Here is a 54,747-nt window from a genome sequence, read left to right as displayed (position 1 = left end):
GTGCTGGGGCTGGGGCTGGGCTTCGGGTTCGTCTTCCTGGGCAAGTGGGTGCTGCTGTTCCCCATGAGCGTGCCGGCGTGGGCCGTGGCGCTGTCGCTGGGGATGAGCTGCGGCGTGGGGCTTCTCTTCGGCATCTACCCGGCGTCGCGCGCGGCGCGGCTGGATCCGGTGGAGGCGATGCGCGCGGAGTAGGGAGCCGGAATGGGTGACGCACTGGCGGAGGCTCGGCGGCGGGCCTCCGGAGACGACCTCGCTTCGCTGCGCAGGCTGGACGCGCTGATGGTGCGCTCGGGCTTCCGGCACGCGGACCGCACGCCCCGGGAGTGGGTGGCGGAGCTGGTGTCGCACGGGAGATTGCGCCGGGGAGACACGTACGACGCGCACGAAGCGCTGCGGGTCATCGGCCTGGGGGCGGTGCCCGCGCTGCTGGAGGTGCTGGCGACGCCCCAACTGGCGGAGAAGGAGTCCGCGGACGCGAACATCCGCTTGAACGTGCTCGAGGCGTTGATGGCGCCGAGCCCACCGCCCCGGTGCGCGGTGCCCGCCGTGATGGGGCTCTTGTCCCGGCCGAGCGCTCGGGTCCAGCGCCAGGCGATGCGGGCCCTGGTGTACCTGCGTCCCCGGCCCACCCGGCTCGCGGTGACGCTGTTGTTGGAGGCCTGCCAGGACAAGACGCAGTGGCAGGCGCGAGCGACGGCGCTGGACGCGCTGGCGACGCTGGACGGTCCCGTCCCGGACGACGTGCTGCACGAAGCCCTGAAGAGGCTGTCGGACGAGAGTCCCTACGTCCGCCGCTCCGCGCTGCGCCTGCTGGGCCGGTGCACCCCGCCTTCCGAGGCGGTTCTTCACGCGCTGGAGGAGCAGGTGGTGCTGGACGACGAGAGCCGCGTCGTCGCCCTCCAGGTGTTGTCCTGGCTGTCGCCTTCGCGTGCGCTGCCCCTGCTGGACAAGACGGCGCGGGGACTGGTGGGCCTGCTTCCGAATGACCGGGACGGGGCGCGGCAGGGGCTCTTCGCACTCCATCTGCTCGCGGGGATGGGGGCGCAGGCCCGGCCGGCGGTGGGCCTGCTGCGGCGCGTGGTGACGCATGCCGTGAAGCGGGGACATGGGGATCCCTTCACCTGGCGCATGCGCGTGCACGCCGAGTCGGTGGCGGACGCCATCGTCCGGAGTGTCCCGTTGCCGGTGGAGGCGCGGACTGTGGGGCCGGGCTCGCCGCGACTGGCCCTGGCGCTCACGGGGCCGGGGCCGCTGCCGGTGGACGCGGAGCATCCGGACTCCGCACGACTGCAGGCCTGGGTGGATTCGCTGGGGCCGCTGAGCCAGGAAGAGGAGGTCCGGCTGTGCGTGGCGGTGGCGCGCGTCGCGGCGCGTGTCTGGGACAGGCACGGGCCGGAGAACGATGGCGCCCAGTCGGCCCTCCTCGCGCTGGAGGAGTGGGTCCTCGCGCCGGATGAGGCGCATCAGCGCCAAGCGATGGAGATCGGCTTGTTCGTCCCCAGCCAGCTCCTGGCGTCGGAGTTGTTCAACGCGGCGTGGTGCCTCCACTACGCGACGCTGATGGTGGCGGACGCCGAAAAGCGGCACGTGGGCTTTACCGGCCTCACGCCCCGGGCCCCCGAGCACCTGTTGGCGACGTGCGCCTTCGCCGCGTGCCGGGCGCTGAGGAGCGGCGCCTGCATGACCGTGGACGAGGGGTGGAGGGACTCCACCCTCACCAGGATGCGCACGTCCGACGAGGCGCTGGCCTTCCTCCACCGAGCGATGGTGGAAGAGGTGCTGCCCTGGGCGCGGGGTGAGTGGGATCCGCTCCGCGACGTCTTGCGCGAGCGGCGCCGGCTGCTGACGGAAGAGTGAACACGCCATCGTCATGGCGGTGATGGCGCTCACCCGGTAGGGTTCGCCCGTCCCTACCGCAGGGGGCCTGCACCGCATGTCCATGTCCTACGCCACGCTGCCGCTGCCCGTCGTTCCCTCGCCGTTCCGGATGCGCGTCTTCACACCCGAGGACATGGACGGCGTCATCGCGCTGTACTCGCATCCGGAGGTGGCACGGAGCCTCAACTTCACGGTGCCCGTGCCGCGCGAGACGCTGCACCAGAAGCTGACCGGCGACCTGGAGGCGATGCGCCAGGGCAAGGGCATCCGGTGGGTGTTGTCGAAGGAAGACGACCCGACGCCCCTGGGCTACATGACGCTCTTCAACTGGAGCCAGAAGGATCGCCGCGCGGAGGTGGGCTACATGGTGGGGCGCTCACTGTGGGGGCAGGGCGTGATGTCGAGCATCCTGCCCGCGCTGATCCGCTTTGGCTTCGAGCACCTGAACCTGCACCGCATCGAGGGTATGGTGAACACCCGCAACAGCGCGTCGAGCAAGGCGCTGACGCGCGTGGGCTTCCAGCAGGAAGGCGTGATGCGCGGCTACCAGGTCGATGGGAACGGGGGCGGGTTCAACGACATCATCCTGCTCGCGCTGCTCGAGGACGCCTGGCGCGCGTCCGTCGCGACGTAGGCTTCACGGCAGGTCGCGCGCGAACTGTTCGCGGTAGCGGGCCTGGAGCGTCTTCAACTGGCGGGTACCCCGGTATTCGCGCGCGAGCAGGTGCCAGGCCTCCGTGCGTGAAGGCTCCAGGGCGATGACCCGCTCCAGGTGTTTGCGTGCACGCGCATGCGCACGGGTGTTCGTCGCCAGCACGCCGAGCAGCAGGTGCGCCTGCACCGCATCCTCCCGGAACGCGAGCACCCGCTCACAGGCGGTGCGCGCAGGGCCCAGGCGCCCCTGGAGCAGGTGCAGTTCGCATTGCAGGAGCGTGACGGAGGGACTCGCCGGATACGCTTGCGCCAGCGCGGCGATGCGCTCACGCGCGGACTTCGAGGAGCCGGCACGCAGCAGCGCCTCCACGTCGGACACCGCGCGCACCAGGGCTCCCTCTCGCGCGGGATCGACGACAGCGGTGCTCGCATCCGACCGGGCCGGCAGCGCCACCTGTCTTCGGAGGCGGGCCGCCTGTTCCAGCACGGCCGCGGAAGCCGCCAGTCCTTGAGCCCGGGCCGCGGTCTCCTCCGCCCACGTCACGCAGTGGGCGCGCAGGAAGAGGCCCGCCAGGTCCGCCCACTGCTCGGGCTCCACGTCCGCACGGGCCTCCAGGTTCGTCCTCGCAACCACCAGACTGTCGCGGGCCTCGTCGAAGCGGCCCGCGTGCAGGTGGAGCAGCGCGACGTTCATGCGCAGGGAGGGCTCGCGGTGAAACCTCGCGATGGCCCGCTCACAGCGCTCACGCGTGGCGTCCAGCCCCGGCGTGAGGTGCACGGCGAGGTAGCACGCCAGCAACTGCACGCGTTCATTCTGGGGATGCCGCACGGCCAGCGGCTCCAGGGCCTCCGCGGCCACCTCCGGCCGGCCCGCCTTCTCCAGGGCGATGACCTCCGCCAGCCGCTGCCGCTCCAGCGGTGTCAGCGAACGGGGCGTGCCCTCCGGTCCCAGCACGACGCTGGAGGCGCGCACGCGCTCCGTCCATTCAAGAAGGAAGTCCCGCTCCGGTCCTTCCCACGCCAGGCCCGTCATCGCCTCCACCGCCACGCGCAGCTCACGGGCCCAGGCCTTCTGCGCCTCCAGTTCCACGCGCGCACCGGGCAGGTGCCGGAGCCCCGCGCCCAGCAGCGCGAGCGTCCGCGCATCGAATGCCGTCTGGCCCGCGTCGTACTTCGGCGACATCCATCCCCGTCCGTCGCGCACGTGCTGCGCGCCCAGGGTATGCGCCCACTCGTGCAGCAGGACCGCTACCTCCAGCCGCTGCCGCGCCTCCACTGGCAGCTCTCCGCCCAGGCCGCGCAACACGCAGTGCCGCCCCAGCACGCGCGCGAAGCCCAGCTCGTGCTGCGCGCCGTTGAACGTCACGGGCGCCGCCACCAGACCCACGACGAGGTCCACGTCCTCGCCCGCGTCCACTTCCTCCAGTGCGTCCAGCACCGGCTCCAGCGGACCGTCCGATCCGCGCCGATCCCACGCACGCGCGGACTCCAACTCGAACGTGATGCCCAGGGGGCCGCGCACCGACTCGCTCGCGCGCTGGAGCCATCCGGCGACGCCTCGCTCCCAATGGAGGCCTCGCGCACGGTGGTCCACGTCCGCGTACACGCGGACCCGCAACACCTTCGCCGTAGGGGCAGGGGAGGAAACCGCTGACAGGGATGTCCTCGCTCGCGCGGTGTCACGCGACTGTGACGGAGCGGCGCAGCGCAGCCCCAGGAATCCGGCGAGGAGGAACAGGACCGCCCTGAACCAGCCTGGCGTCCGCGGGGACCCGGGAATCACGAACAGGACCTGGCAGGTAGAGGGGGAACAGTGCCCGCGAACGGGCGGGGGAGGCGGTGGGCCTCTACCGGAAGGAGGCTTCCACCGCCGTCACCCGGGGAACGACGTCAGGCCGCCGCGTCCTCTTCCTTCGAGGGCTCCGTGGCGTTCGTGATCCAGTCGATCGCCTTGTGCTCCCAATCGGAGTCCTTCGACGCGTCGATGTAGCGCTCCCACTCGTACACGCCGCTCTGCTTGGCCATGCGCACCATCATCAGCCGGGCCACGGTGCTGTCGAGCACCACCGCCGAGCGCACCATGCCGTTCTGCCGGAGCCAGCCCATCGCCTGCTTGATGATCTCCTGGGTCTCCGGCGGGTTCGCCTTCTGGCCGCGGATGTCCACCATCAGTCCGAAGGGCCGCCCACGCTTGATCGCCACCTTGGCGCGAAGGTCCTCGAACCAGACCTTGGCCTCGGCGGGGGTGATGTAGCCCGGCGCATTGAGCCGGAAGCCGTACTCAGTCCTCAGATTCTCAGCCATGAAACCCCCACGTTGTTTTTGTGGTGCACGCGCCATTCCCGTGCGACTCCGGCTGGATGGCAGCGCACCCACGAGCCTACTCCAGTCGGCACGTGTGTGGATCCACTCCTGCCGCGCCTGCGTACGCGCGCGAGCCACGTCCTCCCCGTGAAGATGGAGACGTCCCCGGGTAAACGTGGTACTCGTCACGAAGTTTGAGAATCCAGCGTCAGGCGAACTTTCCGCTAATTTTACTTCACACTCGCTCGCTTCTCGGCTATTAAGGGGATGCAGTTTTTCAGCATCCCCGCAACACTGTCACACGCATCGAGGTCCCCCCGGACTCGGTGGCAGCGAATCGACGCAGCATCCGCGTCGAACCTCACGGGTTCCGGGGCCTTGGAGACGTCCTTCAATGTCCAACTCCTCGCTCGCTGAGCTCCAGGCCGTTACGTCGAACACCCTGCGGAACGAGGTGCCCGTCGAGGCACTCCGGCACGAGACGCCGACCCAGGGGAAGACGAACGTGCTGGAGGCTCGTCACGGCGATCCGATCCCGATGTACGGGGACGTGAATGCGCGGGGCTTCAAGACGGTGGAGGACCTCTCGGTCGCCGACTGCGTGATCGCGCACCTGGAGGCGGAGGAAGTGGACGCGGTGTTCGGCGTCCCGGGCGGCAACATCGCCCCGTTCCAGCAGGCGCTGCGCAAGCACAAGTCCATGCGCTTCATCATCGCGTCCCACGAGGGTGGCGCGGCGTTCATGGCGGACGGTTACGCGCGCGCCACCGGCAAGCTGGGCGTGTGCATGGTGACGGCGGGCCCGGGTGCCACCAACGCGCTGACGGGCGTGGCCTCCGCGCACCTGGACGGCGTGCCCATGCTGGCCATCAGCGGCAACATCGCCACGGATCGCGTGGGCCTGATGGCCATCCAGGAGAGCAGCAGCACCCACGGCGTGAACACGGTGGAGATGTTCCGCCAGGCGTGCGCCAGCTCCTCCATCGTTCCGGACGCGCAGAGCTTCCAGCGGCTGCTGGCGCGTTCGCTGCGCACCGCGCAGGGCCTGCCCGGCGGCGCCGCGCACCTGAGCGTGCCCGCCAACATCGCGCGTCAGCCCATCCACCGCGCCTCCGTTCCCACCACGCGCGGCGCCTTCCGCGCGCGTCCGGCGACCGCCCCCTTCGAGGACCTGCGCGCCGCCTTCACGCTGCTGCGCACCGCGCGCCGCCCGCTCATCTTCCTGGGCGCGGGCGCTCGCGAGGCGATGGCGGAGCACGCCGACACGTTCACCGCGTTCGTCACCCAGCACGGCATCCCGGTGGCCACCAGCATGCGCGGCAAGGGGCTGTTCTCCGAGCGCGAGGCGCTGTCCCTGGGCGTGCTGGGTCTGGCCGGCAGCAAGCGCGCCGAGGCGTACCTGCGCGACGGCGTGGACGTGATGCTCGTCCTGGGCAGCCGCCTGGGTGAGTGGGCCTCCCGCAGCTTCCACCGCTACTTCCAGGCCATCCACCACGTCATCCAGGTGGACGTGAACGCCTCCAACATCGGCCAGTTCCTGCCGGTGCGGCTGCCCATCGTGGCGGACGTGGGCTCGGTGATGACGGGTCTGGCGGAGCTGGGGCAGATGATTGGCCCGTCCAGCGGCGCGCGCGTGCAGGAGCGCTGGGCGCAGGTGATGGCGCTGACGGAGCCCGCGCCCGTCATCCGCACCCCGCAGGACCGGGACTCGGTGAAGCCGCAGGACCTGATGGCGGAGCTCGACAAGCACCTGAGCCCGGACATGGACCTGTACATCGACATGGGCAACTGCACGGGTTGGACGTCGCACCTGCTGCACATCACGCCCCCCGCGCGCATCTTCTACCCGTGCGGCCTGTCGTCCATGGGCTGGTCCTGCGGCGCCGTCATCGGCGGCAAGGTGGGCCGGCCGGACCGCGCGGCGGTGGCCATCGTCGGCGACGGCGCGTTCCTGATGAACGGCACGGAGATGATCACCGCGTCGCGCTACCGCGTGGGGACGGTGACCATCGTCCTCAACGACAACTTCCTGGGCATGGTGAACCACGGCGAGCACGTGCAGGACCGCACGCAGCCGCTGGAGGATGACTTCTACGGCCTGGGCAACCCGGACCTGAAGGCCTTCTCCGAGTCGCTGGGCGCGCGCGCCTACACGGTGAACGGCCCCGGCCAACTGGACACGCTGCTGCCGGAAGTGCTGCGCCGCGCGGATGAGACGGGCCAGCCGCAGGTCATCGTCGCGCACATCGACTACCGCGAGGTCCCGCCGTACGGCGACCGCTTCGCCGCGGTGGCGTCGGACGCGAAGTAGCCTCCATGACGGCCGCGACCTTCGCGCTCCTGGGAGTCGGCGCCGCTGTCCCCGAGCACGTTCGCGGCAATGACGACCCGCTGTTCGAGTCCCTGCGCCTCGCCGCCGGAAGCGGTGGGGAGCACGCGCTCTTCTACGGCAACCGTGAGCGCAGGGTGCTGGGTCAGGGCGAGTCCCTGGCCGCGCTCACCGCGAAGGCGGGCGCCGCCGCGCTGCAGGACGCGGGGCTGACGCCTGCGGACGTGGAGCGCCTGTACGGCTACGTGTCGGTGTCGGAGTTCGTCGCGCCGAACGAGCTGTACGCGGTGCACCGCGAGCTGGGCCTTTCCCAGGGCACGCTGGTGGTGCCGGTGAACGCGGACTTCGCCAACTTCCTGATGGGCATCGTGCTGGCCTGGGAGGCCCTGCGCGCGGGCACCCTCCGGCACGCGCTGGTGGCGGTGGGCTCCGCGTGGACCCGCAACGTGGACTACACGCAGGGCCACGCCATTGGCATTGGCGACGGGGCGGGCGCGGTGGTGGTGGGCGCGGGTGAAGGGCTCACGCTGGTGGACTGGGGCGCGGACACCTTCAGCGACGAATACGGCGCGATGATGATGGGCCCGCGGCCGGAGTCCGGCCTGGCGTACCCTACCTACGGCATCGCCCCCGCGGCGGGCGTGAAGGCGTTCCTGCAGTCGGGGATGAACGGGCCGCCCCGGTTGGTGGAGCGGCTGCTCGCGAAGCACGGCGTGGCGCGCGAGGACGTGACGCTCATCTCCCACCAGGCCACGCGCAAGCTGATGGACCACTGGGCGCAGGAGATCCGCCCGCGCGAGTACCTGGACACCTTCGAGGAGTACGGGAACATGGTGCACGCGTCCATGCCGGTGACGCTGGCCAGGTTCCGCCGCGAGCTGCGCACGAAGTACCTGGTGATGGTCGGCCTGGGCATTGGCGCGCACCAGATGGCGTTGCTGGTGCGCGTCTAGCGGGACTGCTCGCTACTGGTCGTCGCAGGGCGTGCCCAGCCGGATGCCCGTGTAGACACCCAGCTCGTTGTAGATGAGGGGCAGGTTCTGCTCCACGGGGACGTTGCGCAGCTCCACTTCCTTGCGCGCCTTCTCGATCCAGATGGGCTTCTGCGCGCGGTCGATGACGAGCCGCAGCTGGCCCTTCTTGGTGGTGAAGATTTCCCCCTCGGAGTCCGCGACCACGTTGGTCATCTTCTGCGGCTTCAGGTCCCCACGGGGGCCAATGAACACGCGGAAGTTGCGGGACTCCGCGGCCGAGGAGCCCTTGTCCACGTAGTAGTACGTGCCCTCCGAGTCACGCAGCAGCGCGTGAGGGACGAACTTCTGCGGGTTGGGCACGTAGGTGGCCTTGCGCAGGAGCTCCCGCGCCTGAGCGCCGGGGACCATCTCCAGCGCCACCTTGCGCTCGCCGCAGCGCAGGGCGCAGGTGCGCTCCTTCGTGTCCACGTTCAGCTGCGAATGCACCCGCAGGTCCACGCCGTCGTAGTCGGGGGTGCCGCCGGGGTTGAAGAAGCGCGGATCCAGGAAGGTGGTGGCGGACAGGTTCCGGCTGCGGGGGCGCGGCACCACGACCAGGGACTTGCCGTCGCCGTAGTAGAGCTGGTCCTCCAGGTCGTCGGTGTCCTCGCGGGGTACGGAGACGACGTAGTGGCCGCGGCCGTCGGTGCAGACGGCGGTGGCCTCCAGATGCATGCGCTGGCCCAGGTTCTCCGCCTTGCCCCACGGCGGTTCGACGGCGGCGGCGGGAGTGGCGGAAAGGAGCACGGCCACGGGAAGGATGCGTTGGAAGAGCATGGTGCGCGGGCCTAGAGGTTCTTCTTGAAGTAGCGGGTGGCGGCCTTCTCCTGGCTGGAGGCCTCCGGGGTGGTGGTCCACACGAAGCGGTCGCCCTGCAGGGCGGGCTCCAGCGCGGCGCCGAAGCGGCAGTCCATCTGCTTCAGGCGGGCCTTCACGGTGGTGCGGGCCTCCTCGGAGACTTCGCACAGGGCCTTCAGCGCGGTGAGGGGGAACACGCAGTAGCGGGAAATCTTCTGGGCCTTGAGGAAGGGCTCGGTGACGGTGGTCCAGTCGATGGCGCCCGCCACGGAGGTGCCGCAGGTGGTGTTCAGCTCCTGGAGCGCTTCGGTGTAGGCGGTGTCGTGGACGGCTTCCTCCGCCTTGCGGTCGAAGGCCATCAGCTTCGCGAGCTGACCGCTCTGGGTCTGCTGCTGGTGCTGGGCGTAGACCTCCTCCGGCTTGAGCTTCTGCGAGCGCGCCTCGTCGAACTGGACCGTGATGCCGTTGCCGGGGCCGCCGGGGACGTACAGCTCCGTGCGCGTGCCCACGACGACGAGCGGCGAGTAGTCCTTGCCGTGCCACTGGGTGGTGTAGTTCTGGCGCCGCGTGCTGGGGCTGCTCCAGTCGTTCAGGGTGTAGGGGAGGACCAGGTTGTCCAGCACGGAGCCCGTGCCCTGGATGCGCAGGAGGAACTTCTTCTGCTCACGGGGCGCGAGGGGAACGACGGCGACCAGTTCTCCCTGCGGGCCGACGAACACCTTGCCGGCTTCCACGGGAGCGGGCGGCGCGGCCCGGGCGGGCAGGGTGCCCAGAAGGGTGGCCAGCACGGCCACGGCGACGATGCATTTCATGTTGGTGTATCCCCCTCACCCGTCCGTGGTTTCGCGGACGGGCGGTGTTCGCTCAACGCTTCAATTCGATATCACGGCGCTGACATTCGGCGATGAGCGTCGGCGTCAGATCCGAGGCGCTGATCTTTCTCGCCTCCGCGGGGGCGTTGACCTGGTCGCCGGTCTGGCACCGGAGCTTGATGGCCAGGTAGTGCGCGGCCAGGTTGTTCTGGGCCGCGTAGCTCTTCTGGGCCATCCGGACCGCGGTCTCGAAGTCCTTCTGCTTCGCGGCGGCCTGGGCTTCCTCCAGCTTGGCGACCGCGACGGCATCCGTAGGGTTCAGCAGGGTGCGCGAAGCCGGTGCCTTGTTGCCAGGCCGGGTGTTCGGCTTGCCTGTCGTCTTGGTCTGCTGCACCTGGGGGTCGACGATCGCTGGCGGATCGTTCTGCGCCATGACAGGCGGTGGAGGCTGGGGCGGCGGACCCTCGGGGGGCGGACCCACAGGCGGCGGGGGCGCGTGATTCGGGTCCGCGTGCATGACCGGCGGCGGGCCTTCGGGGGGCGGACCCGCGCGTGGCGGGGGAACGTGATCCTGGCCCGCGTGCATGACGGGCGGCGGGCCCATGGGCGCTCCGGGCCGCAGCCACCACCCGAGTCCCACGGCGCCGAGGATCAGCGCTGCGGCGCCCGCGATGGGAAGCACGCGCGACTTGGGCGGGACCGCGGCGGGCATCGTCATGGGCCCCGGCAATTCCGGCTGGCCCGACATGCTCACCGGGGCGAGCGGCTGCCCCTGGGGGCCGACAGCACCCGCGAGACTGCCCGGCACCGCCTGCTGGCCACCGTAGCTTCCCTGCACGGCCTGCTGTCCGCCCATGCTGCCCGGAGCGACGTGCTGACCCGTGCCATGGCCCTGGGCGACCTGCTGCCCGCTGTAGCTGGTCGGTGACCGCGCGGGGACACCGGGCACCGGCAGGGCCACGCCCGAGCTCCCCATGCCGCTCCCAGGCATCTGCGTGGCGCCGAAGCCCATCGTGCCGCCCGCCACCTGCGGCTGCTGTCCAAATGGGACCGTGCCGCCGGATCGCGGCGCCATCGTCGCGTCGAAGCCGATGTCATCCGATGTCGCCAACGCATCCGCGCCAAAGCGGCCCGTCCCAGGCCCCTTGTTCGACGGCGCCATCGTGGCGCCCGTCCCGTCGTCGTCGCTCGGCGCCACGGAGGGGAGGGCGACACCGGAGGGACGCTTCGCGCGCCCGAAGGTGCGGGCCTCGATTTGCTCCGCGGTCTCTGGCAGCGACTGGAGCTGCGTGCCCGTGAGCTCCGCGATGAACGACGCGACGTCCTGATGGCGGTGATCCGGGTTCTTCTCCAGCGCCCGCGCCACCGCCCGCGCGACGTTCGGCGGCAGGTCCGGCATCAGATTGGCCAGCGACACCGGCGGCTCGTGCACCACGCGGTAGATGATCTGCACGAGCGACCCGCCACCGAAGGGCGTCATCCCGGAGATCATCTCGAACACGATGCCGCCCAGCGCGAACAGGTCCGTCCGCGCGTCGATGCGGCTGTTCTGCCCCTGCGCCTGCTCCGGCGACATGTACTGCGGCGTGCCGATGAGCACCGCCTCCTGCGTCTGCAGCGTCTCCGACGACATGACCTTGGAGATGCCGAAGTCGAGCAGCTTCACCCGCTCGCCCACCACGCCGCCGGAGTCCGTGGGCACCAGGAAGATGTTCGCGGGCTTCAGGTCGCGGTGCACGACGCCCGCGCGGTGCGCCGTCTGCAACGCGGACCCCATCTGCCGCGTGAAGGAGAACACCTCCTCCAACGTCAGCCGCCCGCGCCGCAGCCGATCCGCGAGGCTCTCGCCGCGCAGGTACTCCAACACCAGGAACGGACTGCCGTCCTCCAGCGTGTCGAAGTCCAGCACCTCCACGATGTTCGGGTGTCCCAGCCGCGAGGCGATCTCCGCCTCGCGCCGGAAGCGCACGTGGAGGTCCGGCCCCACGTGATCACCTACCCGCAATACCTTCACCGCGACCTGCTTGCCCGGAAGCCGCAGGTGCTGGGCCAGGAATACCGAACCCATGCCGCCCCGCCCCAACACGGAGACGACTTTGTAGGTATTCCGGAGGACCGAATCGATGTGCAGCTCACCGTCAGCCGAGCGCGTCATGAAGAGGGCGTGTCCTGATGACAAAAGGGGTGCGATGCACCGCCGTGAAACACGGCGCCACGCTACCACGCCCCATCCGCCAGGGAACGAGCCCAACCCTCCGCCGCCATACCCCGGACAGTCGAACGCCCGGACCCTCGTGAGAGGAGCCGGGCGTCATGAACTCAAGTCCAACCCCCACACCCGGAAAAGGCGCGCCCCTCAAAGGCCGCGCCCTATCTGGGTCGGGGACTCAGCCCCACTTGGACATCGTGCGCCGGGACGGAGGCGAGCTCGGCCCCGCCGCGGGTGAGGCCACCGCGGGCCGGGCCTGCTGCGAACGGCCCTGGCCACCACCGCGCGGCGCCTGGGCATTCCCACCACCGCTGGCCTGCCGCGACTGGCCACCGTTCGGACGTCCCTGACCGCCGCCGGCACCACCGCGGCGCTGCTGCCCGCCACTCCGACGCTGACCACCGCCGCCGCCACCACCACCGCCACCGCCGCGCGACTGGCCCCGGCCACCCCGGTTCATCGGAGGACGGCTCTCCTCCACGTCACCGGGCAGGGGAGGGGGCAGGTGCGAGCGGAACGCGGCGTCCGCCACCACCGGCACGCTGCGGCGGATGGTGCGCTCGATGTCGCGCAGGTACGCGCGCTCCTCGGAGTCGCAGAAGGACACGGCCTGGCCGCTGGCGCCCGCGCGGCCCGTGCGGCCGATGCGGTGCACGTACTGCTCCGGCACGTTGGGCAGGTCGTAGTTGAACACGTGCGACAGCCCGTCGATGTCGATGCCGCGCGCCGCGATGTCCGTGGCCACCAGCACCCGCAGGGTGCCGGCGCGGAACTCGTCCAGCGCGCGCTCGCGGGCGTTCTGGCTCTTGTTGCCGTGGATGGCGTCCGCGCGCACGCCCGCCGCCGTCAGCTGCTTGGCCACGCGGTTGGCGCCGTGCTTCGTGCGGGTGAACACCAGCGCGCGCGGAATCGCCTTCGCGTCCTGGAGCAGGTGCGTGAGCAGCGCGCGCTTCTCCTCGCGCTCCACGAAGTACACCTGCTGGCTCACGGTGTCCGCGGTGCTGGACGCGGGCGACACCTCCACGCGCACCGGATCCTTCAGGATGTTGCGCGCCAGGTCCATGATGTCCGGCGGCAGCGTCGCGCTGAAGAACAGCGTCTGGCGCACCTGCGGCAGCACCTTGATGACCCGCCGCACGTCGTGGATGAACCCCATGTCCAGCATGCGGTCCGCTTCATCCAGCACGAACACTTCCAGCGCGCGCAGGGTCACGAACCCCTGGTCGATGAGATCCAACAGTCGTCCCGGCGTCGCCACCAGGATGTCCACGCCCTGGCGCAGCGCCTGGACCTGCGGATTCTGGCCCACGCCGCCAAACACCACCGCGTGGCGCAGGGGCAGGTTCTTGCCGTAGGTGACGAAGCTGTCGCTCACCTGGCTGGCCAGCTCGCGCGTGGGCGTCAGCACCAGGCAGCGCACCGGACGCGCACCGCCCGCGGGCGCCTTCGCCGACAGGCGCTGGAGGATGGGCAGCGCGAACGCCGCCGTCTTGCCCGTGCCCGTCTGGGCCACGCCGAGCACGTCCTTGCCCGCGAGGGCATGGGGAATCGCCTTCGCCTGGATGGGCGTCGGCGTGGTGTAGCCCTCCGCCTTGACGGCCTTGAGGAGCGAATCAGTCAACTGCAGTTCATCGAAAGTCATGAAATCCCGCATGTGAAGGGTCGGCGCACTCCCCCTCAGGCGGGGGACCGACCGCGCAGCGCACCCTCTCGCGGTATTGCGGGGGCGCCTGGCGGTACGCGGTCAGGCCAATCAACGGCCCGAGGCACCTGCGAACGACTTGGAACCCCTGGGCCTCCGGAACGATTCCCGGTGCCGCCCAGGGCCAAGCCACACTGCCTGCAACGGGAGGCAATGTCCCGGGAAATCCTCCCCGCCCGCCTGCCCCCGACCGCTGTGGAGATTTCGGACAGGGCTGTTGGCCGCCTGTCCCCATCGTCCACAACCTTCCATTCCAGGCGCCGCCAGCTCCCTCTCTCAGCGCCCTCTCAAGCCGCCGAAATCATTGGTGTTGCAAGGAAGTGACAGGAGCCCATTTTGGGCAGGTCCTTGGAATGATTGGGAAATTCCCCAGCCCCTGCCGACTGGCATGACCGTTGCTAGCCTTTGCCGCGTCGCGCCGTACTGGCGCGGGCGGTGGACCCTGGTGAGGAGCGGGATTTGAAGCGGTGGCAGCGACAGACGGTGGGGATGGCCTGGGGGATGGGGCTGTGCGTGGCGGCGCTGGCGTGCGCCCAGCAGCCGAAGGCGGGGACGGCGAAGGCCTCCGGCTTCTCCGCCCAGACGGTGGAGGAGAAGGCCCGTGCGCTGGCCGCGAAGCCGTACCAGGAGCCGCCCATCGGCGTGCCGCCGTCCTTCGAGAAGCTCACCTACGATCAGTACCGGGACATCCGCTTCCGCGACTCCGCGTCGTTGTGGCGTGAAGAGGGGCTGCCCTTCCGGGCGCAGTTCTTCCACCCTGGTTTTTATTACACCCGTCCGGTGGGCGTGAACGTGGTGGAGGGCGGCAAGGCGCGCCCGGTCCCGTTCTCCACGGAGCAGTTCACCTACGGCCCCCTGGTGGGCACGCCGCCCAAGGGCAAGGTGAACGGCTTCGCGGGCTTCCGCCTCAACGCGCCGCTCAACACGAAGGACTACTACGACGAGCTGGTGGTCTTCCTGGGCGCCAGCTACTTCCGCGCGCTGGGCAAGGGCAACCTGTACGGCCTGTCCGCGCGCGGGCTCGCCATCGACACGGCGCAGCCGGGGGGCGAGGAGTTCCCCACGTTCCGCGAGTTCTGGCTGGAGACGCCGGCGAAGGGCTCGGACACGGTGGTGGTGCACGCGCTGATGGACAGCCCCAGCGTCACGGGCGCGTATCGCTTCGCCATCCGCCCGGGTGAGCGGACCGTGATGGACGTGGACTCCACGGTGTTCGCGCGCAAGGCGGTGCGCCAGCTGGGCGTGGCGCCGCTCACCAGCATGTTCCTCTTTGGAGAGAACGACCGGGGCGACTTCGACGACTTCCGCCCGGAGGTGCACGACTCCGACGGCATCTCCGTGTGGACGAAGAACGGCGAGAAGCTGTGGCGCCCCCTGAAGAACCCGAAGCAGATCCAGACGAGCAGCTTCCACACGGACGGGCTGTCGGGCTTCGGCCTGTTGCAGCGCGACCAGGCGTTCACCAGCTATGAGGACCTGGAGGCGCACTCCGAGCGTCGTCCTGGCGCCTGGGTGGAGCCGGTGGGTGACTGGGGCGCGGGCTCCGTGCGGCTCGTGGAGCTGCCCACCCGCGAGGAGATCCACGACAACATCGTGGCCTTCTGGGTGCCGGATGCACCGGTGCAGGCGGGTGCACACCTTCGCTTCTCCTACCGGCTGTCCTGGGGCTTTTCCCCCGAGGGCTCGAAGGCCGGAGGTTCCACCGTCGCGGCGACGCGTGTCGCGGCGGGCAGCAAGCCGGGGGCGCGTCGCTTCGTCCTCGATTTCACGAAGGCCAGCGTGGAGGGCACGGGTCCCGTGGAGGCGGTCGTCACCGCTTCCCGCGGCCAGGTGCTGCACCCGCGCGCGGAGGTCCACGCCGTCACGGGTGGCTTCCGCGCGGCCTTCGAGCTCATGCCCGACGGAGAAGGCCCCGTCGAGCTGCGCTGCTTCCTGAAACGCGGTTCCGAGACCCTCACCGAGACCTGGAGCTACCTGTGGATTCCGTGACCACGCACCCGTTCATCTCCTTCGCGCCGGCGATGCCCCAGGAGGCCCGCGCGGACACCCACGCGGCGCTGGTGAGCTTCTTCCAGGACTTTGGCTTCACCGGCCGCAACGACCTGGAGAAGCTGGCGGGCTGGGTCCTGGGCACGCGTGAGCTGTCCCTGTCGCCGGAGGCCGCGTTGGCGCTCGCGCGGTGGCGGGTGGAGGGCTGGTTGGCGGAGGTGCTGGGGCCGTCGCACGTGGGGCCGTCGCTGATGGTGCGGGGCCGGGCCGCGTTCGTGCTGGTGGGCGGCGCGCGTTGGGGCGCGGACGTGCTGATGCGCGCTCCGTCCTCGCTGCCGGAGGCCTGGCGCCGCGCGGTGTGTGAAGCAGTGCCCATGTCCGCCCCGGCGGAGGTGCCCTGCCAGATGCGCGAGCAGGTGCTCGTGCTCAATCCCTTCATGGACATGCTGCGCCGGTGGCTGCGTCCCGCCGCCGGCCAGGCGGGCGTGTCGCCGTCGCGCTAGGCGCGCACCTCACCCACAGCGAAGCCGCACGGGAGCCCGGAGTCCGCATGAACGCCCAACCCTACACTCCGGCCCTGGCGCGCCCGCGCCGCGTGATGGTGCTGGGACTCGCGGCCCTGTCCACAGGGTTCGCCTCCGTGGAGATGCACCGGCTGCTCGCGGCCCACGGCACCACGGTGCCAGAGCTGTTCGTGCTGGGGCTGTTCGCGGTGTGCTTCGCGTGGATCGCCCTGTCGTTCTGGAGCGGCGTCGCCGGCTTCATCCAGTTGGTGGCGAACCAGCGGGTGCCGGGGCTGCGCTGGCCCACCGAGGAGGAGGCGGCCGGTCCACTCACGCGCCGCACCGCGGTGGTGATGCCCGTCTACAACGAGGACCCGGCCGCCGTGTTCGCGCACGTGCAGGCGACGTATGAGTCCATCGCCGCGACGGGGCAGCTGGACGCGTTCGACTTCTACGTGCTGAGCGACTCCACGCGGGCGGAGTCGTGGGTGGCGGAGGAGCTGGCGTGGTCGGAGCTGTGCCGCCGGGTGGGCGGGCAGGGGCGCATCTTCTACCGCCGCCGCTCCGACAACACGGCCAAGAAGGCGGGCAACCTGGCGGAGTTCTGCGAGCGCTGGGGCCGCCGTTACGACTTCCTGCTGGTGCTGGACGCCGACAGCCTGATGGCGGGCGACAGCGTGGTGCGGATGGCCCGGCTGATGGAGCTGAACCCGGGCGCGGGCATCCTCCAGGTGCCGCCGCAGAACGTGGGGCGCTCCACGCTGTTCGCGCGGCTTCAGCAGTTCGCCGGGCGCGTGTATGGCCCCATCGTGGCCGCGGGCGCGGCGGCGTGGCAGATGGGGGACTCCAACTACTGGGGCCACAACGCCATCCTGCGCATGGCGCCCTTCATCGAGCACTGCGGCCTGCCGGTGCTGCCGGGCCAGCAGCCGTTCGGCGGCCACATCCTCAGCCACGACTTCGTGGAGGCCGCGCTGATGCGCCGCGCTGGCTACACGGTGTGGCTGGTGCCTGAGCTGGGCGGCAGCTACGAGCAGCCGCCGCCGGACCTGCTCGCGTACGCGCAGCGCGACCGCCGCTGGTGCCAGGGCAACCTCCAGCACCTGGGGCTGGTGATGGCGGGCGGCCTGCACCCGATGAGCCGGATGCACTTCCTCATGGGCGTGATGTCCTACGTCGCGTCGCCCCTGTGGCTCATCTTCCTGGTGGCGGGCCTGTTCGCCGCGCTGCACGAGTGGTTCTTCGCGCCAGCGACGCTGTTGGAGTTCCAGTCCACGTTGCCGGGCGGAGACGCGTTCGACACGGTGGGCGCGCTGCGGCTGATGGCGCTGTCGCTGGCGCTCCTGTGGATCCCCCGGCTGATGGGCCTGGGCCTGCTGCTCGCGAACCGCGAAGAGGCCGCGCGGATGGGCGGCCGGTTCAAGCTGGTGCTGAGCGTGATGCTGGAGGGTGTGGTGTCCACGCTGATGGCGCCGGTGATGATGCTCTTCCAGTCGCACTTCGTGTTCGGGACGCTGCTTGGCTACAAGGTGAACTGGTCCAGCCAGCAGCGCGAGGACACGGACCTGCCGTGGTCGGAGGCGCTGCGCCGTCACAAGGGGCACATGGCGATTGGCGTCGTGCTCGCGGCGCTGACAATCGCGGTAGCGCCAGGGATGCTGGCGTGGCTGTCGCCAGTCATCGTCGGGTTGTGGCTCGCCCCGGCCATCTCAGTCTTCACCGCCCGCGCGTCACTGGGCCTGTGGGCGCAGAGGAAGGGCCTGTTCCTCATTCCGGAGGAGGCTGAGCCGCCCACCGTGCTGGTGCGCGCGCAGGAGCTGGCGGAGGAGGGGATGGAGCCGGTGGACGACGCGTTGGATCACGTGCTCTCCGACCCTCGCGCGCATGCGCTGCACCTGGCGCTGCTGGAGTCCCACCCGACGGCGAGCGTCCCCGTGGCGCTGGCCTCCGCCCGGCGCAAGCTGCTGGCGGGCGGGATGGAGCCCCTGTCCCCGCAGGAGAAGTCCGCGGTGCTGCTGGACGCGCGCACGCTGTCGGAGCTGCGCGGCCGGCGGCTGGGCGTGCAGGCCTGATCCCGGTTGCATGACCCCGCTTCGCCCTGGATGCTCCGGGGCATGAAACGGGTCTCGTCCGCCGCCACGCTCGCGCTGTTCGTCTCCTCCGGGGTCTTCGCCGCGGAGGCTCCCGCATCCAAGCCCCAGGTGGGCGAGGACCGCTGGTGGAAGCACGTGGAGGTGCTCGCCAGTGACGCGATGGAGGGGCGCGACACGGGCAGCAAGGGCTACGCGACGGCCGCGGGCTACGTGTCCAAGGAGCTGGCCTCGCTCGGCGTGAAGCCGATGTTGAAGACGGGCTTCCTGCAGCCCATGGCGCTCCAGTCGCGCCGCCTCATCGAGTCGAAGTCCAGCGTCGCGCTGGTGAAGGACGGCAAGACGCTGCCGCTGGTGCAGGGCGAGGACGTCGTGCTGTCGTCGCGGCAGGGCGACAACGGCACCGTGGACGCGCCGCTGGTGTTCGTGGGCTACGGCCTGTCCATCCCCGAGCTGGGCCACGACGACTATGCGGGCCTGGAGCTGAAGGGCAAGGTGGTGGTGATGCTCCAGGGCGGGCCGGGGAACATCCCGGGCCCGGTGAAGTCGCACTTCTCCTCGTGGGCGGAGCGGCTGAAGGTGCTCAAGGCGGCGGGGGCCGTGGGGGTCGTGTACCTCCAGAACCCGAAGCTGCTGGAGCTGCCGTGGGAACGCGTCGTGGGCTCCAACAAGAATCCCACGGTGGTGTTCGCGGATCCGTCGCTCAATGACTCGCGCGGGCTGAAGGTCACGGTGGTGGTGAACGTGGCGCACGCGCAGAAGTGGCTGGAGGGCGCGCCGCACACCTACGAGGAGCTGGTGGCGCTGGCCAACGCGGACCAGCCGCTGCCGAAGTTCGACCTGCCGCTGCGCATGAAGGCGAAGCTGGCCTTCGACGTGAAGCCGCTCAAGTCCATGAACGTGGTGGGCGTCATGCCGGGCACGGATCCGGTGCTCGCGAAGGAGTACGTGGTGCTCAGCGCGCACCTGGACCACGTGGGGGTGGGCGAACCGGTGAAGGGGGACCGCATCTACAACGGCGCCATGGACAACGCGTCCGGCGTGGCGGCGGTGCTGGAGGTCGCGCGGCAGCTGCATGATCAGCAGGAGAAGCCGAAGCGCTCGGTGGTGTTCGCGCTGGTGACGGGGGAGGAGAAGGGACTGCTGGGGTCGAAGTACTTCGCGTCCCGGCCGCCGGTGCCCATCACCTCCATCGTGGCGGACTTCAACCTGGACATGTTCATGCCCCACTGGCCGTTTACCTCCGTGGTGGCGCACGGCAAGGACGAGTCCTCGCTCGCGGTGCCGCTGGCGGAGGTGGCGGCGAAGCTGGACGTGCAGGTGCTCGCGGATCCGGAGCCGGACCGCAACCTGTTCGTGCGCAGCGATCAGTACTCGTTCATCCGCGAGGGTGTGCCCGCGCTGTTCTTCAAGTTCGGCTACACGCCGGGGTCGGAGGAGCAGAAGGTGTTCAAGCAGTGGCTGGCCGAGCGCTACCACGCGCCGTCGGATGACCTGTCGCAGCAGCCCGTGGACCACGAGGGCGCCGCGCGCTTCATCACCTTCCTGACCGCGCTGACGAACGCGGTGGCGGACGCTCCTGGCCGGCCGTACTGGAACGACGACAGCTTCTTCCGCCGCTTCGCGAAGCCGGCGCCGGAGGCTGCTCCGGCCCCGTGAGCTGGAGCGCCTTCACGCATCCAGGTGCGTGTCGGTGACGCCGGGGCGGGCTTCCAGGAAGCGGAGCGCGCAGCGGATGTCGGACGACGCGGTTTCGCGCGGGGCGTTCCGGGCCGCTTCGATGCGGCGTCGGGCGGCGGTCCTGGCAGTGTTGCCTTCGGGGCTTCGCGCGGGCGCGGCGTCGGCTTCGGCCAGGTCGAGCGCCGCGCGGAGCAGATCCACGAGCAGGAAGAGGGCAGGGTCCTCGCGCAGCTCGGGGGCTCCTTCCAGTCCGGCGAAGCCCTCTCGCGCGGCGCGCAGTTCTCCGCACGCGGCCTCCAGCGCGGCCCGGTGCGCGATGAACCGCAGGGCCTGCCAGCGGGACGCACGGCCCAGGATGGTGACCGCCTCCGTCAACGCCGCGCGCGCCTGCGTCCAGTCCCCCCGGGTCAGCGAGGCGCGGCCCAGTTCGCCCAGCGCAGTGCCTTCCAGCAGCCGCAGCCCCAGGAGCCGCGACAGGCGCACCGCGGACTCCAGGTGTTCGCAGGCCTCCGCGATGCCGCCCGCGTCCATCAGGTAGCAGCCCAGGTTGATGCTCGCGAGCGCCTGACCCGCGCGGTCCTCCACGCTCAGCGCGCGGCCCAGCGCCTCGCCCAGGAGCATCACGGCTTCGCCAGCGTCGCCCGCCTCGCCGATGGCGACCGCGCAGTTGGTGAGGAAGCCCACCTCGAACGTCACGTCGCCCACCTCGCGGAACAGCGCCAGCGACTCGCGCAGGTGGGGGATGGCCGCCTCCGGCCCATGGCGCACTTGTTCGACGAGGCCCAGGTTGCCCACCGCGTAGGCCTCCAGCCAGCGGTCGCTTCCGGAGGGCAGCGCCTGCGCGTCGCGCATCAGCGTCCACGCGGCGGCCCCGTCTCCGGCGTGACGGGCGACGATGGACAGGTCCACGAGCACGCGCTTCTCCGACGCCGTCTCGCCCAGCGTGTGGAAGACGCCGCGCGCCTCCTCCAGGGACTGGCGCGCGTACTCGGCCTGTCCCGCGTCCAGGTACGCGCGGCCCAGCACCGCGAGCGCCTCCGCGCGCTTCAGCGGCGCCACGGAGACGTGGGCCGATGCCTCCAGCACACGCTCCAGCCGCTCCACGAGCAGCCCCACCGGTCCCCGCGTGCGCGCATCCGGCTCCAGCGCCACCAGCGTCTCCATCGCTCGGCCCAGGGACTCGGCGGTCGCGGGACGGACGGCCATCGCGTTGGCGCACGCGGCCAGCAGGTTCTCGCGCTCCAGGGCCAGCCGCCGCAGCGCAGTCGCGCCGCCCGTCTTCTGCACGCGATCCCGCAGCCGTCCAGCGACCTGGAGGTACGTGTCCGCGTGCCGGGTCTCACACGCCGTCTCGTCTCCCATCTCGTGCAGCCGCAGCGCCGCGTACTCGCGGATGCTCTCGTACAACCCCAGGCGCAGGAATCCGCCGGGAGCCCCCACCTCGCGCGCGCACAGGAGCGATTGGGAGCGCAGCGAGTGCACCACCTCCAGCACGTCCGGCGAGCCCTCCGGCAGCACCAGCACGGTTTCGGCGGCCTCCAGCGTGAAGCCACCCCGGAACACCGAGCACTGCGCCAGCGCGGCGCGCTCGGCCGGCTCCAGCAGGTTCCACGACCAGTCGATGGCACCCCGCAGCGTCGCCTGTCGCGCGGGCGCGTCCCGCCGTCCCACGCGCAGCAGGTCGAAGCGCTTCGACAGCCGCTCGCGCAACTGCTCGACGCCCAGCACGCTCACGCGCGCAGCGGCCAGCTCGATGGCCAGCGCGATGCCGTCCAGCTGCCGCACGATGTCCGAGACGTGCGGGGCATCCGCGTCGGTCAGGATGAAGTCGCCGCGCGTCTCCCGGGCCCGCTGCACGAACAGGCGCACCGCGTCCGAGCGCAGGATGACGTCCCAGCGCGTCTCGTACGGATCCGGCAGGCCCAGCGGGGCCAGGTCCAGCACGCGCTCCCCTGGCAGGCGCAGGGCTTCTCGTGTCGTGACGAGGAAACGGGCGCGCGGCGCCAGCACCCACCAGCGCCCCAGCGTCGCGGGCACGTGCCGCACCACCTGCTCCACGTTGTCCAGGATGACCAGCACGTCGCCACATCCCGCGAGCGCGCGCCCCAGCCGCTCCGCGGGCGTGCTGCCGTCTCCGTCCGCGGTGAGCGGCACGCCCAGGGCCCGGCCCACCGCGTGACAGAGGTCGCCTTCCGTCAGCGCCTCCTCCAGGTCGCATCGCCAGACGCCGCCCTCCCATACGCCCGCGTCGGACTCCAGCGCGCCGAAGTGCGTGGCCAGCCGTGTCTTGCCCATGCCCCCCGGGCCCAGGATGCTGATCAACCGCGCGCCCTCCGACAGCCACTGCCGGAGGGTGTCCAGCTCCTCCGCGCGCCCCACCAGATCCTGCCGCAGCGTGGGCACGTTGCCGGGCCGTTCGCGCGGGGCGCGCAGGGGGCCGAAGCGGCGGTGCGCGAGCGACGCGGGCAGAAGCTCCACCAGCGTCACGCTGTCGCTCACGCCGCGCAGCCGGAAGGACCCCAGCGAGCGCGCGACGGGCATCCCCAGCGCCGCCAGCTCCGGTTGGATGCGGGTCCACGCCGCGCCGCTCAGCAGCACCTGGCCGCCGTGTCCCGCGTCCGCGACCCGCGCCGCGATGTTCACCGGAGGCCCCAGGTAGTCCAGCCGGTGCGTGGCCGGATCCAGGCGGCAATCAGGCTCGCCCACGTGCACGCCCATGCGCACGCGCAGCCCCCGGTGGCTCAGCCCTTCCGGCGCGTGCTCCTCCGCGGCGTCCGGCTCTTCCAGCAGGGCCTCCGGCCAGCCCGTGTGCAGCAGCGCCTCCTGCGCGCGCAGGCACCAGTGCGCGGCCTCCACCGGGGAAGCGAACGCGACCATGAAGGCATCGCCCTGCGACTTCACCTCGTAGCCGTCGGTGCCCAGCAGCAGCGCGCGCAGCACGCCGTCATGCAGCTCCAGCGCGTCGCGCATGGCCTGGCCACAGCGCTCCCACAGCCGCGTGGACCCCTGGATGTCGGTGAAGACGAGCGCCACCGAACCGGTGGGCGGCACGTGCCGGGCGGGCGGCGGAGCACGGACGGAGGCGCCCTCGTCGGCCGGGGGCGCGACGACCGTGAGTCTTCGGAAGGCCTCTCCCATCTCCCGCTCTCCCCGATGCCAGGAACCCCCACCCGCCCCCACCCTCCTGTCGCCCGTGAGGGTGACGCCCGTGCCGCTGGCGCCTCACATGGAAAGCAGTACGAGCCGGAACGGCAACGCGCACCTGCCGGGCAGGGTGGTGCGCCGCTAGTGAGCACTTGTGATCGCGCCGCGCGCGCATCCATCCACGGACGACATCCGCATGACCCCGCGGGGCCGGTCGTCACCGCCTGCCCGCTTGCCGCCACCGCCGGGGTCTGCCGGGCCCCATTCCAAGGAAGACGGGGGGCCGTGTTAGGACGGAGACACGTCCCGTCCCGCGGCTGGAGCGCGAGGGCGCGACGCCTCTTCCTGGAAGGACTCATGCGTTCGACTTCGGCACTGGCGTTGATGATGGCTTCCCTCGCGGTGGGCGCGCTGTCGGCTTGCGGCGACGACGGCGACAAGACGGACAACACCCCGGACTCGGGCACGAGCACGGACGCGGGCACGAACACCGACGCCGGCACGAGCACGGGCAACGGCCAGTGCCCCGCCTCCGCCATCCTCTGCGAGAACTTCGACAAGGGGCAGAACGGCTGGAAGCACCCGGACGAGGACCACCACGCCACCATCGCCATCGACGGCACGCGCACCCGCTCCGGCAGTGGTGCGCTGCACGTGAAGACGGACCCGGGCTACAACGAGGACACGGGCCCGGGGGACCAGCAGGCCATCGCGCACCTGCGCAAGGACATCCCGGCGTTCGGTACGAAGCTCTACACGCGCGCGTACGTGTATCTGAACCGGGCCTCGCCGGAGGGCGTGATGGGGACGTACTTCATCCTCTTCTCGCCGAAGGACAACGACTTCGGCGGCATCGAGCTCCAGGGGATGCACAACGGCGCGTTCGCGCTGGATGACTGGAGCGGCATCAAGGGCACGGGCTGGAACCTCCAGGAGGACACGAAGGTCACGGTGTCGCCCAACAAGTGGACCTGCATCGAGTGGGGCGTGGAGCGCGCGAACAGCACCGCCACCACGGGCCACGCGCTGGTGTGGGTGGATGGGAAGCAGGCCTACGACTTCCCCAACGTGGGCATCCGGCCCTTCACCAACTTCGGGGTGGGCTACGGCTTCGTGCACCCGAAGGGCGACTCCGCGTCGGAGACGTGGATCGACGACCTCGCGGTGGCGCCCGAGCGCATCGGCTGCGAGTGACGCCATGTCGCTGAACCGCGTCGCGGACGAGACCCTTCACATCCTGGATCAAGGCACCTACGTGCCGCTGTCCGGGCGGGAGGTGTCCATTCGCGACGCGGTGTCGCGCGCGGTCGAGGGCACCGTGCTGGTGCGCCCCGGTGACTTCGAACACCTCACGCGGCCCGCGCCGGTGCCGGGCTTCACCATCGAGGTGACGCCAGAGAAGACGGGCGACGCCGCGCGCCGGCTGGTGGAGCAGGAGGGCGAAGAGCGGGTGCTGGCGCTCAACTTCGCGTCGGCGGTGAACCCGGGCGGCGGCTTCCTCACGGGCGCGAAGGCGCAGGAGGAGGACCTGGCGCGGTGCTCGGCGCTGTACCCGTGCCTGTTGAAGTGGCCGGAGTACTACGACGTGAACCGCAAGCTGCGCTCGCCGCTGTACACTGATCACTTCATCTATTCGCCGGACGTGCCGTTCTTCCGCAACGAGCACTACGACCTGCTGGACCGGCCGTTCTCCGTGTCGGTGCTGACGGCGCCCGCGCCCAACGCGCGGGAGTTGCCGACGAAGGATCCGGAGGTCGCGCAGAAGCTGCGCGAAGTGCTGGCCGCGCGGGCGCTCAAGGTGTTGCAGGTGGCGGCGCACCATGGGCACCGCACGATCATCCTGGGAGCCTGGGGTTGCGGTGCGTTCCGCAACAACCCGCACGACTCGGCGGAGGCCTTCGCGCGAGGGCTGTCCACGATGGCGGGTGCGTTCAGCCGCGTGGTGTTCGCGGTATACGAGCGCGGTGGGAAGGGGCCGAACCTGAGCACCTTCCGCGAGCGCTTCGGCTGAGGGGCTGTCTGGCGTTCGTGCGGGCCTGCTAACCTGCGGGGCATGCGATGGAGCTGGGTGGGGCTCTTGGCCATGGTGCTCGCGTGCGCGGAGGCTCCGCGTCCGGTGATGAAGCGTTGGCCTCAGGAAGAGGTGCCGGTGGGCGTCCGCGTCGTGGATGCGGCGAACCAACCGGGTCCAGGTGTGTCCCTGGTAGCGCGCCGCGCCGATCGCGGGTCCTCCGTCGCCAGAGGAGGCACCACGGATGCGACCGGCACGGCGCGGCTTCAGGTGATGCCGGGCTGGTATGTCCTCCAGGCGGAGGCGCCCGGCTTCGTGAGCGTGACCCGCACGGATGCGCGGGTTCCTTTCGGTGATGAGGTTCGTTGGGACGTGACGCTGGAGCGCGCCGCGCCCGTCGCCGGTCGCGTGGTGGATCTGGAAGGACGGCCCGTCGCGGGGGCTCGGCTTGAACTCCGCTTCGCGAACGAAGACGTGGCCGTCCCGCCGACCGAGAGCGATGCGGAAGGGCGCTTCCACTTCGACGGCGTTCCCGCCGGAGCGGTGACGCTTCGCGCGGAGAAGGACGCTTGGAGTCCGACGCGGCTGAAGCTCGCGGCGCCCGCACCGGAGTTGACGGTGGTGATGGGGGGACTCGGCAAGATGCGGGTCCGGGTGCTGGATCCCCAACAGCATCGACTGGCAGAGCCTTCCGTCTCGATCTCACTCGAGGAGGAAGGCGAGCGTCCGATGACGAAGAGCCCGATCCAGGTGCCCGAGGGCATCCTGTTCCTGAACCTTCCCGCCGGTCGCTACCACGTCTCGGGTCGATACGAGCCCTCGGTGGGATGCGAGTGGGAACGTGTCATCGAAGTCCAGGTGCTTCCGGGGCAGCAGACGGAAGCGACGGTGAGCTTCGAAGGGGTCGAGGGGTTCGGGCGCTGGCGCGGGCGTGCTGTCGACGACAAGGGAAGGGCGCTTGGCGGTGGACAGGTGATGGCCTGGATGGGGGAGCACGGAGAGGGTGCACTCGGTCTGCGCGGACGGTGTGAAGCCCGCGTGGAGCCGGATGGATCCTTCGCTCTTTCACGTGTGACCGGGCCTCCGGCCCAGGTGGTCTGGGATTCCGACAAACCGTCACCGACGCGGATGTTGAAGGGCGCGCTCGGGGCGGGGACGGGCGAAGCGCTGGTGTTTCCTCCGGAGGGCGGGACTCTGAAGGGCCGTGTGGTGCGCCCGGATGGGCAGCCCGTGGGCTACTTCGAAGTCGACGGATACTTTCCGGGGAATCAACGGGGCGAGTACGTGCAGGGCGTGTGGATGAACCACACCTATCAGTGGGTCATCGACGTGTTGGGCTTTGCTCCCGCCCTTGTGCGTGCACAGGGGCAGGTTGGGGAAGAGCTCCAGGTTCCGGACGTCGTGCTCGACGAGGGCCGCACCGTGCAGGGCCGCGTCTTCGCGAGAAACGGTCGTACGGGCGTGCCCAATCAAGAGGTCCAGCTCGTGGAGACGTTCGACCTGGACGGGCATCGGTCGAATCGCCCGCGGGCGGCGAGGACCGACGCCGAGGGGCGCTTCCAATTCGAGCATGTGGCGGGCCGGCTCCAGTACCTGCGCGTGGATGCGAAGGACCAGGGGACCGTGCTCCAGGCGCTCGAACCCGATGCGTCGGCGGTGCGGTTGCGGCTCGTTCCCAACGCGGAGCTGCATGGCTCCGTGACGGATGGCGCACGGGTTCCGCTGGCGGGAGTGGGCCTGCATGTCCGCTGCGAAGGTGGCTTCAAGATGAACACGGGAACGGACCAGGCGGGCCTCTACTCCATGAACATCCCGGGAGACCGCGAGTGCTTCGTGCACCCCGTCGTGACCCCTCTGAATGTCCGAGATGGGCACCTGCCGCCTCCGGTGTCCTTCTCTCCGACGCGGGTTCGTCTGGCGCCCGGCTCGCGCCATGCGTTGGACCCCACGCCTCGCCAAGGCGCTGCTTCGCTGAAGGTGAGCGTCGAGGCATCCCTCGAGTTCGTCACTGCGTTCGTGCTGCCAGGAGACGTTCCGTGGCCCCGCTCGCCCGAATCATTGGATGCGCTCATCCGGGCCGGCTTCAACCCGGAAGATGATGACGACGGCTTCACTCCCTCGTTCATGTGGGGGGCGGTCTTCCACTTCGGCCATCTTCCCCTGGGGCACTACACGGTCTTCATCCGGGATGCGATTGATGGAGCGGATGCGGTCCTTCGCATGCCCGTGGAGCTGACTGGAACCGACGTGCACATCATCCGGTCCGAGCGCCCCGGTCTCGGAGGCGGAAGGCCGTACACGCGCTGACGTGAGTCCTGCGCGTATGCTTCACGCCATGCGATGGAGCTGGGTGGGGCTCTTGGTGGTGGTGCTCGCGTGCGCGGAGGCTCCGCGTCCGGTGCAAAAGAAGACCCGATGGCCCGTGGACGAGGTGGCGTTCACCGTCCGGACCGTGGATCCCACCGGGCAGCCCGTGCCCGGTGTGGCGCTGGTGGCGCGCCGCGCGGACCAGGGGAGCCTGATCTCCCGGTCGGGTACTTCCGACGCGGCCGGGACGGTGCGGCTTCGGGTGATGCCGGGCTGGTATGTCCTCCAGGCGGAGGCGCCGGGTTTCGTGCGAACGCTCGATATGGACGCGCGGATCGCTCCTGGATCGGAGGCCCGGCTCGAGCTGACGCTGAAGCGCGCGGTGCCGTTCGCGGGACACGTGGTGGATCTGGAAGGACGGCCCGTCGCGGGGGCTCGACTTCAGCTCACCCTGTCCGGGGATGAGGAATCAGCGCTGAGCACCGAAAGCGATGCGGACGGACGCTTCCGCATCGACAGCGTGCCCGCGGGGACCGTGAAGCTTCTCGCGGAGAAGGATGAGTGGAGTCCCACGCGGCTGGAGCTTGAAACGCCACAGCCGGAGTTGACGGTGGTGATGGGCGGACTGGGTTCGCTGCGAGTCCAGGTGCGCGGGCCCGATGGCAAACTGTCGTCTGCCGCTTCCGCCTGGATCTTCGCCGAGGATGAGGATGAGGAGCATTTCTTCGAGCTGTTCCCGGAGAAGAGGTCCGACGCCACCGTCTTCCAGAAACTTCGCGCCGGGCGCTACCGCGTCTCCGGTAGATACGCTCCCGCGTCCGGCGACTGTTTGTGGACTCGAGGCATCGAGGTCCAGGTCCTTCCGGGCCAGCAGGCGGAAGCGACGGTGAGCTTCGAAGGCGTCCAGGATGTTGGCCCCTGGCGAGGCGTGGCCGTGGATGCCAGGGGTAATGCCCTTGCCACGGGGGTGGTGAAAGCCTGGCTGGAGAATGGATCGCTGGATGATGTGGGCATGCATGGCCGGTGCGACGTCCGTCCGGGGCTGGATGGGTCCTTCGCCCTTCCGCACGTGTTCAAGGCTCCGGTGAGCCTGGAATGGACGGCCACCCACCCGTCCATGGGCTTGTTGGCCGACGGGCCGCTTCCCGCGGGGACGGGGGAGCCGGTGATGTTCCGCTCCGGCATCGGATTGCTGAAGGGACGCGTCCTGCGGCCGGACGGGCAAGCCCAGGCGCACTTCAAGATCCACTCGTATTCCGAAGAGGACCCGCGTGGCGAATACGAACAAAACGTCCCGTCGTCACACACGTACCAGTGGGTCATCGAAGCGGAGGGCTTCGCGCCCGCGCTCGTGCGCGCGGAGGGGCGTGCGCACGAAATCCTCACCGTCCCGGATGTCGTCCTCGATGTGGGCCGCATCGTCCACGGGCGCGTCGTCGCGGAGGATGGCAAGACGGGCGTGCCCGGGCAGGAGGTCGAACTCGTGGAGGTCTTCGACCTGGAGACCCGGTGGAGGCGCCGGCCTCACAAGGCAACGACGAACGCGGACGGGCACTTCCGGTTCGAGCACGTCGCCGGCCGCCGCCAGTTCCTGCGCGTGGACGCGAAGGAGCAGGGGACCGTCCTCCGTGGGCTCGAACCCGATGAGGTGTCGGTGCAGCTGTGGCTTGTGCCGGGGGCGGAACTCGGGGGCTCCGTGACGGTGGGGGCTCGGGTTCCCCTGGCTGGGGTGAACCTGGAGCTCCGCTGCGAAGGTGGCTTCAAGGCGGACGCCAGAACCGACGCCGTGGGTCATTACTCGGTGAGCGTTCCGGCGAATCGCCCGTGCTTCATGCACGCCAAAGCGAGTCTCCTGAACGTCAGGCCGAGGCCCCGGCCGCCACGGGTGTCCTTTTCGCCGCGGCTGATCAATCTGGCTCCGGCCTCGCAGCACCGGTTGGACTTCGAGCCAAGGCAGGGGCCCGCCCACCTGCGAGTGAGCGTCAAGGCGTCCCGCGAGTTCGTCACGGCGTTCGTCCTGCCGGGGGACGTTCCGTGGCCGGGCTCACCGGAAGCCCTGGATGAACTCCTCCGGGCCGGCTTTGAACCCGAGCCGTGGCAGAACGCATGGGAGTCGGAGGACGGGGAGTCCGGCATCGTCCCCAGCTTCCTGTCAGGAGCGCGGTTCGATTTCAGGAGGCTGCCCCTCGGGCGCTACACGCTCTTCATCCGCGAGGAGGAGCACGGGCTCGATGAACTCCTGCGCATCCCCGTGGACCTTGCCCGGGCCGGCGTGCATGCCGTCGATTCGAAGCGGCCCGCTCAGGAGGGCGGAAGGCTCTACACGCGCTGACGCGAACCCATCGCGTATGCTTCGTGCCATGCGATGGAGCGGGGTGGGGCTCGTTGCCGTGGTGCTCGCTTGCGCGGGCACGCGTCCGGAGTTGGAAACGCCCGGACCGGCGAATGAAGTGACGTGGGTGTTCCGGGTCGTGGACCCGGAGGGACAGCCCGTGTCCGGTGCGCGGGTGAACGTCTGGCGCGCGGAGCTGTCGCAAGACAACGCGCTGCGCGGCATGACGGACGCAAAGGGGACCGGACGTGTTGCGCTGAAGCCGGGCCGGTATGCCGCGGAGGTCCAGGCCCGGGGCTTCGTGACGGCATTCCGCACGGACATCCGGATCGCGCCGGATTCGAGGCCGCGGATGGAGCTGGCCCTGGCGCGCACGGTGCCACTCTCCGGACGCGTGGTGGACACGGAGGGAAAGCCGCTGAACAGCGTCTGGCTCCGGTTTGTCTCTTCCACCGTCGCCACCCCGCTCGTGCAAACCTCCAGTGACACGCAGGGCCAGTTCACCCTCCAGGGCGTGGCCGCGGGCGAGGGCCTGCTCTATGCCAGCAAGGCGGATTGGAGCTGGCACCGCTTGAAGGTCGTCACTCCCCAGCCCGAACTCACCATCGTGATGGGCCAACACTCGTCATTGCTCGTACGGGTGGTCGACCCCGAGGGCCGCGTGGTCCCGAACTCCCGTAGCTTCGTGAGGCCCATCGACCGGAATGTCGGCATCTCGCACGCGTCCGAGCAAACGGCTGAGGGAACGCGCCACCTGCGACTCCCGGCGCAGCGCTATCGCGTGTCGGCCAGCTACGCTCCTGCGTCTGGGTGCTGGTGGGACCGCACCGTGGACGTCGACGTCCCTCCCGGACAGCAGGCTGAATTCACGGTGAGCTTCGAAGGCGTCTCCAGTGCGGGAGTCTGGACGGGCCGGGCTGTGACTCCCGACGGGAAACCGCTGGCTGGCCTGGTGCTTCGGGCCACGGCGCTCAAGACGCCGGAGGGCGGGGACCTCATGGGCGAATGCATGACGACGACAGACCCGGACGGACGCTTCGAGTTGAGGCATCCCCTGGCTCGGCCCTACAAGCTCGCACTCGGGTCCATGGATGGGCTTCGCCGGAAGATGGGCGTCGCGGAACAAGCACCTTCCGGCCCCAATGGCGGGCCCGTGGTGTTCCATCCTCCTGTCGCGCTGCTAGGAGTCGAAGCTCGCGCGCGCGAGGAACTGACGCTCCCTGACATCACGCTCGAGCCCGGTCACACCGTCGTGGGCCGGGTGTTCCAGGAAGATGGACAGACAGGGGTTCCCCATGCCCGCGTCGAGCGGGTGGCCCCCGCCGACCTGGAGACCCCGCGCGACGAGCACCGCGCGGCGAATGAAGCGAACGAGGCGGGCCGCTTCCACATCAAACAGCTGCCCCGAAGCACCCAGTTCCTCCGGGTGACCGACGAGCAGGGCGGAACGGCCTTGTACGAGGTCGGAGCTCACGAGGACCAGGTGGAGGTGCGGCTGACCGCGGACGCGGTGCTCCAGGGGGGCGTGACGGATGGGGCGCGCGTTCCGCTCGCGGGCGTGACCGTCCGGGCGCGCTGCGAGGCCGGGCTCGACACCCGCACCACGACGGATGAAGCAGGCCACTACGTGCTGCGCGTTCCGGGGGACCGCGAGTGCTTCGTGCAGGTTTCGGATGAGCCGCTCCGGGATGCCCAGTGGCCCCGGCCCGCGCCGCTGGTCTTCTCACCCCAGCCCGTCTCGTTCTCGCCACACGCGCGCGAAAGCAGGGACTTCGTCCCGAGGTACGGTGGGGTCGCGCTCCGGGTCCACTTCCCGGAGCCACGCGAGAAGCTGGAGACCTTCGTCGTTCCCGGCGATGTGGACATGCCGAAGACGTACGGAGCCATGCGGATCCTCCAGCGCTCCGCATTCACCAGCGATCCCGCCGCGAGGAAATGGCCGCCGGAGGATCCTGATGTGCCGGGGGCTTACTTCTGGCGCACGGACTTCGCCTTCAGCCACCTGCCGCCCGGCCGCTACACCTTCTTCGCCGTCGATGGGGAGTTTGGACCGTCGGTTCTGCGCGTGCCCGTGGACCTGAAGCAGGGCGAGATGAAGTCCCTCCGGCTCGGCTTTCCCGCCGACAGTGGGGGGACGCTGCTCGTGCCCTGAAGCCCGCATGCACTCCGTCCACGGCCGCGTCACGCCCTGCTAACCTGTGGGGCATGCGATGGAGCTGGGTGGGGCTCTTGGCCGTGGTGCTCGCGTGCGCGGAGGCGCCGCGTCCGGTGCAAACGAAGACCCGATGGCCCGTGGAGGAGGTGGCGTTCACCGTCCGCACGGTGGATCCGGCCGGGCAACCCGTGCCCGGCGTGGCGCTGGTGGCACGCGGCGCGGATCGAGGGAGCCTGGTCATCAGGTCGGGCACCACGGATGCGACGGGGACGGCGCGGCTTCAGGTGATGCCGGGCTGGTATGTCCTCCAGGCGGAGGCGGCGGGCTTCGTGAGCGTGACTCGCACGGACGCACGGGTCCCCGTCACCGGAAAGGCGCGTCTGGACGTGACGCTGGAGCGCGCGGCGCCAATCGCCGGGCGCGTGGTGGATGCGGGAGGGAAGCCCATCGCGTGGGCCACGCTTCGACTCAGCCGCTCCAACGAAACCGTGTCCGCGCCGAAGACCGTGAGCGATGCGGAAGGGCGCTTCCGCTTCGACGGTGTTCCCGCTGGACGCGTGATGCTTCAGGCGGAGAAGTACAAGTGGAGTCCGACGCGGTTGGAGCTCGTGGCGCCCGCGCCGGAGCTGGCGGTGGTGATGGGTGGGCTCGGCTCGTTGCGCGTTCAGGTGCGCGGGCCCGATGGACAGCCATTGCCTGGAGGGCCTTTCTCCATCTCGTCCATGGATGACTTCGTGTCCATGGATGACATGAGCCCCGACGAGCTGTCCCCGGAGGAGGCGCAAGATGCCACCGTCTTCCAGCAGCTTCCCGCAGGGCGCTACAGCATCTCCGGCAGGTACACTCCCGTGCCCGGCTGTGAGTGGAATCTCAGCATCGCGGTCCAGGTCCTTCCAGGCCAGCAGGCGGAAGCGACGGTGAGCTTCGAAGGCCTTCATGACGCTGGACCCTGGCGAGGGCGGGCCGTGGATGCCAACGGCAAGGCGCTTGACCACGGGACAGCGACTGCCTGGGGGGCGGATGAAAAGCCGAATGCGCTGGGCTTGAGCGGCTGGTGCACGGGCGTCGTGGGGCAGGACGGCTCCTTCGCCATTCCGCACGTCTTCAAGGCTCCGCACGTCCTGACATTGGGTGCCCCCGAAGGGGCCCGGGACTGGGAGGCGAGAGGTCCTCTTCCCGCGGGAACGGGTGAAGCGGTGGTGTTCCGCAGAGTCTCTGGAAGTCTGAAGGGCCGTGTCGTTCGCCCGGATGGACAGCCCGTGGGCTTCTTCGAAGTCAACGGACTCTCCCCGAACAATCCGCGGGGCGAGTACGTGCGATACGTGGACTTGACCCACACCTATCAGTGGGTCATCGACGTGTTGGGATTCGCTCCCGCTCTCGTGCGCGCGCAAGGGCGAGAAGAAGAAGTGCTCCAGGTCCCGGACGTCGTCCTCGAGGAGGGCCGCACCGTCCAGGGCCGTGTCTTCGCGAGGAACGGTCGCACGGGCGTGCCCCATCAGGAGGTCGAGCTCGTGGAGGAGTTCGACCTGGACGGCCATGGACCCCCTCGCTCGCGGTGGGCGATGACCGACGCCGAGGGCCGCTTCGAACTCAAGCATGTGCCAGGCCGGCGCCAGTTCCTGCGCGTCGATTCGAAGGAACACGGGACCGTGCTCCATGCGCTCGAACCCAATGAGACGGCGGTGCGGTTGCGGCTCGTTCCCAACGCGGAACTGCACGGATTCGTGACGGATGGCGCGCAGGTTCCGCTGGCGGGGGTGGACCTGAGCGTCCACTGCGAAGGTGGGTTCACGATGAGCGCCAGGAGCGACGGGGCGGGCCTCTACGCCATGAACATCCCGGGAGACCGCGAGTGCTTCGTGCATCCCGAAGGGAGCCCCCTGAACATCCGGCCGCCTTTTCCGCCCCAGCCGCCTCCGGTGTCCTTCTCCTCGACGCGGCTTCGAGTGTCGTCCGGCTCACGGCAGTCGTTGGATTTCGAGCCCCGTCAGGGGCCCGTGTCGCTGGAGGTGCGTGTCGAGGCATCTCGCGAGTTCGTCACCGCGTTCGTGCTTCCGGGAGACGTTCCCTGGCCTCGCTCGCCCGAGGCGTTGGATGACGTGATGCGGGCTGGTTTCGGATCCGACCCGATGCCGAACACATGGGAGTCGGAGGACGAGCACGAGTCCTTCGTTCCCCACTTCATGTTGGGGGCGGACTTCCGCTTCAGTCATCTGCCCCTGGGGCACTACACGGTCTTCATCCGGGACCAGATGGACGGAGCGGACGCGATCCTGCGAATCCCCGTGGAGCTGACCGGGACCGGCGTGCACGTCATCCAGTCCGCGCGTCCCGCTCGCGGAGGCGGAAGGCCATACACGCGCTGACGTGAGCCCATCGCGTATGCTTCGTGCCATGCGATGGAGCTGGGTGGGGCTCGTTGCCGTGGTGCTCGCTTGCGCGGGCACGCGTCCGGAGTTGGAAACGCCCGGACCGGCGAAGGACGTGACGTGGATGTTCCGGGTCGTGGACCCGGAGGGGCAACCTGTTCCTGGCGCGCAGGTGAAGGTCTGGCGCGCGGATCTGAAGCGAGACAACGCACTGCCCGGCACGACGGACGCACACGGAACGGGACGCGTTGCGCTGAGGCCGGGCTGGTACGCCGCGGAGATACGGGCGCCCGGCTTCGTGACGACCTCGCGCACGGACATCCGGATCGCGCCGGAACCGAAGCCCCGGATGGAGCTGCCCCTGGCGCGCGCGGTGCCACTCTCCGGACGCGTCGTGGACACGGAGGGGAAGCCCGTGAGCGACGTCCGGATCCGGTTCGTCTCTTCCCACGTCGGCGCCCCGGTCGTGCAAACCACCAGTGACGCGCAGGGCCGGTTCAACTTCCAGGGCGCGGCCGCTGGTGATGGCCTGATCTATTCCACCAAGCCGAAGTGGGCCTGGCGGCGGTTGAAGATCATCACGCCCCAGCCCGAGCTCACTGTCGTGATGGGACGAGGATCTCCGTTGCTCGTGCGGGTGGTGGACACCGAGGGCCGCGTCGTCCCGAACGCCACGAACCTCTTGCATCCCGTCGACCGGTGGCTCGACCTTTCGCGCGAGTCCGAGCAAACGCCTGAGGGAATGCGCTACCTGCGACTCGCGCCGCAGCGCTATCGCGTGACGGCGGGCTACGAGCCTGCCGCCGGATGCCGGTGGGACCGCGACGTGGACGTCGAGGTCCTTCCCGGACAGCAGTCCGAAGTCACCGTGAGCTTCGAAGGCGCCGCCAAGGCGGGGTCGTGGACAGGTCAGGCGGTGGCTCCAGACGGGAAACCGCTGGCCGGCCTGGTGCTTCGGGCCACGGCGCTCGAGTCTCCGGAGGGCAGGGGCCTCAAGGGCGAGTGCACGACCCGGACCGGCCCGGACGGGCGCTTCGAGTTGATGCATCCCCTGGCTCGGCCCCACAAGCTCGAGCTCAGGTCCACGGATGGGATCGACCAGCTCGTGGGCCTCGCGGAACAAGGTCCTTCCGGCCCGAATGGCGGGCCCGTGGTGTTCCAGCCGACGGGCCGTCTGGTGGGCCGTGTCGTCGATCCGGTTGGGAAGCCCCTGTCGCTGTACTGGATCCACGGTTGGACGGTGGCCCATCGTGAAGGCCGCTTCGCCTGGGCCACGGAAACCTCGCGCCTTTACACCCTCTACATCGGAGCGCCGGACATGGCCTCGGTTCGCCTGCGATTCGAAGGGCACGCGCACGAGGAGCGGACGGTCCCTGACATCACGCTCGAGCCCGGCCACATCGTTCGGGGTCAGGTGTTCCACGAAGATGGGCGAACCCAGGCTCCCTATGCTCGCATCGACCTGGTGGAGCCCGACGACCTGCAGATCCCGCGCGACGCATTCACCGGGGGCGGGAATGGCACGGACAAGGCCGGGCGCTTCCGTCTCGCGGGCCTGCCCCATCGCCCCGTGTTCCTCCGGGTGAACGAGGAGCAGGGCGGAACGGCCTTGTACGCGGTCGGAGCGCACGAGGACCAGGTGGAGCTGCGGTTGACCGCGGACGCGGTGCTCCAGGGGTTCGTGACGGACGGGGCGCGTGTTCCGCTCGCGGGCGTGACGGTCCGGGCGCGCTGCGAGGCCGGGCTCGACACCCGCACCACGACGGATGAAACCGGCCACTACGTGCTGCGCGTTCCAGGGGGCCGTGAGTGCTTCGTGCACGTTTCGGAGGAGCAGGTCCGGGATGCTCCGTGGCCAAGGCCCGCACCGCTGGTCTTCTCACCCCAGCCCGTCTCGCTCTCGCCACGCGAACGCGAACGCAGGGACTTCGTCCCGAGGACTGGAGGGGGCGCGCTCCAGGTCCACTTCCCGGATTCACGCGAACGGCTGGAGACCTTCCTCGTTCCCGGCCATGTGGACATGCCGAAGACGTTCAGAGGCTTGCGAGCCCTCCAGCGCTCCGGATTCACCCGCGATCCCGCCGCGACGGACTGGCCGTCGGACGATCCGGATGTGCCGGAGTTTCAAAACTGGCCGTGGGACCTCACCTTCAGCCAGCTGCCTCCCGGCCGCTACACCTTCTTCGCCATCGATGGCTTGTTCGGCCCGGTGGCAATGCGCGTGCCCGTGGACCTGAAGCAAGGCGAGACGAAGTCCCTCCGGCTCGGCTTTCCCGTCGACAGTGGAGAAGCGTCGCTCGAGCCCTGACGCCCGCCTATGCGCCGTCCACCGGCAGCGTCACCACGAACGCCGCGCCGCCGCCGGATGCTTCCTCCACCCAGACGCGGCCGCTGTGCGCTTCCACGATCTGCTGCACGATGTAGAGCCCCAGTCCCAGGCCTCCCGTGCGCGCGGAGCCCCGCACCTGGGCGAAGCGCTGGAAGATGCGCTCGCGCTCGGCGGCGGGGACTCCCGGACCGCCGTCCCGCACGGTCAGCCGCAGCTGGCCGTCCTGACGGCGCAGCGCCACGTGCACCGGCGTGCCCTGGCCGTATCTCAGCGCATTGGAAATGAGGTTGCTCAGCACCTGCTCCAGCTTGAGCCGGTCGAACCGGCACGGCGCAGGGCCCTCCACGTGCGCGTCCAGCTCCACCCCGGCCTGCTTCGCCTCGTCCTCGAAGCGCGCCACCAGGTCCTGCACCACCGGCGCCAGGTCTTCGCTCGTCAGATCGAAGTCCAGCTTGCCCGTGCGGATGCGGCTCACGTCCAGCAGGTTGTCCAACAGCGACGTCAGCCGCTTGAGCTGCCGGTCCGCCGCGTCCAGCCGCACCGTGACCTTCTCGGAGCCCAGGGGCTCGTGGCCCTTCGAATCGGACATGCGCCGCAACAGGTCCACCTGCAGGCGCAGCGACGTGAGCGGCGTGCGCAGCTCGTGGCTCGCCACCGACAGGAAGTCGTCGCGCGTGCGCACCGCCTCCTGCAACGCCTCCTCCGTCTCCTTCAGCGCGGTGATGTCCAGGATGGCCCCGCGCACCACCATCACCTTGCCGTTCGCGTCGCGGATGACTCGCGATCGGCTGATGAGCCAGTGCCACGTGTTGTCCGGCCAGTGCGTGCGGAAGGTGGAGGAGTACGACAGCACGTCGTTGTGGAAGATGGCCGTCACCTGCGCTTCCACCGTCGGCCGGTCATCCGGATGCAGCGACGCCAGGAACTGCTCGTGCGTCCACTCCGCCAGGGGCCGCGGGTAACCGTAGAGCCGGTCATGCCCCTCCGAGCGGAACACCTGCCCGGTGACGAGGTTCGTCTCCCAGACCGCCATCTGCGCGGACTCCAGCGCCACCTGGAACCGCTCGCCCAGTTGGCGGAAGCGCTCCTCGGTGCGCGCGACCTCGGTCTCCGCGCGCTGACGGCGGGTGATGTCCGTGGCCAGCACCCACGTCTCACCGCCCACCGGCCGCACGGACAGCTCCAGCCAGACTCCCGACGGCAGCTCCGACAGGAAGCGCGCGGGCTCGCGCGTGCTGAGCGCGTCCAGCAGCCGCTCGTGCAACGTCGTGCCGGCCAGCATCGGCTGCGCTTCCCACGGCGTCAGGCCCTGGCAGGTGCCATACGGCAGGCCCAGCAGCGACGCGGCACGGTGGTTGAGCTCATGGATGGTTCCCTGCGCGTCGAGCGCCAGGAACGCCTCGGTCATCATCTCCCGCAGGACCTGCAGGCGGGTCTGCGCGGACATGCTGGCCTCGTCGGCCGGAACAGGGGGCTGACTCGCGTCTCGCGGCGCGCGCGCGGCGGCCGTGCCCGGTGAGGACGCATCGTCCTTGGACGCGTGGCGAACAGGTTCGAACGGACCACCGGGCAGGGGACTCATCGGGTTTGCACGCTCCCGCACGGCCCCCGCGCCCGTCAAGCGAGCGCACGGGGCGTCCTGGCCGTCTGTCAGCCCAGCGGATCCATGAGGGGTTCAGGCATGACCCACAGTTCCGAGGGCCGCGCATAGGCCTTGTCGAACGCGAAGAGGATTCCGTTCCACCGATCCCAGAAGTCCGCCCAGCTGTACTCGCACGGAGGGGAGGTGAGCGGGTTTCCGTCGCGGTCCGGCTGGGCATACGCATAGTCCGCGTAGGTCCAGCGCACGGTGCCGAAGTCCGTCATCAGGAAGGGCGTCAGCATCTGGAGCACGGCCGCGCGAGACACCTCGTCGGTAGGAGAGCCCGCGGGCGTGAAGACGGGCTGGGCCTGGTCGTACTGTTCGCGCCACGCGACGAAGTTGGTGCCCATGGCGACGAGCGCGTCACGGCGCGCGGGCGTGGGCGCGAGCCGGGCGTCCTCGTAGAGCGCGAACGCGGCGATGAGCAGGCTCTTCCAGTGCATGCCGGGGAAGATCAGGTCCATGCGGGTGGGACGCGGCGAGTCCTCCGCGTGCGCGACGGCATAGGCATACGCCTGCTGCGCCTCCACGTTGTTGGCGTCCGCCAGGGTGAACTCGGTGAGCACGCGCGCGGGCGTGATGGGCCCGGTGGCGGCGGCGCGCCAGTCCAGATACAGCCGCGCCGAACCGCCGATGTCGTTGTAGATGGCGAGGTTGCCTTCGTGGAGCGTGCGCTCCAGCGTGATGACGATGGCCTCCACCTTGTCGAGCGGTGATGCGCCCGGGGCGCTCCAGTACAGCGCGCCCATGCGCGACGCGGTGGCCAGCAGCGTGCGCACGTCGCCGAGCGCCGCGGCGTTGAGCGAACTCGTCAGCACGCTGAGCGCCGTGGCCGCGTCCACGGTCAGGCCCTGCGCGATGAGCTGGAGGGACAGGTCCTGGAGCTGCGATCGCAGCACGCCGCTCAGCCCCAGCCGGTCCAGCGCGTTCGTCAGCGACAGCGAAGGCTGAAGCCGCGCGGTGTTGATGAAGTGCCGCGCGAGCGCCGCGCCGTACATGCCCTTGCCGCCGGCCTGGGACGCATGCGGCGCGAAGGTGAACCAGTTGGGACGCACGCTGCTGGTGCCACCGGGTTGCAGCGTGGGGTCGATGATGCCGCCCAGCTCATACGCGATGTCGATGTAGCCCAGCGTGATGGTGCGGTTGTCCTCCAGTGGTGTGGGCGCGGGCTGCGCCTGGGCGGAGGCGGAGGTCAGGATGAGCAGCGCGCCGAGGAGCGCGGCGGTGGAGCGGCGCACGTCGGTGCGAGAGGGAATCGCCAAGGTGGGGGTCCGGGGGTGGGGGGCTGCTCGACCAAGGTAGACAGCGGCGGCTCCGGTCCAAACCCCGGCCCCCCAGGTGGGACTCGTGCTGCGTTGAGTGGACGACCCTTTGGGCACAGGTGCGCGCGGTTGACGCGCGGGGTCAGCTCCGGATTCCCGCGAGCACACCGGTCTTACTGGGAAGCCGGCGTCGTGGGCTTCACGCTCCCTTCGGAGGCGCGAAGTAGGAGACGAACGGCGCCACGTCCCGGTAGCCCATGCGGCGGTAGACGGGCGCGCCGGCCTCCGTGGCATGCAGCACCGTCCGCTCCAGCCCCCACGCGTGCTTCGCCTCCTCCAGCGCGCGCCGGAGCACCGTCTCCGCGGCGCTCTTGCGGCGGTGCTCCGCGAGCGTCGCCACGAGCGCGATGTAGACGATGCCGTCCACGCGCAGCGCCACCGTGCTCGTCGATGGCGCGCCGTCGTGGCAGCCGACGAAGGCCCGGCTCTCGGGGCCGAAGATGCCGGGGGCGGCCAGGGCTTCCCGTCCCAGCGCCTGGGGCGTGTCGTAGCTCGCGGCGTTCACGTCCGCGACGGCGTTGTAGCCCCAGGTGTCGCTCACCGGCCGGAGGTCGAGCGGCGGCAGGGGCCGCACCGGCTCCAGCATCCGGTCCGCCACCATGCCCGTCGTGGTCATCCCCGGCTTGAGCCCCCGCGTGGCGAGCAGCGCGTCCGCCTGCTCCCGCAGCCCCGGCGCCAGCCACTCCGGCGTCAGCGTGAAGGCCCACCCGTGCGGTCCCTGCGCGAAGTAGCTCGCGGCCGAGTCCACCGCGCGCATCAGCTCCGCCTCCGTCTCCGCCGGGCGGTGGAGGAACGCCATGTTCATCAGCGACCACGTCACGTGACCCGCGGTGATGAACACGTCCGCACGCTCCACGACCTCTCCACGAGGCAGCCCCAGCGTCATGAGCCGCCAGGCTCCACGGAACTGCGCATGCGATTCGTCGATCTCGGCTCGGGACATGAGGGGCTCCAGAAGGGTCCAGGAAGTCGGATTCTCCGCATTCGTGGACGCTCACGTCTACGTGCGTGAGAGGAGGGGCCCTGCTAAAGCGAGTCCTCGAACCGGGTGCGAGGAGTGGGTCGCGATGACTCCAATGGAAGGGCAGTCCTGGCAGACGACCTGCAAGGTATGCGGCAGGCAGACGTGTCCGAAGCCAGAGGCGGTGGCCGCCTGGATGCGCACGATGCTGGACCGCGTACACGGCACGCAGATGCGCGGCGCGGGTCGAAGGGGACTGCGCGAGGCCCTGGCCATGGAGGGCGTGCTCATCACCACGCACCTGGAAGTTTGGTCGCGCGCGCTCGAAGGCGTGTGCGCGGACTGCATCGCGGACGTGGCTCCAGAGACGGACGCGAAGCTCCAGGATCCGGAGGCGATGCACGAGGCGGCGCTGGAGCGTTGGCGCACCTCCGCGCCGGAGCTGGTCAGCGACGCGGTGGAGTCCGCGGTGGACGACACGCTCCAGGCCGCGCGCGAGGCCGCGACCCGGAACAAGCCGACGACCTGATCAGGCCCAGAGCTCCTGCTCCAGCGTGTCGAGCAGCGCCAGCGCGGCCTCGGGCGTGGGCAGCCCCGCCTCCGTGACGAGCGCTGAATCGAGCGGCAGCGCGACCTCCGCGCGCAGCAGGGCCACCGCGCGCTTCTGGGCCTCCCGCAGCGCGGACTGCTCCGGCGCGGACAGACGCGAGCGCGCCCACCGGTCGATGTCCCACGACAGGCCCGCGTGCCGCGTCTCGTCCTCGGCGATGCGGACCATGGCCTCGCGCACCTCCGCGTCGCGCGCGTGCAGCGCCTGGTGGTGGGCCACCAGCGCGCCGTAGGTCTCGCGCACGCACCCCTCCACGGCGTTGTCCAACGCCACCTCGCTCAACGGGCGCAGGGGCACGGTCGCGACGGCGGGCGGCGGAGGCGTGGCCCCGTAACGGCGCGCGAGCCGTCCCGTCATCTCCGTGTGCATGACTTCATCCACCGCGCTCGCGAGCGCCGCGTCCTGGAGGGCTGCCTCCGCGCCACGCAGGGCCAGTTCATCACGCAGCCTCAAGAAGGCGTGGATGGACGCGGCCTCCAGATGCGCGGTCTGGGCGAAGTGGTGCCCCAGCGCGTCTTCGCAACCCCCCGCGACCGTGCCCTCCAGCCCCACGGGCCGGCGGCCCACGGAGCATTGGCCGGAGCCCTTCTGCAGCACGTGATCTTCCACCTCGCGGAGCTCGCCGTTGGCGGACACCCTGATCACGTACTGCATCAGGTTCGAGCCCTCGCCGCAGGCGTCGCCCTTCGTGGCCACCACGTTGAAGCCTCCGCCCGGATTCCGCTTCACCGCTCCCTGCTCCAGCGTTTCGCAGCTCAGCCGGTAGCCCGCGGCGAAGGTGAGGAGCGCCGCTTCCGTCGCGCGAGCGTGTCCGCGTGCTCGGAAAGCTGAGGCGTCTTCAGAATCCTGAGGCCCTAGAACGACTCCTTGAACGGCCGCAGATCCACTTCCTGGGTCCACGCGGAACGGTGCTGCCGGTGCAGCTGCCAGTACGTCTCCGAGATGGCGTCGATGTGGAGCAGCCCGTCCTCGCCCAGCGCCTTCACCCGCTCCGGGGCCAGCGTGTGCAGGCGCTCACCATCGATGCCGCCGTCGATGAGCACGTGGGCCACGTGCAGGCCCTGCGGACCGAACTCGCGCGCCATGCCCTGGGAGATCATCCGCAGGCCCGCCTTCGCGGCGGCGAAGTGCGCGAAGCCCGCGCGACCTCGAAGGCTGGCGGATGCGCCGGTGAAGATGACGGTGCCGCGGCCCAGAGGCACCAGCCGCCGGGCCGCCTCGCGTCCAACAAGGAACCCGCCGAAGCAGCCCACCCGCCAGAAGTCCTCGAACGTCGCGGCGTCCAGGTCGCGGAAGGGCACCTGCCGGTTGTTGCCGGCGTTGAACACGACCAGGTCCACGGGAGCGAAGCCCGCTCCCGGAGCCAGGGCCCGGTCGAACAGCCGCGCGACGTCCGCCTCTTTCGTCGCGTCCGCGACCACCGCCTCGCCACTGCCACCCGAGGCCGTGAGCCCCGCGACCACGCGATCCAACTTCTCCCGCGTGCGCCCCGCGACGAGCACGTGGTGGCCTTCCGAGGCGAACTTCCGGCACAGCGCCGCGCCCAGGCCCTGTTCAGCGCCGACGCCCACCACGACCGCGGTGGGCTTGAGGGAGGAGGTCATCGGGAGCAGCTCCGGGGAAGAGGGGACCGTCGCCCGTATCAGACCCGCTCGGACGCGCGGAACAAGGGCGCACCCAGCGCAGCGCCGTTGACGCCACCGTCAACGAACAGATCCTGTCCGCTCACATAGGACGCATCGTCCGAGGCGAGGAAGAGCACCGTCTTCGCGATCTCTTCCGGCCTCCCCATGCGCCCCATGGGGATGGTGGCGGACATGCCTCGCTCCAACTTCGCGAAGGCCTCCGGCGTGGGCGCGTTCTTCTCCCAGATGGGCGTGTTCGTCGCGCCAGGGGACACAACGTTGACGCGGATGCCCTTGGGGGCGAGCTCCGCCGCCAGCACGCTGCCCATCGCCTTGAGCGCGCCCTTGCTCGCCGCGTACGCGGAGTACCCCGGCATGCCCAGCTCGCTGTGCACCGAGCTGGTGAGGATGACCGAAGCGCCGGGCTTCAGGTGCGCCGCCGCGGCCTGCACCGTGAAGAACACGCCGGTGACGTTGGTCTGCAGCACGGACGTGAATTCGTCATGCGACGTCTTGCCCACGAACGTCTGTCCCGCGATGCCCGCGTTGGCGAACACGATGTCCAGCCCGCCAAAGCGCTCGACCGTCGCCGCCACCGCATGCTCCAGCGCGGCCGGATCCGTGGCGTCCGCCTGCACCGCCAGCACGTCCCCACCCAGCTCCTTCACCGCCGCGTCCAGCGTCTCCCGGTTGCGCCCGGTGATGGCCACCCGCGCCCCCTCCGCCACGAACAACCGCGCCGTCGCCAGCCCGATGCCACTGTTACCGCCCGTGATCAGCGCCGTCTTTCCCTTGAGCCGCATCCGACTGCCTCCGGTGTGGTTGGTTTCATGATGAAACCAGTTGCCGGATGAATAAAAGGCCCGGTTTCGTTATGCAACCAGTTATGGAACGGCCCTCTGGAAGGAGGCGGTGATGAAGCGGACGAGCATGGAAGGGGCGGTGTGCCCGGTGGCCCGCTCCCTGGACGTCATCGGGGATTGGTGGTCGCTGCTCATCGTGCGCGATGCGCAGTACGGCCTGCGCCGCTTCGGCGAGTTCCAGAAGAGCCTGGGCGTGGCGAAGAACATCCTGGCCCAGCGACTGAAGCACCTGGTGGACCACGGCATCCTCGAAACCCAGCCGGCGTCCGACGGCAGCGCCTGGCAGGAGTACGTGCTGACGGAGAAGGGGCAGAGCCTCTTTCCCATCCTGGTCGCGCTGGGGCAGTGGGGGCAGCAGCACTGCTTCGAGTCGGGAGAGCCCCGGACGCGAGTGCTCGACAAGGCGCACGGGCAGCCGGTGAGGCCGCTGGAAGTTCGCGCCGCGGACGGCAGGGTGCTGACGGTCCAGGACGTGCGCCTGGATCGGCCGGCCACACAAGGCTAGCGCCACCCGGAGCCGGGCTGGTTAGGGTGTGCGCATGACGCGCCCTGCATCGGATTCGTGGTCACTGCCCTGGATGGGGCTGGGGCTGAGCAGCAACCTGAGCGCCTCGGACGTGCCGCATCCGTACCGGTTGCTCGATGCCTCGCCCGGTCTCTTCGACTTCGTGGAGTACAGCGCGCCCATCGCGCTGGAGGAGGCGAGGGCCCAGGCCACGCTCTTTCCTGAGATGTGGCGCCGCCGCTCGGACGTGCCCGTCCTCTTTCATCCCGTGCACCTGAACCTGTGGGGCCCGGAGCTGGAGCCCGCATCGGCGCTCGCGGAGCTGGACGCGCACGCGCGCGCGGTGGGCAGCCCGTGGGTGGGCAACGACGTGGGTTGGTGGCACGCGGGCGGCCAGCCCTTCCCGGGCTACCTCTACGTCACGCCTCCGTTCAACGACGCGGGCGTGCGGGACAGCGCGGCGCATGCGCTCCACATCCAGGCGGGCTTGAGCGTCCCGCTGGTGATTGAAAACCCCGCCGTGCTCGCCACGCGCGGCGGACTGCACGCGCTGGACTTCATGGCGAAGCTGCACGCGCGCACGGGACTGCCGCTGCTCCTGGACCTGGGCCACCTCTTCAGCCATCAGCTGTCCGCGGGGCTGCCCCTGCGCACGGGGCTGGATGGCTTCCCGTTGGATCAGGTCGTGGAGATCCACATCGCGGGCGGCGTGGTGACGCGCAGGGGAGGGCGGACCTTCTACGTGGATGACCACACGCAGCCCGTGCGCGAGGAGCTGTTCGAACTGCTGGCGGAGGTGCTCCCGCGCTGCCCGCGCCTGCGCGCCGTCACCTTCGAGGGCGACGGCCATCCGCCAGAGGTGGCGCTCGCGTCGCTGCTTCGGCTGCGCGCGCTCGTCCCGAAGGAGTCCCGTCCCGCCATCGACATCCCCGTGTCGCGCGAGCCCGTGCCCGCACTCACTGGGGAGAGCCGCCCGTGGGCGCTGTTCGACGCGGGCCACGGCGTCACCCCGGCCACGGAGGACGAGGACCCCGAGGGCACACGCGCGGACCGGGACTTCCGCCTGGCGGTGGTGGCGGAGCAGTTGGACAAGGACTGGCCCCTCACGCGCCTGTTGCTCGCGGCGACGCCAGAGGGGCTGGAGTCCTTCACCCGCTCGCGCGAGTACCGAGGCCTCTTCGACGGGCTGGGCAAGTCCCTGTCCCACGCGTTCGCGTCCTGGGCGCGCAAGCGCGTGATGGCCGCACCGTCGGACGGCGTGGCCGCCGCGCTGTCCCTGGAGATGATGCTGCCGCACGCCTTCCTCCAGACGCCGCCGGCCCCAGCCTCGGGCCAGGTGGCGCTGGCCGAGGACGTCCGCCTGGGGGCCTTTCCCGCCGACCTGACGGAGTTGGTGTTCGCCACACGGGCGTTACGGCGGCATCTCACCGGCCGTGCGTGGGCCTGCGGGGCGCTGGAGGTGTCCGGCCTGGAGGCCTTGGAGCAGGTGGCGGCCCGGCCGGGTCCGGGCCCGTGGCGCTTCGCCATCCGCCGCAAGGCCATCGGCTTCGAGGTCCTGACGCTGCCCCCGGAGGTGGCCGCGGGGCTCCAGGGGCTCGCGGATGGGCCGCTTCCGGTGGAGGCCCTGCCCGGATGGCTGCTCGCGGAAGGGCAGGCGCGCGGGCTCTTGCGGCGGGCATAAGGGCGGACACATGTCGGCCGGTCAACGGATCCTTGCGCCCACCTGTCGGGTGGGGTAGTGCCCGCCGCATGTCGTCACCCCTCGTCGTTGGCATCGCGGGCGGCACCGCGTCCGGCAAGACCACGGTGGCCCGCAAGGTGCGCGAGGCTCTCGCCGACTGCCGGGTCGCCTTCATTGATCAGGATTCGTACTACCGGGACCTGAAGGACATGTCCCTGGTGGACCGGCGGGAGGTGAACTTCGACCATCCCGACGCGTTCGACACGGAGCTGCTGGTCAGTCACCTGCGTGCGCTCAAGCAGGGCCAGGCCATCCAGAAGCCCGTCTACGACTTCGTCACGTCCGGCCGTCAGGCGCACACGCACCGCGTGGACCCCGGGGACATCGTCCTCATCGAGGGCATCCTCGTGCTGCACATGAAGGAAGTGCGCGACGAGATGGACGTGAAGATCTACGTCGACGCGGACGACGACCTGCGCATCCTTCGCCGCCTCACCCGCGACATCAAGGACCGCGGCCGCGACTTCGATCACGTGGTGGGCCAGTACCTGCGCCACGTGCGCCCCATGCACATGGGCTTCGTGGAGCCGTCCAAGCACCACGCGGACATCATCATCCCGCACGGCGGCAACAACGACATCGCCATCGGGATGCTCGTGGGCGCGCTCCGGGCGCGGCTCGCCTCGCAGCACCAGTCGCAGCGCTAGCTAGCCGCGCAGCCAGCGCAGGAAGTCCTGCACCGGCCCCTTCAGCCGGTGCGCGTCCGACAGCAGGGTGCCGTGGTCCCCCGGCCCCTGCAGCTCCACGAACCGCGCCTGCACCCCCGCCGCCGTCAGCTGGTGGTAGGTGTCCCGCACGCGGCCCGCCGGAGCCAGCGCGTCCGTCGCGCCCGCGAGCAGCAGCACCCGCGCGTGGATCTTCGAGAACGTCTCCGTCAGGTCGCAGCCCGCGTACGCGGAGCAGAGCATCGACCACGCGATCGGATCGAACGTGTCCGCGAACGACGCGGCCTCCGCCTCCAGCGCCGCCTGCGCCGCCGCGCTGTCCGGATACGCGCTGCCCAGGTGGTCGCGGCCGTAGAGCAGCTTGAGGTAGTCCATGCGAAGCCGCGCCAACGTCCGGTTCGGGGCGCGCTCGCGCAGGGGCGGAGTGTCCTCGTTGTCGGGCGCCATGCGCAGCACCTGCGACGTGAGGCCCAGCTTCTCGCGCAGCCCCTCCGGCAGCGCCCGCGCCGCGCCCAGCACCACCACGCCGTCCGCCAGCTCCGGGAACAGCGCCGCCAGCCGCAGCGCCACCAGCCCGCCCAGGCCAATCCCCACCACCGCCCGCACGCGCGTGAGCCCCAGCGCCCGCAGGAGCGCGGACACGCCGCGCGCCATGTCCAGCACGGTGAGTGGCGGCAGGGCCGTGCCCCAGGGCCGTCCGCTGTGCGGATCCGGCGTCAGCGGCGACGTGGAACCGAACGGACTGCCCAGAAGGTTGGGCACGATGACCGGCGTCACGTCCGGATCCAGCGCCTTGCCCGGACCGATCAGCTCCCGTCCCCAGCCCGAAGGTTGGTACGCACCGTTCACTTCCGTGCTCAACGCCTGGTGGGAATGGGACAGGTCGTGCAGCACCACCACCGCTTTGCCATCCGACGGTTTCCCGTAGGCCTGCCAGGCAATCTGGGGGCTTCCCAGCAGGTCCCCTTCCTCCAGAGGAAGGGGCACGGTGAACAGTTGGATTCCCTCGGCCTGGGGCACGATGATGCGGCTCATATCATTGCCTGCCCGAACGCACAGGAGCCTGTCGCTTGAAGCGCTACTTCGGAATCATCGTTGTCATCGCCCTGGTGATCGTCGCCGCCGTGGCGAGTCACCGCACCGCCTCCGCGCGGGCCACCGAGGCGGAGCGGGACGCGGACTTCCGCCGCATCCAGTCCGTCTACATGGAGCGCGTGAGCTGGATGCGCTCCAACCCGGATGAGGCTTCCTACAAGGACGAGCTGAAGTCCTTCTTCAAGGGCTACTTCGACGACGTCGACGCGCACCTGGACCGCTTTGGAGGAAACAAGAAGTTCGACAGCTACCTGGCGGAGCTGGAACAGCGCGCGGAGTCGGGCGGCGAAAAGAAGGACAACCGCGCGGGAGACCGCAAGGCCTTCTACGAGTACGCGCGCAAGCAGTTCGACTCCCTGCGGGAGGGCCGCTACCGCCCGGTGTTGTCCGCCACGGACAAGGGCATGCGCCTGGACGTGGTGTCCAACGACGTGGTGATGGTGATGGGCAAGCCGCAGATCCGCCTGCAACTGGTGCTCTGGGGCGCGCAGCGCGTGGAGAAGGACGAGGGCAAGGTGAAGAAGATGGTCACCAGCGCTTCCTTCGACACGGTGTGGAAGCTCACCGACGCGAAGGGCAAGCTGCTGGGCGAGATGCGCGGCGCCGACCCGTCGATGAAGATCGACTACCCCGAGCGCCTCATCACCGGGTTCCCTCCGCAGATGGTGCTGGGCCACTACGACCTGGACCTGCTGCCCGCGGACGTGGCGAAGCTGGAGATGACCATCAACGTCGCCTCGCACGCGGCGTCCGGTGGCAACGCCAACGCCACCTACGCGTGGAAGCTGGACGTGCCGTCGGAGTGGAAGCTGGGCGCCAACGAGACGTGGGAAGGCGCCACGCAGGAGGAGCGGCCGGAGGAGGACATCGACCCGGCCAAGGCCTCCGCCAAGAAGGGCGAGTAGCCCTTCGTTTCAGGTGAAGGGCGAGTAGCCCTTCGTTTCAGGTGAAGGGCGAGTAGGGCCTCACTTCACGACGGCGAAGTGCGACCCCAGCCGGTACGCGGACAGCGTGCCGGCGTCGTCCAGGAAGTACAGGTTGAGGCGCACGTCGGCCTGGAGCGCGACGAGCCCCACCCCCGCGCGAACCTCCGCGAGCACCTGACCGCCGCGAGGATCCACCGCGCGCACCACCTCTCCCGCGATGAGCGTCACGTCGCGGGCGGTGCGCGCCGGCAGCGCGGTGATCAGCGGCTCACCGGCCGCCCCTACCCGCCAGTCCACCTGCCCGGACAAGGCCACGCGAGCGGCGGCCCCGGACGCGCTCGTCACCACCACCGCGCGAGGCAGCGGCGCCAGCGCATAGGGCCCCGGGCCCAGGTGCAGCGCGCGCTCCCAGACCTTGCGTCCGCGCGCGTCCAGGCACACCAGGAATCCCTCCTGGTCGCGCATCCCGGCCAGGAGCACCCGCTGTCCCACCGGCAGCGGCGTGGAGGGCAGGATGAGGTCCGGCTCGAATGTCCACTGCGCCTCGCCGGTGTGCGCGTCCGCCAGCAGCAGCGCGTGATGCGAGCCGCGCCCCAGGAGCGCCAGGAAGCGTCGGCCCCACGCCACTGGAGGCCCATGGAAGGGCAGGGGCGAGCGGAGCCGGTAGCGCACCTGACCGTCCTCCAGGTCCAGGCCGTACAGGTAGCCCGAGTCCGTGGACAGGAGCGCCCGGTGTCCCTGCGTGGCCATCCACCCTCGCTGCGTGCGCGGAGGGGCCAGGCGCCACACCTCGCGGCCCGTGGCCTCCGCGAAGGCCACCGCCGTGCGGTCCTCCGACAGCGTCAGCAGCAGCCCGTCCTGGCGCAGCAGCAGCGGCCCCAGCGGAATGCCGTCATGGTCGTGCAGCCACCGCGCACCCGAGCCCCGGCCGGTGAAGCCGTACACGCGCGTGTCGTCCGCCGCCACCGCGTGGCCATCCGCGGACGCCGCCACGCCCAGCGACGCGGCCCGACGCCACAGCAGCGCGCCGTCCTTGCGTGAGAACGCGCCCGCCAGCCCCGGCGCGCAGTACACCGGCCCGTGCCGTCCCAGGAGCAGCCGCGCCTCCTCCGGCTCCTCCAGCCCGCGCTGCTCCCACAGCTTCTCGAAGCGCAGGCGCCGCAGCTTCCCGGGCACCTTCAGGGGACGGGACTCGCCGCGCGCCGGGGGACTCTTGCGCTCGCGGGCCTCGCCCTCGGCTTCGGGCGGCTTGTGCGCGCCTCGCAGGTGGGACAGCCCCTCGCGGCAACGCTCCGCCACCTCCACGAGGTACGGGTTGGAGACCTGGACCCGGTGCGCCTCCGCGAACGCCAGGCCCAGCGCCTCCCCCAACTGGAAGAGGGCGGACAGCAGCGCCTTGGGTTCCAGCTCGAACCACGTGCCGGTGGGCCCCAGCTTCGCCCGCCGTCCGGGCAGGTCCAGCGTCAGGCGGGGACGCACGCCCGCGGGCTCGAACTCGAAGCGGGCCTCGCCCAGCTCCACGGCCCGCGCCAGCTCCACGGCCTGCCGGGACAGCTCCAGCACCGTGAGGAACGGCGGCCCCGGCGCACGCCACGCCTGCGGCCGTCCCGGCAGCGCCAGCCACACCTCACCCGCGCCCAGGAGCGGCGCCAGCGCCCCGGAGGGGCCCTTCGACGGCGCCTCGCGCGAGGCGGGGGAGATGTCCTTCAGCTCGAAGCCGAAGCCCGGCACGGAGACGGGCTCAATCCGCAGCGGGGTGGGGGGAACGGGCTTTTCTTCCGCATGCGGGGCGGCCTTGCCCAGGCCCTGGAGCGCCTCGCCCAGCTTCCGGGCGGCCGTGGCGGACAGGGCCTTGGGCGCGAGCTTCGTCACGTCCTGGAGGAATCTCTGGCCGCTCTGGCGGGTGGCCTTCGTCAGCTCCTCGGCGTCCACCCGGATGGGCGGGCGCAGCAGATGGGCGGGGCGGGCGAGACTCGCCACCGAAAGTTCGATGTCCGGCCCGACGCGCCGCAACACCAACTCCAGGTGCGCCTCCGTCAGCGAAACCTGCGCCAGCCGCCGCCTCCCCGCGTGCAGGGCCGCCACCGCCTCCACCAGAGCGGGGACGACCTCCGTCAGGGGCTCCTCCACCGCCCCGGACAGCAGGTTCACGCCGTCGAGCTCCAGCGCGATGGAATCGAGCGGGGAAGCCGACGGTTCGCGCTTCCAATGGTGGCCGATGCGAAGACGGGTCATTGACGTTCGTTGACAAGCCAGTTTAGCGATGGCTAGCATCCGCCGCCCATACGGACCTACATTTTTGTAACCGTTCGGAATTCTTGGGGAATACTCGATGACATTTTACGAGGCCGCGCTCCGTGTACTGGAGAGCGAAGGTCGCCCCCTGCATTTCCTTGAGATCACGGAGAAGTCCATCCAGCTGAGCCTGCTGTCCCACATCGGTAAGACGCCGGAAGTGACGATGCTGTCGCGACTGGCCGCGATGGCGCGACGGACGCGGGATCGAAAGGTGATTGTCACCGCGAAGGATACCTTCGCGCTGACGGACTGGTCGCTCTCCGAGGACGTCGAGGCACTTGCACAGACGGGCGTGATGGAGCCGCATCCGGAGGAGGAGTTGCCTCCGTTGCGGCCGGTGGAGCGTCACCCGGAGCCCCGCACGGACAACGTCCGCGCGTCGGGTCGTGGCACGGAGCGCAAGCGCCGCCGTGACGAGGGTGAAGAGGAGCGGGGTGGACGCCGCAAGCGCTTCCCGCCACTGCCGGAGGTCGTGTTCGAGATCCTCAGCGAGGCGGAAGCCGGACTGCGCACGGATCAGCTCATCGAGCGCGCCAAGGCCAAGGAGCTGTGCGCGGAGGAGACCACGGTGGAGGCGGTGCTCACCGCCCTGCTGGAGGACAACCAGCGCCGCATCGACGCGGGCCGCCGGCCCCAGTACGCCTTCAACCAGGAGACCGGAGAGGTGTCCCTGGAGCGCGCGGGCGCGCCGAGCGAGGCGCCGCCCCTGGAGCTCCAGGCCGCCTTCGCGCAGGCCCTGGGCATCCCGCTGGAGGGGGGCCGCCCGGTGCTGGGCAAGCCCGCCGCCGCCGGGGAGCCCCTGGTGGACGAGGCCCTCATCACCACCGCGCGCACGGCCCTCAAGGACGCGCGCCGGGCGGTGGCGCGCGGGCTGCGCAAGCGCCTGGGCGACGCGGACGTGGGCACCTTCGAGAAGTCCGTGGTGAAGATGATGCACGGGCTGGGCTTCCGCGAGCTGAAGGTCGCCAAGCGCTCCAAGGAAGGCCCCCTGCTCACCGCGCGCAAGCGCGAGGGCAGCGTGGAGCTGCGCTACGCGGTCCGCATGCTCAAGGGCATGCCGGGCATCGACCGCAAGACGGTGCAGGAGCTGCGGCGCGACCTGGGCCACTACTCGGCGCAGGTGGGCCTGCTGGTGAGCGCGGGCGAGGTGCGCGGCGACGCGCGCTCGGAAGCGCAGGCCACTGGCTCGCTGGTGATGCTGTGGTGCGGGGACGCCCTGGGTGAGAAGTTCCTGGAGGCGAAGACGGCCGTCACCGTCACCCAGGTGGAGCTGTACGACATCGACGAGCGCTTCTTCGAGGCCGCGAAGCTGGACGCCGAGGAGGCCCAGCGCCGCCGCGAGGAGCGCAAGAGCGAGAAGCAGGCCCGCGAGGAGGGCGGTGGCGAGGTCGAGGCCGAGGCCGCCGCCACCACAGAGAAGCCGGAGCGCGCGGAGCGTCCCGAGCGGAGCGACCGTTCGGAGCGTTCCGAGCGCCGCCGCGACCGTCAGCGCGAACGGGCCGAGGCCCGCGACGCTGCTCAGCCCGGCGCCGAGGGCTCCGAGGCCAAGGCCTCACCAGTGGCCCCCGCGCCGCCAGCCGCCGCCGGGCTCACGCCCGCGTCGGAAGAGGACGAGTCCGAGGAGGGCGACGACGAGGGTGAGGACGAGGACCTGGAGGCCGCCAGCGCCTTCGTGGGTGGAGGCAAGGAGGGCGCCGAGGCCGGTGGCACCGAGGGCAGCGCCTCCGAGCGCAAGCGCCGCCGCCGTCGTCGCCGGGGCCGTCGCGGCCGTGGCACGCGCGGAGCGGAGGGCACGCCCGCGGGTGAAGCCGGCGCTCCCGCCGGTGAGGCCGCCAGCGCGGATCAGTCCGGTGCCACCACGGTGGCAGCGGTCGCCGCCGGTGAGGGCACTGAGTCCTCGGGTGGCATCGCCGCGCCGTCTCCGGGTGGCAGCGTCACCGGTGAGACGGTCGCGCTCGCGGGTGAGGCACTGCCCGTGATGAGGGAGGTCAGCCCCGCGAACGGGGAGGCCGCCGCCACGCCGCCCGTCGTGGGCAACGCCTGGCAGGCGGGCGAAGCGGTGCAGGCTTCTCCGGAGTCCGACGAAGCCGCGCGGGCCCGGGCCGAAGCCGCGAGTGATGCGTCCGATGCGGTGACCCCGATCGCCGCGCAGGCGCTGCCTCCGGAAGAGGCTCCCGCCGAAGCGTCCTCGCAGCCCGCGGAAGTCCGCGAGGTGCACGAGGCGCCGGTGGCCCCTGGGACGGACGGTTCGTCCGAGGGCAACAAGGAAGGCTGATCCCCCGCACGGAATCGGGTGCGGTGGACGCGGGAGTGTTAGCCTGTGGGGGCCATGAAGCCGGCCCTGCTGCTAACCTCCTGCGTGCTGTTTTTCGGGGCCTGCCGCTCGCAGGCCCCGCGCTATCCGGTGGCGCCGGTGGAGCTCTCCGGGACCACCCTGCGGGACAACGCCCTGCTGGGTTTCGGCCCGGAAGGCGTGCGGGACCTGTTCGATGACGCGCTGGAGTCCTCCGGCCGCTTCGAGCTGGTGGCCGACGAGTCTCCCAAGAAGGCCCGCCCCTGGCGGCTGTCGCTGGACGTGCCCTTCACCCGCGAGGTGTTGAAGGACGGCAACCCGCACAGCTTCGCGGAGGTGGGCGTCAACCTGTCCCTGGAGCGCTTTGGCGGCAACACGCCCCAGCGCTACGAGGTCGTGGGCCTGGGCGAGGCGGCGGTGGAGGTGGACTCGGCGGAAGGGCGGCGGGCCGCGATGCGCAGCGCACTGGAGAACGTGCTGCGGCAGGTGACGGAGTCCGCGGTGCTTCAGCTGTCCGCGCTGGACCGCACGGACGAGGCGCTGGTGGCGGACCTCCAGGCCACCGATTCGCGCATCCGCGAGTTCGCCCTGCGGACGCTGGCCGAGCGCAAGCACCCGGCCGCCGCGCCGCTCCTGATTGAGCGCCTCAAGGACACGAGCGACGCGGAGCAGGTGCGCCGCACCATCGGCGCGCTGGCGGAGATGAAGGCCAGGAGCGCGGTGCCGGCGCTCATCGACCTGGCTCGCGGCCGGGACTCGGGCTTCCTGCAGGAAATTGTCTTCGCGGTGGGCGAGATTGGCGGCCCGGAGGCGGAGGCGTACCTGTACACGGTGGCCCAGGGCCACGACACGCCGTCGGTCCAGGCCGCCGCGCAGCAGGCGCTGGACACGCTCTACGCATCACGCAACCACGCAACCGCGGAGGCGCGTGGCCAGGGCCACGCGGACCCCTAGCGCATGATGAAGCAATCGCTGTCGATGGTGGGGGGCCTGACCCTCCTGGCCTCCACGCTCGTCGGTTCCGGCTGTGCGAAGCGCGTCGAGTCGGACACGCGCCCCTCGCCCGAGTCCATCGCCCAGTTCTACCCGCTGGCCGTGGGCAACGCATGGACGTACCGGATTGACGGGCGCGACGACAAACCCGTCACGGTGGAGATCGTCAAGGAGCAGGACGGCTACTTCGTGGACAACCAGGGCGGCCAGCTCACGGTGGACGCCTTCGGCCTGCGCGACCCCAAGCGCTACCTGTTGCGCGGCCCGCTGGAGGCCGGACGCGGCTGGAACAACGTCGTGTCCGTGTCCTCCACGGAGCGCTACCAGCTGGTGCAGGTGGGCTTCGCCTGCAAGGTGCCCGCGGGTTCGTTCTCCAACTGCGTCAGCGTGGAGGGCCGCAACAAGGTGGATGGGCAGACGACGCTCGTGAACACGATGACCTTCGCCGCGGGCGTGGGCCTGGTCCGCGTGGACGTGGCCACGGAGCACGAGGGCAAGCGCGTGCCGCAGACGGAGCTGGAGCTCATCTCCTACAAGGCGGATGGCGCCAGCAGCCCCCCGGCCACCCCCGCCGCGCCCGCGGCGAAGGTCATCGTG

At 70.4% G+C, this 54,747-nt stretch carries 39 protein-coding genes; 24 read left to right on the top strand and 15 right to left on the bottom strand.

Annotated features, from left to right (window positions below; genetic code table 11):
- The 3 genes from D7X99_RS25885 to D7X99_RS25875 all read left to right on the top strand — a co-directional run.
- Window positions 1-192: ABC transporter permease (locus D7X99_RS25885; RefSeq protein ID WP_147454757.1), on the top strand; the 192-nt coding region annotated here is incomplete at its 5' end.
- Window positions 193-201: 9 nt separating this feature from the next.
- The gene (locus D7X99_RS25880; RefSeq protein WP_121780111.1) at window positions 202-1,857 is read left to right on the top strand and encodes a HEAT repeat domain-containing protein; all 1,656 of its coding nucleotides are present in this window, start codon (window positions 202-204) and stop codon (window positions 1,855-1,857) included.
- A gap of 76 nt (window positions 1,858-1,933) precedes the next feature.
- Entirely contained in the window at window positions 1,934-2,512 is a 579-nt protein-coding gene (locus D7X99_RS25875; protein ID WP_121780110.1) for a GNAT family N-acetyltransferase, read from the top strand.
- 3 nt (window positions 2,513-2,515) lie between these two features.
- On the opposite strand, the gene D7X99_RS43210 is transcribed toward D7X99_RS25875, so the two are convergent.
- Entirely contained in the window at window positions 2,516-4,150 is a 1,635-nt protein-coding gene (locus tag D7X99_RS43210) for a tetratricopeptide repeat protein (RefSeq protein ID WP_171805504.1), read from the bottom strand.
- A gap of 272 nt (window positions 4,151-4,422) precedes the next feature.
- Window positions 4,423-4,836 (bottom strand): hypothetical protein, encoded by a 414-nt coding sequence (locus tag D7X99_RS25865; RefSeq protein WP_120579775.1) that lies wholly within the window; start codon window positions 4,834-4,836, stop codon window positions 4,423-4,425.
- A gap of 394 nt (window positions 4,837-5,230) precedes the next feature.
- On the opposite strand from D7X99_RS25865, the gene D7X99_RS25860 reads away from it, so the two are divergent.
- Window positions 5,231-7,147 (top strand): thiamine pyrophosphate-binding protein, encoded by a 1,917-nt coding sequence (locus D7X99_RS25860; protein WP_121780109.1) that lies wholly within the window; start codon window positions 5,231-5,233, stop codon window positions 7,145-7,147.
- 5 nt (window positions 7,148-7,152) lie between these two features.
- Entirely contained in the window at window positions 7,153-8,118 is a 966-nt protein-coding gene (locus D7X99_RS25855; RefSeq protein WP_121780108.1) for a 3-oxoacyl-[acyl-carrier-protein] synthase III C-terminal domain-containing protein, read from the top strand.
- Between the two features lie 12 nt (window positions 8,119-8,130).
- Here D7X99_RS25855 and D7X99_RS25850 read toward each other — a convergent pair whose 3' ends face one another.
- The 4 genes from D7X99_RS25850 to D7X99_RS25835 all read right to left on the bottom strand — a co-directional run bounded on the left by D7X99_RS25850 (window position 8,131) and on the right by D7X99_RS25835 (window position 13,639).
- Entirely contained in the window at window positions 8,131-8,955 is an 825-nt protein-coding gene (locus D7X99_RS25850) for a hypothetical protein (RefSeq protein ID WP_121780107.1), read from the bottom strand.
- Window positions 8,956-8,966: 11 nt separating this feature from the next.
- Window positions 8,967-9,788: a hypothetical protein gene (locus D7X99_RS25845; protein WP_121780106.1), complete on the bottom strand. Its 822-nt coding sequence runs from the start codon at window positions 9,786-9,788 to the stop codon at window positions 8,967-8,969.
- Between the two features lie 52 nt (window positions 9,789-9,840).
- Window positions 9,841-11,943: a serine/threonine-protein kinase gene (locus tag D7X99_RS25840; RefSeq protein WP_121780105.1), complete on the bottom strand. Its 2,103-nt coding sequence runs from the start codon at window positions 11,941-11,943 to the stop codon at window positions 9,841-9,843.
- A 232-nt stretch (window positions 11,944-12,175) separates the two neighbouring features.
- On the bottom strand, window positions 12,176-13,639 hold the full coding sequence (locus D7X99_RS25835; protein ID WP_121780115.1) for a DEAD/DEAH box helicase: 1,464 nt from the start codon (window positions 13,637-13,639) through the stop codon (window positions 12,176-12,178).
- A gap of 519 nt (window positions 13,640-14,158) precedes the next feature.
- Here D7X99_RS25835 and D7X99_RS25830 point away from each other — a divergent pair.
- From D7X99_RS25830 to D7X99_RS25815, 4 genes are read left to right on the top strand one after another with little or no spacing between them, the layout of a single operon-like run.
- Window positions 14,159-15,688, top strand: coding sequence for a glucan biosynthesis protein (locus D7X99_RS25830; protein WP_121780104.1), 1,530 nt, complete (start codon window positions 14,159-14,161; stop codon window positions 15,686-15,688).
- On the top strand, window positions 15,676-16,191 hold the full coding sequence (locus tag D7X99_RS25825) for a hypothetical protein (protein ID WP_121780103.1): 516 nt from the start codon (window positions 15,676-15,678) through the stop codon (window positions 16,189-16,191). Before D7X99_RS25830 ends, D7X99_RS25825 begins: the two co-directional genes overlap by 13 nt.
- A gap of 47 nt (window positions 16,192-16,238) precedes the next feature.
- Complete coding sequence (gene mdoH, locus D7X99_RS25820; protein ID WP_121780102.1) at window positions 16,239-18,263, top strand: glucans biosynthesis glucosyltransferase MdoH; 2,025 nt, start codon at window positions 16,239-16,241, stop codon at window positions 18,261-18,263.
- A gap of 42 nt (window positions 18,264-18,305) precedes the next feature.
- Window positions 18,306-19,940, top strand: coding sequence for a M28 family metallopeptidase (locus D7X99_RS25815; RefSeq protein WP_121780114.1), 1,635 nt, complete (start codon window positions 18,306-18,308; stop codon window positions 19,938-19,940).
- A gap of 12 nt (window positions 19,941-19,952) precedes the next feature.
- Here the strand turns inward: D7X99_RS25815 and D7X99_RS25810 are convergent, their stop codons facing one another.
- Window positions 19,953-23,099 carry an adenylate/guanylate cyclase domain-containing protein gene (locus tag D7X99_RS25810; RefSeq protein ID WP_121780101.1) on the bottom strand — a complete coding sequence of 1,049 codons (3,147 nt, stop codon included), beginning with the start codon at window positions 23,097-23,099 and terminating at the stop codon, window positions 19,953-19,955.
- Between the two features lie 363 nt (window positions 23,100-23,462).
- Here D7X99_RS25810 and D7X99_RS25805 point away from each other — a divergent pair, with 363 nt between their 5' ends.
- The 7 genes from D7X99_RS25805 (at window position 23,463) to D7X99_RS25775 (ending at window position 36,590) form a co-directional block, all read left to right on the top strand.
- Window positions 23,463-24,299 (top strand): hypothetical protein, encoded by an 837-nt coding sequence (locus D7X99_RS25805; protein ID WP_120577039.1) that lies wholly within the window; start codon window positions 23,463-23,465, stop codon window positions 24,297-24,299.
- 4 nt (window positions 24,300-24,303) lie between these two features.
- Window positions 24,304-25,116, top strand: coding sequence for a TIGR02452 family protein (locus D7X99_RS25800; RefSeq protein ID WP_121780100.1), 813 nt, complete (start codon window positions 24,304-24,306; stop codon window positions 25,114-25,116).
- A 108-nt stretch (window positions 25,117-25,224) separates the two neighbouring features.
- Entirely contained in the window at window positions 25,225-27,423 is a 2,199-nt protein-coding gene (locus D7X99_RS25795) for a carboxypeptidase-like regulatory domain-containing protein (RefSeq protein WP_233613734.1), read from the top strand.
- 28 nt (window positions 27,424-27,451) lie between these two features.
- Entirely contained in the window at window positions 27,452-29,755 is a 2,304-nt protein-coding gene (locus tag D7X99_RS25790; RefSeq protein ID WP_121780113.1) for a carboxypeptidase-like regulatory domain-containing protein, read from the top strand.
- A 28-nt stretch (window positions 29,756-29,783) separates the two neighbouring features.
- Window positions 29,784-31,907 carry a carboxypeptidase-like regulatory domain-containing protein gene (locus D7X99_RS25785; protein ID WP_233613733.1) on the top strand — a complete coding sequence of 708 codons (2,124 nt, stop codon included), beginning with the start codon at window positions 29,784-29,786 and terminating at the stop codon, window positions 31,905-31,907.
- A gap of 68 nt (window positions 31,908-31,975) precedes the next feature.
- Window positions 31,976-34,279 (top strand): carboxypeptidase-like regulatory domain-containing protein, encoded by a 2,304-nt coding sequence (locus D7X99_RS25780; RefSeq protein ID WP_233613732.1) that lies wholly within the window; start codon window positions 31,976-31,978, stop codon window positions 34,277-34,279.
- 28 nt (window positions 34,280-34,307) lie between these two features.
- Entirely contained in the window at window positions 34,308-36,590 is a 2,283-nt protein-coding gene (locus D7X99_RS25775; RefSeq protein WP_233613730.1) for a carboxypeptidase-like regulatory domain-containing protein, read from the top strand.
- A 7-nt stretch (window positions 36,591-36,597) separates the two neighbouring features.
- On the opposite strand, the gene D7X99_RS25770 is transcribed toward D7X99_RS25775, so the two are convergent.
- The 3 genes from D7X99_RS25770 to D7X99_RS25760 all read right to left on the bottom strand — a co-directional run bounded on the left by D7X99_RS25770 (window position 36,598) and on the right by D7X99_RS25760 (window position 40,518).
- Window positions 36,598-38,058: an ATP-binding protein gene (locus D7X99_RS25770; RefSeq protein ID WP_121780095.1), complete on the bottom strand. Its 1,461-nt coding sequence runs from the start codon at window positions 38,056-38,058 to the stop codon at window positions 36,598-36,600.
- A gap of 203 nt (window positions 38,059-38,261) precedes the next feature.
- The gene (locus D7X99_RS25765) at window positions 38,262-39,515 is read right to left on the bottom strand and encodes a hypothetical protein (protein ID WP_121780094.1); all 1,254 of its coding nucleotides are present in this window, start codon (window positions 39,513-39,515) and stop codon (window positions 38,262-38,264) included.
- Window positions 39,516-39,714: 199 nt separating this feature from the next.
- The gene (locus D7X99_RS25760; RefSeq protein ID WP_121780093.1) at window positions 39,715-40,518 is read right to left on the bottom strand and encodes a GNAT family N-acetyltransferase; all 804 of its coding nucleotides are present in this window, start codon (window positions 40,516-40,518) and stop codon (window positions 39,715-39,717) included.
- A gap of 124 nt (window positions 40,519-40,642) precedes the next feature.
- On the opposite strand from D7X99_RS25760, the gene D7X99_RS25755 reads away from it, so the two are divergent.
- Window positions 40,643-41,065, top strand: a complete 423-nt coding sequence (locus D7X99_RS25755; RefSeq protein ID WP_147476264.1) for a hypothetical protein — start codon at window positions 40,643-40,645, stop codon at window positions 41,063-41,065.
- On the opposite strand, the gene D7X99_RS25750 is transcribed toward D7X99_RS25755, so the two are convergent.
- The 3 genes from D7X99_RS25750 to D7X99_RS25740 form a co-directional block, all read right to left on the bottom strand.
- The gene (locus D7X99_RS25750; protein ID WP_199756367.1) at window positions 41,066-41,875 is read right to left on the bottom strand and encodes a hypothetical protein; all 810 of its coding nucleotides are present in this window, start codon (window positions 41,873-41,875) and stop codon (window positions 41,066-41,068) included.
- Window positions 41,876-42,000: 125 nt separating this feature from the next.
- Window positions 42,001-42,750: an SDR family NAD(P)-dependent oxidoreductase gene (locus D7X99_RS25745; protein WP_121780091.1), complete on the bottom strand. Its 750-nt coding sequence runs from the start codon at window positions 42,748-42,750 to the stop codon at window positions 42,001-42,003.
- A 38-nt stretch (window positions 42,751-42,788) separates the two neighbouring features.
- Complete coding sequence (locus D7X99_RS25740) at window positions 42,789-43,574, bottom strand: SDR family NAD(P)-dependent oxidoreductase (RefSeq protein ID WP_121780090.1); 786 nt, start codon at window positions 43,572-43,574, stop codon at window positions 42,789-42,791.
- A 112-nt stretch (window positions 43,575-43,686) separates the two neighbouring features.
- On the opposite strand from D7X99_RS25740, the gene D7X99_RS25735 reads away from it, so the two are divergent.
- From D7X99_RS25735 to udk, 3 genes are all read left to right on the top strand, one after another.
- On the top strand, window positions 43,687-44,139 hold the full coding sequence (locus D7X99_RS25735; RefSeq protein WP_121780089.1) for a helix-turn-helix domain-containing protein: 453 nt from the start codon (window positions 43,687-43,689) through the stop codon (window positions 44,137-44,139).
- Window positions 44,140-44,173: 34 nt separating this feature from the next.
- On the top strand, window positions 44,174-45,820 hold the full coding sequence (locus D7X99_RS25730) for a DUF692 family multinuclear iron-containing protein (RefSeq protein WP_121780088.1): 1,647 nt from the start codon (window positions 44,174-44,176) through the stop codon (window positions 45,818-45,820).
- A gap of 68 nt (window positions 45,821-45,888) precedes the next feature.
- Window positions 45,889-46,527 carry a uridine kinase gene (gene udk, locus D7X99_RS25725; protein WP_121780087.1) on the top strand — a complete coding sequence of 213 codons (639 nt, stop codon included), beginning with the start codon at window positions 45,889-45,891 and terminating at the stop codon, window positions 46,525-46,527.
- On the opposite strand, the gene D7X99_RS25720 is transcribed toward udk, so the two are convergent.
- The gene (locus D7X99_RS25720) at window positions 46,528-47,580 is read right to left on the bottom strand and encodes an alpha/beta fold hydrolase (RefSeq protein WP_211484417.1); all 1,053 of its coding nucleotides are present in this window, start codon (window positions 47,578-47,580) and stop codon (window positions 46,528-46,530) included.
- 35 nt (window positions 47,581-47,615) lie between these two features.
- On the opposite strand from D7X99_RS25720, the gene D7X99_RS25715 reads away from it, so the two are divergent.
- Entirely contained in the window at window positions 47,616-48,545 is a 930-nt protein-coding gene (locus D7X99_RS25715) for a hypothetical protein (RefSeq protein WP_169827602.1), read from the top strand.
- A 60-nt stretch (window positions 48,546-48,605) separates the two neighbouring features.
- On the opposite strand, the gene D7X99_RS25710 is transcribed toward D7X99_RS25715, so the two are convergent.
- Window positions 48,606-50,801: a PQQ-binding-like beta-propeller repeat protein gene (locus tag D7X99_RS25710; RefSeq protein ID WP_121780085.1), complete on the bottom strand. Its 2,196-nt coding sequence runs from the start codon at window positions 50,799-50,801 to the stop codon at window positions 48,606-48,608.
- Between the two features lie 97 nt (window positions 50,802-50,898).
- Here D7X99_RS25710 and D7X99_RS25705 point away from each other — a divergent pair, with 97 nt between their 5' ends.
- From D7X99_RS25705 to D7X99_RS25695, 3 genes are all read left to right on the top strand, one after another.
- A complete protein-coding gene (locus D7X99_RS25705) occupies window positions 50,899-53,139 on the top strand; it encodes an HTH domain-containing protein (protein WP_121780084.1) in 2,241 nt (746 codons plus the stop codon).
- A 54-nt stretch (window positions 53,140-53,193) separates the two neighbouring features.
- Window positions 53,194-54,111, top strand: a complete 918-nt coding sequence (locus tag D7X99_RS25700) for a HEAT repeat domain-containing protein (RefSeq protein WP_120595700.1) — start codon at window positions 53,194-53,196, stop codon at window positions 54,109-54,111.
- Between the two features lie 3 nt (window positions 54,112-54,114).
- On the top strand, window positions 54,115-54,747 hold a 633-nt coding region (locus D7X99_RS25695; RefSeq protein ID WP_233613728.1), incomplete at its 3' end, for a hypothetical protein.

It is taken from the genome of Corallococcus sp. AB032C (genome assembly GCF_003668935.1).
GTDB lineage: Bacteria > Myxococcota > Myxococcia > Myxococcales > Myxococcaceae > Corallococcus > Corallococcus exiguus.
Note: the sequence above shows the minus strand (reverse complement) of the source record. Positions and strands in the feature narration are given on the sequence as shown.

What these genes read in the sequence shown, in the direction of transcription:
- D7X99_RS25735 (WP_121780089.1), top strand. Translation starts at nt 43,687, where the DNA reads ATGAAGCGGACGAGCATGGAAGGGGCGGTGTGCCCGGTGGCCCGCTCC.
- D7X99_RS25785 (WP_233613733.1), top strand. Translation starts at nt 29,784, where the DNA reads ATGCGATGGAGCGGGGTGGGGCTCGTTGCCGTGGTGCTCGCTTGCGCG.
- D7X99_RS25760 (WP_121780093.1), bottom strand. Translation starts at nt 40,518, where the DNA reads ATGTCCCGAGCCGAGATCGACGAATCGCATGCGCAGTTCCGTGGAGCC.
- D7X99_RS25815 (WP_121780114.1), top strand. Translation starts at nt 18,306, where the DNA reads ATGAAACGGGTCTCGTCCGCCGCCACGCTCGCGCTGTTCGTCTCCTCC.
- udk (WP_121780087.1), top strand. Translation starts at nt 45,889, where the DNA reads ATGTCGTCACCCCTCGTCGTTGGCATCGCGGGCGGCACCGCGTCCGGC.
- D7X99_RS25700 (WP_120595700.1), top strand. Translation starts at nt 53,194, where the DNA reads ATGAAGCCGGCCCTGCTGCTAACCTCCTGCGTGCTGTTTTTCGGGGCC.
- D7X99_RS25810 (WP_121780101.1), bottom strand. Translation starts at nt 23,099, where the DNA reads ATGGGAGAGGCCTTCCGAAGACTCACGGTCGTCGCGCCCCCGGCCGAC.
- D7X99_RS25705 (WP_121780084.1), top strand. Translation starts at nt 50,899, where the DNA reads ATGACATTTTACGAGGCCGCGCTCCGTGTACTGGAGAGCGAAGGTCGC.
- D7X99_RS25835 (WP_121780115.1), bottom strand. Translation starts at nt 13,639, where the DNA reads ATGACTTTCGATGAACTGCAGTTGACTGATTCGCTCCTCAAGGCCGTC.
- D7X99_RS25840 (WP_121780105.1), bottom strand. Translation starts at nt 11,943, where the DNA reads ATGACGCGCTCGGCTGACGGTGAGCTGCACATCGATTCGGTCCTCCGG.
- mdoH (WP_121780102.1), top strand. Translation starts at nt 16,239, where the DNA reads ATGAACGCCCAACCCTACACTCCGGCCCTGGCGCGCCCGCGCCGCGTG.
- D7X99_RS25770 (WP_121780095.1), bottom strand. Translation starts at nt 38,058, where the DNA reads ATGTCCGCGCAGACCCGCCTGCAGGTCCTGCGGGAGATGATGACCGAG.
- D7X99_RS25805 (WP_120577039.1), top strand. Translation starts at nt 23,463, where the DNA reads ATGCGTTCGACTTCGGCACTGGCGTTGATGATGGCTTCCCTCGCGGTG.
- D7X99_RS25710 (WP_121780085.1), bottom strand. Translation starts at nt 50,801, where the DNA reads ATGACCCGTCTTCGCATCGGCCACCATTGGAAGCGCGAACCGTCGGCT.
- D7X99_RS25850 (WP_121780107.1), bottom strand. Translation starts at nt 8,955, where the DNA reads ATGCTCTTCCAACGCATCCTTCCCGTGGCCGTGCTCCTTTCCGCCACT.
- D7X99_RS25795 (WP_233613734.1), top strand. Translation starts at nt 25,225, where the DNA reads ATGAAGCGTTGGCCTCAGGAAGAGGTGCCGGTGGGCGTCCGCGTCGTG.
- D7X99_RS25860 (WP_121780109.1), top strand. Translation starts at nt 5,231, where the DNA reads ATGTCCAACTCCTCGCTCGCTGAGCTCCAGGCCGTTACGTCGAACACC.
- D7X99_RS25755 (WP_147476264.1), top strand. Translation starts at nt 40,643, where the DNA reads ATGACTCCAATGGAAGGGCAGTCCTGGCAGACGACCTGCAAGGTATGC.
- D7X99_RS25775 (WP_233613730.1), top strand. Translation starts at nt 34,308, where the DNA reads ATGCGATGGAGCTGGGTGGGGCTCGTTGCCGTGGTGCTCGCTTGCGCG.
- D7X99_RS25740 (WP_121780090.1), bottom strand. Translation starts at nt 43,574, where the DNA reads ATGCGGCTCAAGGGAAAGACGGCGCTGATCACGGGCGGTAACAGTGGC.
- D7X99_RS25845 (WP_121780106.1), bottom strand. Translation starts at nt 9,788, where the DNA reads ATGAAATGCATCGTCGCCGTGGCCGTGCTGGCCACCCTTCTGGGCACC.
- D7X99_RS25865 (WP_120579775.1), bottom strand. Translation starts at nt 4,836, where the DNA reads ATGGCTGAGAATCTGAGGACTGAGTACGGCTTCCGGCTCAATGCGCCG.
- D7X99_RS25875 (WP_121780110.1), top strand. Translation starts at nt 1,934, where the DNA reads ATGTCCATGTCCTACGCCACGCTGCCGCTGCCCGTCGTTCCCTCGCCG.
- D7X99_RS25800 (WP_121780100.1), top strand. Translation starts at nt 24,304, where the DNA reads ATGTCGCTGAACCGCGTCGCGGACGAGACCCTTCACATCCTGGATCAA.
- D7X99_RS25745 (WP_121780091.1), bottom strand. Translation starts at nt 42,750, where the DNA reads ATGACCTCCTCCCTCAAGCCCACCGCGGTCGTGGTGGGCGTCGGCGCT.
- D7X99_RS25880 (WP_121780111.1), top strand. Translation starts at nt 202, where the DNA reads ATGGGTGACGCACTGGCGGAGGCTCGGCGGCGGGCCTCCGGAGACGAC.
- D7X99_RS25730 (WP_121780088.1), top strand. Translation starts at nt 44,174, where the DNA reads ATGACGCGCCCTGCATCGGATTCGTGGTCACTGCCCTGGATGGGGCTG.
- D7X99_RS25790 (WP_121780113.1), top strand. Translation starts at nt 27,452, where the DNA reads ATGCGATGGAGCTGGGTGGGGCTCTTGGTGGTGGTGCTCGCGTGCGCG.
- D7X99_RS25720 (WP_211484417.1), bottom strand. Translation starts at nt 47,580, where the DNA reads ATGAGCCGCATCATCGTGCCCCAGGCCGAGGGAATCCAACTGTTCACC.
- D7X99_RS25855 (WP_121780108.1), top strand. Translation starts at nt 7,153, where the DNA reads ATGACGGCCGCGACCTTCGCGCTCCTGGGAGTCGGCGCCGCTGTCCCC.